Here is a 57,671-nt window from a genome sequence, read left to right on the forward strand (position 1 = left end):
ATAACAGCTTTTCCGGTCAGTCTGTACTGGCGCTGGCCCTGATAGAAAATCCCAACGATCCTATTTACAATCCCAATGGTACTTATTATACCGACCCGGGCCGCCACTGGACTAACCCCGTAATGATCGCCAATAACCTGCGTTTCCAGTCGATCGTAAACAGCTATATCGGCAACGTATTCGGCGAATACAGCATTTTGCCCGGTCTGAAGTTCAAAACCAGCTTCGGTTTTGATAACCAGCAGGTCACCGACGACCGGTACCAGTCCAAGCTGGTTAACAATGGCTCGGCCGCCAGTGGCTTTGTATCCGTGTTTACACAGTTTTTATGGGTCAATGAAAATACCCTCTCGTATACGCCTGTCTTCAAAGGCCGGCATAAATTAACTGCCATGCTCGGACAGAGTACACAAGAAGCCAACGTACGGCGTATAGGCGTTTCCGGCAATACCAACTCCACCGATATTATACAGGCGGTAACAGGGTTTACCTCCCTGTCGTCGCCAATAGACTATCGCTCGCAATGGGGACTGGTATCCTATTTCGGCAGGATCAGTTACAACTACGACGACCGCTACCTGCTGGAAGGCGTGGCCCGTACAGACGGATCTTCCCGTTTTGGAGCCAACAAGAAATATGGGTTCTTCCCGTCCATTTCTGCCGGCTGGCGCATTATCAATGAAAATTTCATGAAGCAGCAACGCTTTTTCAATGACCTGAAGATTCGTGCCAGTATAGGCGTTACCGGGAATAACGAGGGCCTTGGCTCAGATTTTCCTTCCCTGGCTACTTATTCTACCGGGTATAACTATGGCACCGAGGCGGGAATTGCGGCTACCTCCCTGTCGAATGTTGACCTCAGCTGGGAAGCTACCACTGCTACCAACCTGGGACTGGATGTATCTTTCCTGGACAGCCGCATTAACGTCACTATTGATGCTTACCGCAAACTCACCAACCGCCTGATCTTTAAACTGGACCTGCCCTACACTTCGGGCTTCGCCCGCACCAACGGCGCTAACATAGGCCAGCTGCTCAATAAAGGACTGGAAATTTCTGTGAATACCGACAACATCCGGGGCGCTTTTACCTGGAGCACCAATTTCAACCTGTATTTCAACCGCAATAAGATTACCAGTCTGCCTGAAACCGTGGTGGGAGACCCATCCAGCTCTGATTTCACAGAAAGCCTGCCAGGGTCATTTTATACCAGCCAGCCTACCAGCATATTTCGTGTAGGCGAGCCTGTTGGTTCATTTTTCGGCTACCGCAATAAAGGCGTAGATCCGGCTACCGGCAACATGATCTATGATGATATTAATAAAGACGGGAAAATAACTGCGGCCGACCGCGTCATCCTGGGTACCGCGCAACCGGATTTTACAGGTGGCCTTACCAATACCTTTGGCTACAAAGGAGTAGATCTGAGCTTTTTCTTTTACTGGTCGTACGGCAATAAAGTATACAATCAAACCCGCAGTATGCTGGAAAGAATGAGCAGCTATAACAACGGCGACGCTAAAACGCTGAACCGCTGGACGCCGCAGAACACCATTACCGACGTGCCACGCGCCGTATTCAACGATCCTACGGTGCCAGGTAGTTTAACCAACGGAGAAGTGTCGCAACGCTTTGTTGAAGATGGTTCGTTTATCAGGATGAAGAATATTACGCTGGGGTATACCATCCCTTCTGCTACCTTGAAAAAAGTACGCATCAGCAGTGCCCGCGTATATGTGAGCGCACAGAATCTCTTTCTCATTACCAACTATTCCGGTTTAGATCCGGAATCGCAGAACCAGTCGGTAAAAAATTCGCAGCTGGGCATCGACTGGGCCGTACAGCCGCAGGCACGCACGTTCCTGGTAGGATTAAATGTGAACTTTTAAAAGCAGCCGTTATGAAAAATTTACGACTAATATATATCCTTCTTCTTTTTGCGTCCTGTACCAAAGTGCTGGACCAGGTACCGGAGTATACGATCGCGGACGAGAACTTCTGGCAAACCGGTAATGATGCCGAATCTGCCGCTGTAGGCATTTACCCGGCCATACAGAGCATGGCGGCGCAGTTTCCGCTGGCCTTTGATGCCGGCTCTGATGCCACTACCGCTTTGCTGATCAACTACAGCCCTTTTTCTACCCATGGCATCCCGGTAGATAACCTGATCGTAGCTGCTTACTGGCAGAATAACTATACCGGTATTGGCCGCGCCAACGATTTGCTGAAGCATGTACCACCCATGAAAGATAGTTTGTTTGCTCCCGGCCGCAAAGAACAGCTGTTGGGAGAAGCACATTTTCTGCGGGCCTATTTTTATTTTAACCTCGTAAAAGCCTATGGAGCCGTGCCTTTAGTGCTGGAGCCTTATACTTCCTTTAATGCTGATTTTACGGTGCCCCGTACTTCAGTAGACAGCATTTTCAAACAGATTATTGCCGACCTGAAAATTGCAGAGGCAAGTCTGCCGCCTACTTTTGCCGCTGCCGTTACCACCCGGGGACGCGCCAGTCAGGGTGGGGCCAAAGCCTTGCTGGCCAAGGCATACCTGAGCATAAAGGATTATAATGCTGCTGCCTCCAAAGCTCTGGAAGTGATGAACAGCCCGGTGTATAGCCTGGTATCCGGCAGTGCGGCCTATAGCGGTATGTTTTCTACCAGCGGTAAAAACAGCACGGAAGCAATCTTTGAAATCCAATATGTCAGTGCTTCTGCACAGAGCAATGGTTTGTACAGCTATTATATTCCAGCCAATGGGATCCCGGCCGGGCTTCAAACCGGCGGCTACCAGATTGCGCCTACTACCAAAATTATTAATGCATATGAAGATGGCGATATCCGTAAAACTGCGGCATTGGGCTTCAACAATGCTACGCCGGCTTTGCCTTATGTCAACAAGTATACCCGCTTAACCAATGGTACAGAACCTGATATTATTGCCCTGCGTTTGGCAGATATCATACTGGTGAGGGCAGAAGCGTTGAACAACCTGGGGCAAACGGCCGATGCAGTAGCTGCCCTGAATATTATTCGCCGCCGTGCCTTCGGGTTACCGACAGATCAACCTTCTGCCCACGATTACCCGCAGGCGGGAGAAACAGACCTGGCGCTGGCCATCGAAAACGAGCGGTTTAAAGAACTGGCCTTTGAAGGACACCGCTTTTATGACCTGGTACGCACCGGCAGGGCAACCGCCGTGCTGGGCATCACCGCCGATCAAACCCTATGGCCCATCCCGCTGCGGGAAATTGGCCGTAACCCACGGCTGGTGCAGAATAATGGTTATTAATCCCTCAAAAAATAATAAAGATGAAAAACATTATTACTACTATCCTGTTGCTGTCCGCCAACCTTGTATACGGCCAGTACACTACCACCTGGGTAGGCAACAATTTTTCTGATGTAGCCAATCACGTAGGTAATTGTGCCCGCTCTATGTGGGTGTCGCCGGAAGGGGTGGTATATACCGCCTCCATGTGGGATGAAAAGGGACGTAATATTGGTATTTATCAGCAGGGCGCTACCCTTGGATCTATGGGCGGTAACAAAGAGTCGCAGGGCAGCGCTATTGGCGGCAACGCTACCTATATCTTCACCGCGCAGCAGGCGCCCAATGCCGGGAAGGTAGGCCGCTATAACCGGGCTACCAAGATCCGGGACCTGCTATTTACTGCCAGCACAGGTACGGGCGATGCCATACAGGGCATTGCTGTTTCCGGTGAGCGGGTATTTGTGAGCGACTCCACTGGTAGCCGCGTGGAAGTATTTACCACGGCAGGCGTAAAAATCCGGGAATGGGCGGTTACGCACCCGGGAGCTATCGCGGTAGACAGCGCCGGGGCCGTGTGGGTGGTACTGCTGGGCACGGGTACGGTACAACGTTTTGATTCTACCGGCGTGGCAGGACTCGTATTAAATGTGGGCGCCACCGCGCGCCCTTCTGCCCTCTATGCCGACAGTGCCCGCGGGCAGCTGCTCATAGGCGATCAGGGACCCGATATGAATATCAAGGTATACGCAAACCTAACGGGAACGCCTGTATTAACAAGCACTTTTGGCGTAACAGGCGGTTATCTCAACGAAACGTCCGGTACCCGCGGTGCCACCGGTGATAAGCGTTTTACGCGGGTAGTGGGGATAGGCCGCGATACGGCGGGGAACTTATATGTGTTGAATAATCCCTGGGGAGGTACCTGGGACTTAGGGAGAAATGGCGCTACAGACATTCACTGTTACAATAATGCCGGTACGTTGCAATGGACCTTGCAGGCCCTGAATTTTGAAGGGAATGCTGCCGCCGATGCAGGAACGGATGGGGAGCTATTGTACAGCGGCAATCTTATTTATTCCTATACAGGTACAGACGGAGGCTCGTATGTGGCCAACACCGTAGATCCTTACCGCTATCCGCAGGATGCCCGTATACAAATGAGTGATCATAGCAGGGGCGAACACTTTGGCCACCTCGCCAATGTAGGCGGACATCGTATCCTGGTAGCCAATAACCAAAATGCTGATATCTTTTACACTTACTATTTTAATCCCGCTACCGATGGATATATCGCCATTCCGGGAGATACCATCAGCAAAGTAAGAAATGGTTTTTGCCTGGACTCCGTGGGAGATATCTGGATTTCGCAGGATAAAACCAATGCAATACAGCATTATCCATTAACCGGTTTTGCCAGCAATGGAAAGCCGATATGGGGCCCGGTTATTTCTACGCCTACACCTGCCTCCATTGCCCGGTTAAACCGCCTGGAATATATACCTGCCAGCGATATAATGGTGCTGGCCGGCGGCAATACCGACTGGACACTGATTGGCAACCGGGTAGAAGTGTACCGGGGATGGGTAGCCGGAAATCGTACCCCCGATACCGTTATTACGCTGAGCAGGGCCCAGGCCAAGTCTATGTCGGCCGCCGGCAACTACCTCTTTGTAGGCTATTATGCGATTCCCGATATCGATGTATTTGACCTGAGAACAGCCGCCCTGGTATTAACGATGAACAGCAGCAACCCGGCGGTATATGTGGGCAACGATGTGGATTCGCAATATGGTATCAAAGCGTATCACCGTTCCAACGGCGAATATTATATTACGAAAGACGATTACAATGCCAACAAGGTAGTGCTGTACCGCTGGACGCCGGCTCCGGATTCAGCCCCCGCGCCGGCTGCTGCACTGATGCATATGAAGGTGGTAAATGAAAATGGCTTGTCCGTATATCCGAACCCGGTAGTGAACACGTTGCATATCGATTTACCGTCAACAAAAGCGAAGGGCTGTGTCATCCGCGTGTACGACATCTCCGGAAAACTCATTAAAAACACCCTGGTAAAAACAAGCGAAGCCGTAAACATAGATGTAAGCAACCTGCCATCCAGTGCTTACATCCTGGTGATCACAGATGCCGCTACCGGTACCGCGATAGGCCGGCGAAAGTTTATAAAGCAATAACAGATGAAATATATATGGATGACTGCACTGGCACTGATCAGTGTGGTAAACAGCATGGCCCAGATGAAAGCACCGGAAGAATGGGTAAACTACGAATCGGTGATGGGTGTCAAAAACCGTCAGCGGCATTATGATTACAGCGTGATGCTGACACGCGCGGCTATTCCCTCCAACGTATTGTGGCCGGGAGAACAGCCGTCGTATACAATACAGGTGGTAAATGAATTGAATGAACCGTTGGTAGCCGATGGGAAGATAGAATTGATTAGCTATGCCACGAAGGGGCGTCCGGGTGATATATGGCTGCCGGAAATGGAGCGGCATGCTATGATAAGCAGCACGCCGGTAAAAGTAAAGATAGACGCCAGGGGATATGTAAACCTGGAACACGCACCGCAAATCCCCAACCGCTTCGGCGGATATGCACTGGTGCTGGACCTGGGAAAGTATGGACGCCGATTTATCACCAGTTTGGTACGTACATTTAAAGCCAATCCACAGCGGATCCAGTATCCTAAGCAGTCGCTCGATGATATGGGCGCAGATTTCCTCCAGCGGGTAGGTGTACAGGCCATCCGCATGGGTGTAGATTATACGCCTACTACCGCCAACGACTATACGGAAAAGATGGCGGCGCTGAATCGTAAGCTGGAAGAATATAAAGAGAAAAATATCACCGTATTGCTGATGTTTGGCGCGGGAACCGCCCCTCTGCCCCTGGGGAGGCCCCGTTCTTTCCTGGATTCGGCGGGTGTCATGAAAAAAACAAAACAGGACTTTGTATGGGCGCCATCGTCCGACCACGATTTCCAGGAGTTTGTACACCGGTTATGCGTGAAGTATGGATGGCCCAAAGGCCCGGTCACCGCGGTGTCGTTATGGAACGAACCGTGGGAGGGCGCTTCCATTTCCGGCTGGCAGTCGGATATTCCACGTTATCGCGAGATATATACAGTGATGGCCCAGGCAGTGCTGGAAGCCCGAAAAAGGGGAGCAGATGTATTGGTAGGTGGGGGGGACTCCAATTCCAATGCCTGGGACAAGCTGTTTGCAGACGGGAAAATGACCTTTCTGCCTATTTTCGATTTTTGTTCTATACACTACCAGGGTATCGAATCGCCTGCTATTTATCCCGATTGGGTCAACAGGAAATCCCCGCATGGTCGCGTTAAAATATGGGATACAGAAAGCTGGGTAGGGAATACCGATGATCGTATAGGCCTTACCGTAGCCACCTGCCGTTCAGCCGGATATGACCGGTCCATGGGCATTTACGCCGGGTATATGTATACCGGCGGTCGCGGCAGTGAACGATTCACCCAACAGATACACACACCGGCAGGTATGAAGGAAATGACCCGCATTCCGGATACCTGGTCGCAGGCAGCAGCCCTGGGGGCCGTACAGCACCTGGTAGGGGAGCGCGATTTTAAACAATTGCTTTTCACCAACGGGCTGCCCTGGGTAATGGTATTTGACGGGACGCCGAAACAACCCGACGACGGCACTGTTGTGGTATGCGGCGATATAGGCGAGGCCTTTGGTCCCGAGCATGTCCTCTTTCGCGGCGTACGCGGACTATCCAGCAAAGGCGCATATGAACCTTTGCAGGGTGGTAGCATGACGCTACCCGCTGCGGGTGTACAGCTATACGATTTCTATGGTAACAACATCGCGCCGGTAGGCAGCAAGCTGGTGGTGCCGCTGAACAGCCAGGGATATTTCCTGCGTACCAACGGCGGCAAAGGCTCTTTTGTCCGCCTGCTGCAAACCCTGAAAACCGCCCGGATAGAAGGTTATGAGCCGGTGGAAATTATTGCCCACGATATGACCGCACGCATCGAGCAACGGCCTGTTATGCCGCTGCAGCTGACCAATATCCTTAACAGGCCGGTGACCGGCAACCTCCAGGTAACATTGGGAGGACTGCCGCTTCGTATACCCGACACCGTTCAGCTGGCCCCGCATGAAACCCGTATTATCCCGGTAAAAATCACCGGCGGCACGGCGGCAGTGAATAATACCTACCCGCTGCGCGTACGTTTCGACGCCGGCGCCGATGGCGTCGCCTCACACCAGGAAGATATGCATGTGAACGTGATATCACGGTTAGGAATACACGTAGATGGCAAACTGGATGACTGGAAAACGGCGCTGCCGCAAACCGTGAGCAGTAGTGGCGCGGCAACCGTCAGCGTAACGGAAGCCGCCTGGTATCCGTTTAAGAATTTTGATACCAACGCCAACGGTTATGCAAACGGCTACTTCGCCTATGACGACCAGTACTTTTACTTTGCTTCCAAAGTAGCCGATAGTACGCCGCATCCGGGAACTTACCGCTTTGAGCATTGTCCCGACGATGAATTCTTTTACCCAGATACGGCGTACGTCATGGATATGCGGCGTGCGCTGATCAGTAAAACAGGCAGCGTACCCGCAGATACATTGAGCGGTCTGCAACTGCCCAACGGCAATGGTTATACGATGCAGTACCTGGAGAGTGCCGATAATACTAACGCCTTCGGCATCGACCTGCAATTACCGGAAGACAGGCTTACGCAGGTAGGCCTTTATCTCCCTAACCTCCGGGTGCCGGGGATCATGGTGGAAGTATATAAAGGCAACCAGCGTTTGCTCCAACGCTACATCAAAGATTTGTGGAACGGCACCTGGGAGTTGTTGCCGCTTTCCGGCAAAGTACGGATCGTATTGCGTAGCAGGGACTGGTGGTACAGCGTGAAACTGGGAGCCGTACTGTTCGACGATGCTGCCGCTACCGATACGGCCAGGGAAGATTTTGATACCCGGGGCCATTGGAAAGGCGTGTATGGCAAGCGCGGCTATTATCTTGTAGGACAGCCATCGGCCTTGCCTGTCGGCGTTACGCTTTCCCTGCCGCATGAAGAGCTGAAATACCCGCTCGTTTGGCCAGCCGGGGTACGGCATTATACCTACCGTAAAAACCCTGTGACACCCGATAACTCCGGTTTAGGTTATTCATTCGATAACGTGTTGCTGGCCTTTAATGTAATTCCCGATGGGAAAGACGGCATGCTGGCCAATCCACCGGGAACGATGCCGCGATATACCGGCTATAAGTGTACCGACTACGAATATGCCATGAACCCTGTAGCGCCGGAATACGGCGGCGGCGCTGAAATATGGCGGCTGTTGACGCCGGGCTTAAACCGCAAGCATTTCTTCCCTCGTCAGCCTAAATCTGAAGGGGAGGGACCCGTAAAGAACGGACAACTGGTCATACGCCGGGAAGGCAACACGGTGATCACCGAATGTGCTATTCCCTGGGCTGAATTGCCGGATATAAAACAGGCGCTGGATAAAGGGCGGCAGATTAAGTTATCGTTCCGGGTAAACGACAATGGTGCGCCCGGTAGTTGTATGGAACTGGCGAAAGAGCGGAGCGTATCCAAGCTGAATGCAAGGGCCTTTCATCCTGATTGGAAAACCCATTGGGCCAACGAAGTAGAGTTTGGAATAGAAAAATAAAGGATCATTAAGGAAGGCGTATGACAGGGCTGGCACCACCGGCCGCCCGTCATACGCTATTTTTTTGTGGCTACCGGTAATAATGGTATAGCTTGCTCTTCCATCCTTCCACTAACTGTAGCAAAAAAGCAACAGTACGCTTACGGCAACCCCGCGTGTGGCGAGCCCGTCATAAAGGCAACATATTTGTGGTAGCTCTCCCGATATAAAATTATGGCTATGAAGAAGGATAAAAAATTGTTGGCCATTGCCGTTACAGCGGGTGTCTCAGCTGTAGCTGCCATTTTAATATATAATACGTTTAAAGTTTCTATTCCCAAGGGGGCACAGCCGATCTATCCTTTTGATGTAAGGAAGTACCTGGGCACCTGGTATGAGATCGCACGGCTCGACTACAAATACGAGCGCCATCTAACCAATGTAACCGCCACCTACGCGATGAATGGCGGCAACGATATCAAAGTAAGCAACAAAGGATTTAACCCTGATAAACAAGCATGGAAGGAGAGCACTGGTAAGGCAAAATTTATAGGTCCTCCGGAGTTGGCCCGCCTCAAAGTGTCTTTCTTTGGGCCATTCTATGCAGGTTACAACGTGATAGATGTTGATGAACATTACAAACATGCGCTCGTGGTAGGTAACAACCTGCATCATATCTGGATACTATCCCGCCATACCAGCATTCCCGCCGATATCAAACAACGATTCCTGGAAAAAGCTGCGTCATTGGGTTATGATACTAACGCATTTATCTGGACAAAGCACGACCTGAATGCTTGAATGAGCGAAGTGAAAAAATAAATTATGAAATACTAAATAAATTAGTATTTTTGTAGCGAAAGCAAATTGAATAATGTAAGGAAGTCCTGGGTGCCCTGCTGTAGAGGTAAACAGGGCTTCTTTATTTTATATGGATGCTAATTTACTTAGTAATTAAATCCGCCTGGCAAGAGATGTCTCCTCAATTCAGGGTAGTAAATGTCGCGTGCAGTCGTTTGGACCCTGAATAAGCAGAGGCATACGCGATAATAATACCGGGTAGCGGCATTGTTTGTAGGAGTAAACAATGCCATTGCCCGGTATTTTTTTGTTAGCAATCGAAGGTGTAATGAGTGGTAGTAGTAAAGACGGTAGTGGTAGGACTTTTCTGTCCTTGTGCATTACCGTTTAATTTGGCCACCTTTACAGCGCCCAGGGTCATTTTTTTTGCTTGTTGCTTTTTCATACTCAAATTTTTATTTAGTGATTAATAGAGGCTTTGTTGATTGTTGTTTCTGCGCAATAGCCAGTCGGGATTCATAATACCGGTGCAGGAAATGATAAAGCACCAGTTCATGTTTACGCTGGTTGGATAACAGCATCCGGTTGAGGAACATGTGAATGTAACTTGACAGCAGGTCATCGTTCCCTTTGACACCGGTTTCCTGCAACAGGTGTTTTATTTTTTCGGAGCGGGCGTTAAAGAAAGCGATGGCGGCTTCGATGTCGTTATCGTTGTCTTGCGCGGGGTCGAGAAAGCTGCTGACAGGGCGCATTTCCGTACGGTATTTATCATTGAGCTGTAATAACAGCGGCTTTCCTCCGCCAAATTCTTCTAAGAACCCGGATTGCAGTTTTTTCAGCAGCGCTGCTTTATGGGGAAGGCGATAGCCAAAATCGTCCAACAGCCTATCTATCCCCCGCAGTGCGAGCTTCCAGCGATATGCTTCTCCTTCTTCCTCTTCCAGCAGGTCGATAATACCTGTAACACATTCGCTGTCGTAATGGAAAATATCCTCGCTGAATGTTATGGTATGGATGCCGTAGCGTTCAATTTCCCGTTCATAAGTATCCGTTTGCATGCGATACAGTTGCCCATCACCGATATGAGGTATGAGGTGCTGGTGTAATTTTTCTATCACTGTTTTCCAGAACCCTGTATCGGTGGCGTGATGGAACCTGACCCGCAGGTGATGATCAGGATCGGTATAACGGATGAAGAACCATTTGTCGATAAGTTTTTCTTCCTGCATGGACAGTGCAAGAGGGCGCACTACCGATTTCAGCAGGGATTCGGCATTGCGGGTGCCGGTGTACAATTTTACATACAGCCATTCACTGCCGGTGGCAAATTTCCTGGTGGGAAAAGTACCGGCAGTTGATGCGGGGTAAATACCGGTAGTTTTTTTATTTTTTTCGGAAGAGATATTCTTTAGTGGTATGATCAGCTCATTGGTATGTTTCCCGTCTGTTCCTGTTATCCAGCAGTTGTCTGGTGTATGGAGGTATTCCTGCAGGGTGACCTGTTCTTTTTTTAGCAGTTGCGTTATCAGCAGGTGCACGGCTACTTCGTTGTGCAGATCTGCCGGCAGTTCATTGTCGCCTTCCTTGATGACCACATACCGTGGTAGTTCCAGTTGTGCACTGATTTCCCGGAAGAGGGTCATGTAGTCTCCTGGCGCGGCGCCATTGAGCGTAGGGTAGTTTTTTTTATGCAGCACCCAGGTGCTTTTGCTGAGAATAATATTACCGTATTGTACACGTGGAAGAAAGGATATCTCGCCTGGAATTTGCCAGCGCCACATAATGCCGGTATGATAGTCCTGGTGTTGCAGATCGCACAGGAATTTGTATACGGGGAGTCCCTGGTGGTAGTTGTGTGCGGTGCTAAGCCTGGGAACGATGATCTTGTCCAGTTTTTTAGATCGCAGTACGACTTTGTTATTTTGCACACTTACCATCAGGTCGGAGAGTGGTAGTTGACAATCATCCGGTGTAGCGCTGTTGGCCAGGTATACGATTTCATATTTCCTGAGTCGCGGGCGCATTAATATATTGCCAGTTCTGGATTCAGGGAGGTGTACTACTTCTGCATAGATTTTTTCCGGGTCGGCGGCTTCTTCCTCCTGCAGGCATGTTTGCACGTGGGTCAGTAGTTTTTCGTCGCCATGGCAAAATCTGCCGAGCAGGTTGGCGGCGGAGGGGCCGGAGCAGCCGCTCATATCAAACTGGTAGTGTCCGTGATCGATGTCAGCAGCGCTGCCGGCCAGTATGCTGCCCATCAGGTACATGCTGTGCGGTAGTATGGGGCTGGTATCTGTATCTTTTAATGCATCCAGATGTTCCCGGGTGAGAGTAATGGTTTGTTTCCGTTGTTGCAGGCAGGCCAGCAGCAGCTGCAGCTGGAAGTCCTGCATGTTGCTATGGGGCTGGTTATTCGCCGGCGTTTGTTTTACAATATGCACATCGTCTACCAGTGGTGTATGATCAGATCCACTGCCGGAGTAGGAGCCATACCCGATGCCTGCTTCGGTATCGAGTGCGAGGCTAAGTGGAATTTCCTGTTCTTCATAGCGCTGACGGAATGCCTGGCAGAACTGTTGGAGGTCGGTGTTTTGGTGTTGAGTGGCCAGTTTCCATAGTTGCCCCATTTGAGCAGAGAGTTCATTCACAACGGTGTGGCTCAATTGGTTGCTGTTGGTGGCCAGGAACAGGTCGGTTTGCACCAGGTCTTTATTGCTGGTATCGGGGAGTAGTGATTTTACCAATGCATGGGCAGCCATATATTTTTCAACGCCGATGTCCTGTGTCCGTAGTTTTTCTTGCAGTTGAGACAAGGGGTTGACCCATGTTTCCGCTTGCGGGAGGGTGGCCAGGCGGTTTACCAGTTGCACAAAAAATTCTTCCCCGGTCACTGTCGGTTCCAGTTCACTCACCAGCAGCTGATGTTCGAGTAGTTCGTCTGTAAATTCGGCGGCTTCTTCTGCACTGATGTCAGCGTTGGTAATGCTGTCCCGGATTTGGCTCAGCCGGGCGCCGGTGGCGGCGGTAGCCAGCATTTGTTCGAGGTAGGGGCTTTTGTTGACAGCCGTGAGAAAGTAAGTGCGGACTTTATTTTTGATACTGTAGGCGGCATAGCGGTAATGCGCGCCGGTGGCGTACAGTGAGTTGTTGGGATAATAGCGTAGTTGTTCCCGGATAGCAGGTGTGGCAGTAATGGCGGCGGCCAGTTCTGCTACGTAGTTCATATCCAGGCGGCAATGTTTTTTATGGGCTGTTTTCGCCTGCAGCTGTATGCTGGTATGATCGGCGGTTTCACCGGTAGCGCAGCCGGCAAAGAGACCATAGGGTGTACAGCGGGTGCTCATCCTGAGCAGGTAACGGTAAAGGGTAAGCGCCAGTTTAAATTGGTCTTTTTCACTGATGCCGGTATCATGTTGCCATTTTTGCCATTCCTGGTATAGCTCCGGGGAGGCGATATAAATAGCTTCCTGCAGGGAGGCATCCTGGAAGATATCTTTGATGACAGTGGTAAGTGTGGTATTATTAATATGGCTTAACTGCTGGATAGTATTAACAGGTAAGAGTGGCGTTCTTACCACATAGAAATTTTCAGCTCTGATCATGGCGCAAGGTCAACATTAGTTGCTGAAGGTACCGATTCCGGCTATGGCAGACCATCACGTAAAACAGGTAAATTTTAATAACAATATTTAAAAATCACGTTTTTCCGTGAGCTGGCGTATCTGAGTTTCTCCCTATTTTTATAGCAAATCCTGTAAGCCCGTATTAGTCACCCTATTTAATTAAACCTGTAAACCTGATTAAACCTGCCCGCTTTATTGTCTTTATTTTTCACCACATAAATTTGCATTATGAGAAAAACACCAATTAAGAAACTTACGTTGGGTAAGTTGAAAGTAGCCAAATTAAGTCTCCGCGAATCTGCTGATGTAAAAGCGCCTACTTATACTGGTTGCAGTTTATTTGCAAAATGTCCTCCTCCTATTTCAAAGGATACTTGTTTCTAAGTAAACAGCCAGGAGTAATACCGTTTTTCTTCAACAATTAACTGTACTGTTTAAAAAATCAGTTTATGAAAAAAGTCACCGCGAAAAAACTTAATCTGGGTAAAATAAAAGTTGCTGCGTTGTCATCGCAGTCAAATGCGCAGTCAAATGCGCCGCAAATGGCTGCTACTGGCGTACTTTGCGTCATTTCTTTCCGGGTATGCACAGATAACATGAGCCAGGGAGCTCCTATCTGCAGCGTGGATTCCTGCCGTTTTTAACGGCTGCTTTTATACGCCGGCAGGGCATAGGTATGCCGCCTGCCGGGTATATTTTCCGGCGTGTATACGTATAGGTTATTACCGGTGTATACGTCTGGGTTTATATCTTACCAACTGAACTGTATGGCAAAACATGTGCGCGCAAGCAATACATGTTTTGCCATTATATATTTAATAACGGCAATCAATTATATGGATCAAAGAGAAGCAGCCATGTTGCTGCTGCGAAAGATTTGCGGGGAACTGGACCAGTTTATCACCACCGATGCGCATGCGGGGCTGTTGGGCGGCTATACCGGCGCAGCATTATTTTATGCGTATTATTTTCAGCTTACCGGCGAGGAACAGCACCTGGATAAAGCAGTTGCCGTAGTGGAAAGATGTTTGTCGGCCTTATCAGATACACCCATGGATGGCTCGCATTGCAGTGGGATGGCGGGTATCGCCTGGTGCTTGCAGCACCTGGGCGCCATTGGGTTGCTGGATACGGCCGACACCACTGATGCCTTTGCTGAAATTGATGCGGGCGTGGCAGATTTTATGGCAGCTGAACTGGCGGCAGGGCGGAATGATTTTCTGCACCAGGGGCTGGGCGGCGCATTGTATTTCCTGGAGCGCTGGCCCGCAACAGCAGCAGCGGCGTCATTGGAGGGACTGATACAGCACCTGGAAGATACGGCGCTGACATTGACAGGAGGCATTGCCTGGAAGGATAATTTTTCCAGCACCAGCGAAGCAAATAAAGACCAGGACCTTTTTAACCTGGGATTGGCACATGGGGTGCCCGCCATCATATCTGTGTTGGCCCGCTGTTATGAAAAGAACATCGCCCGCCACCGGGTGCTTCCCTTATTGAGCGGCAGTATTTCCTGGCTGCAGCAAACCAGGAACCTGGCCAGTCCGATAGGTCAGTCGCTGTTCCCTACCCTGGTGAACGCTTCAGGCGCCGTAGTTGGCGCAGCACATAGCCGCCTGGGCTGGTGCTATGGCGATCTGGGCATTGCGGCTACGCTGTTGGGAGCGGGGCATCGGTTACAGCGGGGCGACTACCAGCACCATGCTTTGCAGATATTCCGGCAGGTGGCGCGTGAGCGCAATGTAAAGAACGGGGCGGTACACGATGCCTGCATGTGCCATGGTAGTGCAGGGATTGCACATATCCTGCAACAGGCAGGCCTGTATTACGGAGATGAACAGCTGCTATCAGCTTCGCAATACTGGTGGAAAACGACCCTGGAAATGAATACCTGGACCGACGGTCCGGCGGGCTTCAAGTTTTATCACCATCCCGACTTTATAAGTAGTCACAATATGCTGGAAGGCATTGCCGGTATTGGCTTATCGCTGATCAGTTTTGCCGATACCAGTATTAAGCCTGCCTGGCAGGAAAGCCTGTTGATATTTTAAACTTGTCGTGAGAAGGAATCCCTGATTTTTTTCATTATCTTACAATACTATAGTAAATGAGCTCACTTGTTTACCCAGCTCAGAATGCCACAGCTTATACACGTTACAGCAAATTGAAGAACCATGATCCGTTTATATTTTGTTGATGATCATCCATTGATCCTTGAGGGCTTGAGATCCTTGCTTGGCAGGGAAACTGATATACAACTGGCAGGAGAAACCCGCACAGGCACATCCTGTCTCCGCTTCCTGGACCAGCATCCCGCCGATGTGGTGTTGCTGGATACGTCCCTACCGGATATCAGCGGGGCAGAACTTTGTGCCAGCATAAAAAAACGATATCCCACCGTGGCCGTGTTGGGATTGAGCTATCATAAAAATGACCGGAGTATTGCTGGGTTGCTCGACAGCGGCGCCAGCGGATGCCTGATGAAGAATGCTGATAAAGAAGAATTACTCAAAGCTATTCATGATGTATACTCGGGACATACATACCTGTCGGCCGAACTAAAACAGGCCCTCAAAGACGAGTGCGCGCATCATCTGCACATTACCAAAAGGGAAAAAGAAGTACTGCGGCTCATTGCCAGTGGACATACCAATCATGAAATAGCAGAGCAATTGTTTATCAGCTCCGATACGGTAGACAGCCACCGCCGTAACCTGTTGGGGAAGTTTAATGCACGTAATACAGCCATGCTGATTAAATGTGCCGTAGATAACAAGGTGTTATTATAAGCCGGAAGCAGTCAACTCCGGTATATGCCGGAGTTGACGCTTAGCCTAAGCCGTTGCTCCCGGCGGTAAAGACAGCAAAGGGATATTAGCGTTATATGCCAGTTTTTTAGAGATACTGTTATGAAATAAAGACGCTATAAAACCGCGCTCCTGAGGTACTACCATCAACAGGGACGCGTGGTGACGATTGGAATAGTCGAGTATACCTTCTACGATATCATCTTCCTTGACATAATCAAAAGTAGCATTGTACTTTTCAAAAATATTGTGCAGGTTGGTAATCGCCTCCTTCGTTTCCACGTCATATTTTTCCTTCTTTTCCTTGCCGATATTAAGCACCTGTACATCTACCGGGAAAGCATCCAGGAATTCGTATAGCTGATGTACCGGGACGGTGCTGTGGTCTTTCAGATCGGTAGCAAAAACGATAGAGGTCATCGGCTTCGCCAAAGGAGTATCTTTAGGAACTACCAAAACAGGGACCTTGGCTTCCGTCATCATCAGCGAAGAAGTACTGCCCAGCAACAGCCGTTCCAGTCCCGACCTGCCCGATACGCCCATCACCAGGATATCTATACCCTGATGTTTACAAAAATCTTTTATATGTGCCGGTAGGGAGATATCCTCGGCCATCAGTTCAATGGGAATATGAGGCACCATGGGTTTAATCCGGTCCTGCACCAGTGCCAGGTTTTCCATGCTTTCCAGGTATATCTGCTGGCTTTCCTTGGTGCTGCTTATCGGCAACTCTGTGCCCATCACTACGGTCTGGTAAGCGTTGTATAGAATGATTCGCTGGATATGTAAAGGAGCCGCTATCTGGGCACCGTATTCGGCAGCCCGGAAAGCGTTCTCTGAAAAGTCGGTGAGTATCAGCATTGTTTTCATAAACCGGTTGATTTTCTGGTGAATAAACAGACGGTAATGTATATAGGATAAACAACCAGGGAGCGGATATGTTCAATATACCAGTTTACGGGTTTGTTAATTTTATTGATGAAGATGAAGCCCCGCCGGGGTGGCGGGGGTGTGCATAAATTTATTTTATAAATAGTTTTGGTTCTTTAAAATAAATTCTAGATTTGCAATTGTTCGTTACCTCGCAATTCTTCTAATTTCGATTTGTAGAGTTCTCGCACGCATGTTTGTTAAGCATATTTAGTGTTATGTCGTTTTAAATCCTATATCATGAAATATTTTGTTGTAAGCTATTACTGTGGCAAACCGTTAACTTTTCCAGATCAGTGTTTAATAACATCCGGGTCTTTCATAAGTCCGGAGTAAGATATTGGTAAATGCCCAAAATGTGCTGTCTATGCATATTCCTCTCTGTTTTTATTGGTAACTGATGTTTCGATAGTCATGGCATCTTATTAACCGTTGGCAGAGGTAACCATTTGTGTTTATTTCTCAGCATTTGTATTCCCCAATTTATAACTGTATGGCAAAAGCTATAGGGGCGTTGTTTGCGTGGATGTTGATTTCCGCGTCCGTACATGCTCAAATCACTAATAAAATATCTTCTGTAAACAAGGCGACCGGTGGTGCAGTCAGAATCACTTCTCCCATGGAAAATGATATGCTGCAGAAGCTGATGGCAGACTCATTGAATAAGCGGAATGCTTCCGGTATTTATTCCTCTGCGACAAAGCAACTCAGTTCCGCGGTGCCGGGTGTTGGTGCTGCTCAATACCTGCAAATGCCGGTAAGGCAGCAGTTTTCCGCCTATATCAGTAATTCCTTTGGAAAACAGCAACTGGCACAGTTGCAACAGGGAATGGACCTGGCGAAAGATTCTAATCGTATTAAACAATATATCAATGGAAAGTTGAGGGGTTTTTACGCGTTAAGAAATGATGCAGGTATTGATCAGTTACTCGCCAAAGGCGCTTATAAGAATGATCTGAAGGGACTTACCCTGGGAGGATTTATTGATAACAATCCCGGAAACTCAGGTGTCGCGGGCATCAATGCCCGGCTGGATGACCAGGTGATGATAAAGAATATACCCATTAATATAGGGTATTCCAATATTTCGGGGCGCGGTGTTTGGGACAATGACATGATTAACCAGTCGCTGTTTAAGTTTTCTTTTGATAAAGAGGCTTACGTGAAGCGCTTGAACGGTATTGTAGAGGAAAAATACAACCTTAAAAAATACTTCCTGGATGATATAGATATTGCCGGCGCGGTGAAGTCATTTGTAAATGACCGTTTGGCATCCATACAGCAAACTATTCCAGATGTAGGCGCACCACAGGCCGCCGCATTTAAGGCGTTGTTAAGCAGTGATCATATTATCCAGCTGGATTCCCTGCAGATAAAAAATGAGTTGTTGCATAACCCTGCGCTTTCACTTACGGAAGCAGATCTCGATCCTCAGGTAGCTAAGCTGCAGGATAGTTTAATGCGGCATGTGGGAGGAAAAGATAGTCTGTTAACCGGGCAATTGGAACATTTACGTACTGCCAGCGCAGCCAGAAGTTACTTGGAGAAAGTATACCAATTGAAAAAAGATGTGGGAGAAGGACTACAGGCCAAGGCTGTTATTGCGGATCAGCGCACTACGGGGAAACGTATCAGCAGTGAAATGGAGCAGGAGGCCAGCAAGGTGCGGAACATAAAGGATTTGTTGCCACTGGGTATGCTGCAGAAGTTACTGCTGAGCGCCAAACAGGTAGACATCGGAAACATTGCAGCCAGCGGAAGCAAGGGAGGTGTCCAGGATTTATTTATGTCAGGTATACAAACTTCCTTCCTGGATAAGGATAAATTTTTAATGCTGGGCGCCGGTAAGCGGATGGATGGCGGGATGGTAAAGGATCAGCCATTCAATGCTTCGCTGGATCCGGGTGCTTACAGTATGCAGTTTTTGCAAACAGGTAAAGGAGATATCAGTGCGCCTCACAGCCATGTAGGCGTAGTAAATGCCAATACCAAAAGTGATAACCGCCGGCAATATTCCACAATGAACCTGCCCCGGAATACATTTGTAGGAGCATTTTCTGAAGATGTAAGTGTAGGTAAATACGGACGTATTGCAGCACAGCTGTCCAAATCCAACAATAGTTTCAGAAATTCCGCCACAGGGAATGATCCTATGGTAGCTTCGAAAGCCGCCGTACTGGGGATGTTCAACGACTTTTGGGAAACTTTGTCTGTGGGGCTCGATTATAACGGCAAAGTGGATGAATGGAAACTGACCCAACGTGCGTACGTCAGCTATTCTGGCCTGGGATATAATAACCCTGCTTCTCCGGGGGCAGGAAGAGGTACCATTCGATATGGTTTGCGGTTGAAGCGCAGCTGGTATAAAAATAAGATTTCGGTAGGCGTGCGGTCGGATTTCCAGGATATTAGCGCCTCGGCGTTAACCAATAGTAAATGGAGAAACCGGCAATTTGCCATTGACGGTCGTTGGAAATTGAACCGTAAGTTGTCGTTCGACGCCCACTTTAACCAGTCGGCTATGAAGAGCACCGGCGGAGATAAGCCGAGCCAATTGCAATACCTCACCCGCCAGTTATCTGTTGGATCGCAGGTGAATGGGGCTTTATGGTCGTTGCCTTTCAACAGCAATGTAATATTGGGGTATCAGCAGGTAGATGTTTTACCCCAGCACAGTACGATGTTAAACCTGAACCTGAATCACAACTTCATAATAGATACCCATGTACTTTCCCTTAATCTCTTTTACAATAAGGATATTAAAGGCGAGGCGGTATATGCCAACCTGCTCACGCTGGAATCCGGGTGGACCTACCTGCTGTTGCGCAAGTTGAATTGTTCCAGCGGATTTACTTACCTGGATAACAAGGCCGTGGTGCAGCAAGTCGGGATCAGGCAAACAGTTGGCACCAACATCCTGCCGAAACTGAACATGAGTATGTTTATTGATTGCCGGAAAAATTTGTTAAACACCCCACAAAACTATCTGTTTGGCAATTTCAGAAGCGAGGTGGCTTTCTCTTACCTATTGAATTGAGTTTTATGTTGAAGTTATATTCTGGAGTGATATTCCTCTTCCTGCTATTTTTTACCGGAATTTCCTATGCTCAGGTATCCTTTGTTTTTATACCTGAAATGCAGGGGCGTACCCTGGATGGGCTGATGCAGGTGAAGGTGGCCAATCCTGCCGGCCAGTCGCAAATGGTGACGCTTACGGTAAGGGTATCCGCTGCGAATGCCGGCGAAGTAGTAGCTATTAAATCAGCTGCTTTCCAGCTGATGCCGGGTACAAATACTTTGCCTGCGGGCTTGTTTTCCAGGGCGGCGATACGTTTCAGCAACAACAAAATTGCTACAGTGTGCCGGCAGTCTGGGTATTTTACGGAAGGTGACTATGAGTACTGTTTTGAACTCAATCCGGCTGATGCCTCCCACCAGGGTGAAACGATCGGGGAGCAATGCTTTGACTATTACCTGCAGCCATTTACGCCACTTATCCTGATCAATCCCGCGGAAGACGATAAGATCTGTAATAAACGGCCGCCTTTTTTCTGGCAGCCCTTGTTGCCGTCTATTCCAGGCGTACAGTACCGGATGATACTAACTGAAGTAAAGCAGGGGCAGGCAAAGGTAGAAGCATTGAATTACAACCTGCCGGTGATTAACCAATTCAATATTGCCATGCCTATGTTGTACTACCCACCCCTGGCAAAAGACCTGGTGGAAGGTAAGAGGTATGCCTGGCAGGTAACTGCCTACAAGAATGATATGATGCTGGTGAATTCTGAAGTATGGGAGTTTACCGTGGAATGTGAAGACAACAATGTGAAAATTGTACCGGAAAGTTACCGGGATATTGATGATCTGACCCAAGGTAACTTCTACCTGGCCAAAGGAAGTATACGATTTGCCGTACAAAATACCTATGCCGACACAAAGCTCGACTATTCTATTCGTTGTATCTCCAACCCGGAGCAGCAGGTTAAAAAATTACCAACGGTAAAGTTGAAATGGGGTAGCAATAACATACTTATACCGCTGCATGACAACAAATCATTTGTAGATGGATACTACTACCTGCTCGAAATAAAATTGCCTAATGGCGTTGAAAAACGCTTACGGTTCCTCTTTAAAAGTGAAACAGAATAGGAGATGAAGCCACTATTATTATCAGGAATGATTTGCGGTATACTAGTTTCCTGCAATCACCAGGACAAAGTAGCAAAGACACTCTACAACAAACAGAATAGATCATTGATACAGGAACAGCGTGCCGGTGATGTAACGATGCAGACCACCTATTTACCCATTCAATGGGAGCGGGCATTGGGACGAAATAACCCGGATGCGGCCGGTGAAATAAGTTTCAGGTTAAACATCCACCTACCTAAAACGGCGGATTACAAGCAAAGAACAGGTGTTTCCATCATTAATGTAGACACATTGTTTGGGCTGATTACCGGAAAAGATACCCTGTTGCCTTTAATGGCGCAGCAGATCTCCAACGGTAACCCTGCGGCGCCGGAGTACCTGGTCACTTTTAAAAGAGCATTGCCTGAAAGCGGAGCGGTAATGCGACTGGTTTTTAAAGACTGGATTTATACCAGCCACCGGATGGAGTTCCCTTTTGATGTAACCCGTATTGAAAATATTGACTCTATAAGTAACAGGCTATGATATTTGGTAATATTATATTCAGAAAGTCCATTGCAATTTTTTTCCTGAGTTTGCTGACGACACAGCTGTTATTGCCAACAGCAGCAAGTGCGTTGACGTCGGGCCCCGTTCAACCGGAAACAAAACAGTTTGCCACCGCTGGTACCAGCGACATGGTGGATCTTTTTACGGGAGGATTTAAGTACAATATTCCTGTTATGGACATAGATGGGTATCCCATCAATTTGAATTACAGTTCCGGTGTAGGCATGGATGATGAGGCCAGCTGGGTGGGTCTTGGCTGGAACCTGAATGTGGGCGCTATTAATCGCGGATTAAGAGGATTACCCGACGACCTGCTGGGTGATGAGGTGACCACAGAACATTACGTGGCGCCCAAAGTAACAGTGGGAGGCAAAGGTACTGTGAAAGGTGAGTTTAGTGGCTGGGCCATTGGCAAATTAACAGGCTCCCTTTCGCTGGGAGTATTTAGCGATAGTTATACAGGGATGGGAGCTGAAGTAGGGGCTAACGCCGGCCTCTCCCTTACAGAAGCCAGTAGTGGAACGTTAACCCTTGGATTGGGTGTTAATTCAAATACCAGCGATGGAGTGAATCTTAGCCCCAGCCTTAACCTATCGCTTTTTAATGCCAAGTCGGAAGACATGGTTAACAAGAGTATTGGGTTATCTCTTGGCCTGGGTTATAATACCCGCCAGGGTTTAAAGAACCTGACGCTCACGCAATCCTTTGGCTTTACCACCACTGATGTTGCAGATCCTACTAAGTCTGGCTCTACCAGTTTCGACGTGGGAGGAATCGGATTCAGTTTTAATACCCCTGCGTTTTATCCGCAGATCGGTATTCCGTTTAAAACGACAAACCGTACCTATAGCGTAGACCTGGGAGGCGTAAATTTCCTGATTTTTACTGGTGGTGGATTAAGCGGGTATAAATATAAAAGAGAGATACTGAGTCGGACGAACAAGAACCCGGCCTTTGGATTTTTATATGCCAATAAAGGCACGAATGTTCCCAAAGCGATGATGGACTTTATGCGGGAAAAAGATAATCCGGTTGTGCGCAATATGCCAAATATTGCCATGCCTATTGCAACACCAGATGTATTTTCCTATTCCAGTCAGCTGGGGGGAGGACAGTTCAGGTTGTATCGTGGCGGTAATGGGGTAGTGTTTGATCCGGCAGTGAATGATGTAACAAATACCGGTACAGCAGGACTGGATCTGGGATTTGGCACTTACTTTCATGGTGGGGTTACTTTTTTTAAGCAGGAAGTAAGTAACAAAACCAATAAATGGAAAGGCGACAATACTTTCCTGGCAAATGGAGACTATAAGAGTGCGAATACCATCGGAGAGGAGCCAGCTTATTTTAAGCAAATGGATGAAAAAAACGTAGGTAATCCGGTTTATGAGGCATCCATAGGCGGCGAAGGTGTTGTACACGTAAGTCTCAATGCCCTTCAGGCACGGAGTGAGCTGAAGAGCAAGAATAATGAGATCACATCGGTTGCTGCTCCGCTGGCGAAACAGGGAAGGCAGGTACGCCGCACGGCTATATCCTACCTCACGGGGAGTGAAGGCGCCAAAGCAGCATTGACCAGGTCGGTAGAAAGCTATCCTGACAATAAAGTGAGCAGCTTCACTCCAGCGGTCCCTACACCTGATAAGATAACAAAAATCAGCAGGGCAACAGGCACACGTGCTAATCATTTATCGGAAATTACTGTTACCGGGGATGATGGCAAGCGCATGGTATATGGAGTGCCTGTTTACAATAATTTCCAGGAAGAATATTCTTTTGCTGTGGATCCGGCCAAAAAGGCTGTCACTGCAGATATCAACCGTAATCTCATTGGATTTAATCTCGAAAGTGATGGTAGCTTTAAACATAATTACCCTAATGCCGTAGATAAGTATTTCCACCGCGAGAAGCAACCTGCTTATGCCACTTCCTTTTTATTGTCGGCGGTGTTGTCGCCCGACTATGTGGATCTGACAGACAATGGGATTACTGATGATGACCTGGGAACTGCTGTAAAATTCAATTATACGAGGACTACCAGTTCTTATAAATGGCGTACGCCCAGCGAAGCAAATAAAGCGCTGTATAATAGGGGACTGAATGCCGATCCCGACGATGATAAATGCAGCATTGTATATGGTGAGAAAGAGCTGTGGTACCTGAGTTCCATAGAAACGAAAAACAAAATCATGTTTTTCATCACGGACGACCGTAAAGATGGCCTGGGAGTAACAGGACCTACCGGAGCGGTGGATAAATCTGCCGGAAATAAGCAAAGATTGTTAAAAGAGGTGCGTTTATATTCCAAAAAAGACCTTTCTACGCCTATTAAAACAGCGGTATTTGACTATGACTACCTGCTATGCAATGGGGTACCTAATTATGATTCAACAGTGCCGCGAGGTAAGCTCACACTGACAGCATTGTCATTTAAGTATGGCTCTTCCACTAAAGGGACGCATTATCCTTATACCTTCAGATACAGTGGTGGAAACCCTGGCTATGCTTACCTGGCTACCGACAGATGGGGAAATTATAAACTGCCCAATGCGAATAACAATGCTGGGCTGGGAGCCTTGCGTAATGATGAGTTTCCTTATACTACCCAGAAAAAATCTGATGCGGATAGTGCCGCGGCCTCCTGGAACCTGACCAATATCAATTTGCCTACGGGAGGAGATATTAATATAAAGTATGAGTCGGGCGATTATGCATATGTGCAGGACCAGCCGGCGATGCAGATGGTCAAGTTGGTAAATGAATATGTAGATGATAACGGCGTACGTGTAAATAATTTATTTGATGCGGAAGGCTTGGTAGTTCAGCTCGACAGGAGTCTGCGAGGTAGCTCTGATGCCGAAAAGCTAACTGATTTTATTACCAACTATCTCAATGGCACCAATAATTTCTACGCCAGGCTATATGTTAATGTAAGTGATAACACGACTAACCCAACAGATGCCAACTACGATTTTGTTTCCTGTTATGGAGAGGTGGTGAAAGTAATTGACCGGGGAGGGGGGCAGGTCTGTGTCATCCTGAAGACCATGCAGAATGGAAACGTAAGCTCGAATCCTTTTATCTTTTCCGCCTGGCAGAAGATGCGAACGGAATACCCGATGTATGCTTATCCGGGTTATAAGAACCGGGTTCCTGATGATATGCCGATTACGGCAGCACTTAGCGCTATTGTGAATTCCCTTGGCAACCTGCGGGAAATCACAGAAAACTTCTACGCAAGAGCCAAGCGGAAGCATTTCTCCTGGACAGTGGATTTCAATAAGAGTTTCTGCCGTATCGCCAAGGCCGATGGGTTCAAACTGGGAGGCAGCGCCAGGGTAAAACGGGTAACCATATCGGATGCCTGGAATACGATCACCGGCATACCTAATACAGGCGCCACCTACGGGCAGGAATATACGTATACGACCACCTGGAACGGTAAGACAATCAGCAGTGGAGTAGCCAGTTATGAACCGCATGTTGGGGGAGATGAGAATCCGCTGCATTTACCACTACGTTATTCCGAACCGGTGAGGGGAGGACTGGATAATTACTTTTACCTGGAAAGACCATTTGGAGAATCGCTGTATCCGGCCCCTATAGTGGGGTATAGCAAGGTGTTGGTAAAAGATATCAACCCAGCTACCGGTACGGCAGATGCCGCTCCTAAAACGGGTTGGGTACAACATGAATTCTATACGGCGAGGGATTTCCCGGTACAGGTGGATTATGACCATAGCCCGGAGAATTATAACTATGATTCCAAAGGCTGGTTTAGTTTGCTAGGAGCAGATATTGTACACGAACAGGCATTGTCGCAGGGATATGTGATTAAGCTGAACGATATGCATGGTAAGCCTAAGGCTGAGCGTGTATTCAACCAATCCGGTGCGGAAATCGCGAGCACACTATACTATTTCAACGCGAAAAATCTCGATGCAGGCACACAATGCCTTGTTAATAAGGTGGACGTAGTGGATGAGAAGGGAAATATTACGAAAGATCAGATCATTGGCCGCGAGATTGAGATGACGACAGATATGCGGGAGCAGGAAACGGCCAATATCGGTAAAACCATTCAACTTGGCGGGGATGTAATACCCTCGCCTGTACCAATACCGCCTATTTGGCCTGTTCCGCACTGGCCTATGAGTCATAATAATGAATATAGGTTATTCCGGTCAGCGGCGGTGTTAAAAACTGTGCAATATTCCGGCGTGTTGGACAGAGTGGTGAAAACTATTAATGGATCTACTGTTACCACTAAAAACCTGTTGTTCGACGCGGTGACCGGCGATGCGGTGGTGACCACTACCAATAATGAGTTTGACGACCCGGTTTACCAGGTAAATATTCCTGCGTATTGGATATATGCTGGAATGGGTGGTGCATATCGTAACAACAATTTGATGCTGACGGTTTCCACTGGTACGTATAATGCCATTAATTCAACCATGAGCAGTATCCTGTTGCCTGGTGATGAACTAGTTGATCTGGCTTCAGCGAATAATCACTATTGGGTGGTTCAGACAAAAGCAAAAGGTGAGAGCGCTCCATCGCTTAAGCTGATTAATAAAGGAGGCGCTATTGCAAAGCTTGGGAGTGTTCAGATGAAGCTATGCCGTTCAGGTTATCGCAACCTGCTGACCGCTCCGGGAGCATCTTTTGTAAGCTTGAGGAATCCAGTGGAAAATGGTGTATTCCGTTTCAAAACCGATGAGGAGCTGGCGTCTATGAATGTATTGGAGGCTAAAGCGACCTTGTATGATCAAACATGGGGCGCCAGGCTTCCTTGCATGAGTATCCCTCCGGGATATGATTATGAACGGCCAGACCGGGATGCTTACATCCGTAAAGCCAATCCTTTAACGGATAAGCTTTTCCCTGCTAAAGCACCCAATGACCCATCTGAGCATGGAAATGATGGCGCTGTTTTCTTTAACACAAGTGGACAGTTGATTATACACAGGACGGATCCTTTTTGGTATGGCCGGTTAAGGAACATAGGCGCCTGGCCGCAGTATGCAGATAATAACTACAATTATTATATTTACGAAACTACTATTACTTTACCTCCCGCAGAAGGCTATTCTATTGGATACAGCGCAGATGATGAAATTGAGGTTTTCCTGGATGACGTAGGGGTTGGTAGTTTATTGGGAAATACCCCTAGCAATCACGAACAATGGCAGGTAGTGTCCTTGAATGCCCAGCCAGGGAAACATAAATTAAGAGTAAAGACCCGCAATCTTACCCAGCCTAACAGGGCATTTGCTATGGAAATCTATAATCTCACAATAGATCATATAGCTCAAATGTCCTCTGCTGCATCCAATATTGTATATTCTACCACCGATTGGTTTACTTATCCTGCTAATGTAGTGGAAAGTGTTAACGGATGGGATACCGTGAGATTTGAGCGGTATTCAACGCCAATAGATTACCGCATTAACCCGTACCAACTAGGCTTCTTGGGCAACTGGCATCCGCAGGAAGGAAAGGCCTTCCTTGTAAACAGAACTGGTCAGCAACTATCGGCGCCGGCTATACGTAAAAATGGGGCTTACCAGAATTTTACACCTTATTGGTATTTCTCTGCCGTCGCCGGCGGTTGGGTGCCCACCAGCAACAATAGTTCCAGATGGGTCAGCACTGGTACAACCAGCCTGTTTGATGCACAGGGAAATGGACTTGAATCGAAAGATGCGTTGGGCATTTATAAGAGCGCGCTCTATTCTTTCAATAATGCTATGCCTGCTGCTGTAGCCGGAAATGCTATGCAACGTGAACTGTTTTACGATAGTTTCGAGGATTATGACTATCGCAGCAGCGATGCGATGTCCACAACTTGTCCAAGAGATAGCAGTAATATCTTTAACAGGATACAAGAGGTAGGGCAGTATGCTAACTGGATTGACAACCAGGTATCGCATACCGGTAAATCGAGTTTGAAATTGCCATCGCCGCTGATGTTGTATACCTATGTGCACGACAATATACATCATACGCAACCTTATCTGGACTTTAGTACGGACGGAGAATATCAGCGTATTTTCTCTCCGACACTTTATCCTAACGGATTTAGTCCCAAGCCCAATTCAACGTATATTTTCTCTGCCTGGGTGAAAGATGGGCAACCTGCTGCCACTACTTCCGATTTTAAGCTGGGAATCAATGGCACTAACTACAATCTGACCGTGATCGCCTCTGTTGAGGGATGGAAACTAGTAGTAGCCTCCTTTTCTGTTGGCGCCGGTAAATTACAATGGCAGTTAAGTGCCGGAAGCAGCGCTACCCGAGTAGATGATATCCGTATTTTCCCGGTAAAAGCAACGATGAAAACATTTGCCTATGATCCGAAGAGCCAGAGACTAATGGCCGAAATGGATGAGAATAACCTGGCCACCCTATATGAGTACGACGATGAGGGCACTTTAATCAGGTTAAAGAAGGAAACAGACAGAGGTATTATGACGATCAAAGAGAATCGCTCATCCTACCGTTTTAAAAACTAACAGATTCAACATTGTAAGATGAATAAATATCTGAGATCCGGAAAGCTGATTATGTTATTGTTGGCGGTGATGCTGGGGGCAGTTGCCTTTGCAGGAATACCGCTCATACAATCCTGGTGGAAACCTCAGCCGGCAAAGGTAGTTGTAGAAGATAGAAAAAGCCGGTATGGAGAAAAAGAGGCGGGCATATTGAAAGAGTTAATAGCGGTGTACCGGCGTATGGATAGTTTACCTGTGCTGGAAATGGGTGGGAGAATTGTGGCCACTGATCCGGCTAATCCCTCCGATGACCTGCATGCCGACTTTAACTTCCAGCGAAAGGATAGTATGTTATATTATCAGCTGGGAGAAAGCGAAATGGTACAGTTGCAAGAGGTAAATATTTCTACCAATAAATCTGTTAACAGGATGTTTGTAACCCCTCCCCAAACCATTATTACGGTGCCCCATTTGCCGATAGACACTATCATAGCGCTCTGGGAAGATGAGCGCTATGCGATCAATACCCAGGAAATAGACCAGCAGGTAACCGTTTCTTTTGTATGTGAGCGACATGTGTCCTGCAAAGAGCTGAAGATTACCTATAACCGCACCTCCGGGAAAATGAATAATGTTTACATGAGGTTGACCAATCTTTCAGATCCTTTCAATAAGGCGTCAGATAAGGTCATAGACATTACGCTTAACCGATGGGAAGAGGGAAAGGTCAATGACAACTATTTCACTTTATCCAGGTACCTGAAGAAGGATGCAGGCAGCTGGCGGCCAGCCGGCGCTTACAGCCAATATAAATTGATTTCAACACTGTAAGGTGTTAACCTATATTCACCATTAATGCCCCTACCTATGGGTTGTAGAAAAATTAATATCTTTTGTATCCGCGCCGTACTGGGTGTATTGCTGATGTTCTGCACCACCCTCGTCGCAACGGCGCAGGTGGAGTCCTATCAGCAGCAGCTGCATGGTACCTTCAAAAAAGGAGATACGCTGATCATCAAAGATGAGAAGTTTAAGAATGATGCCTACGATTGGAGTACGATTACCAATAAGCGCGTCAGCGACATCATTACTTTTGGGATGTATAAAGATTCCGTGTATCGTCCGGAGAAGCCGTTTAAGTGCGAGCTGGATCTTAAAATCGAGTACTGGAGTCAGCCTGACCAGGAAGACCCTATTACGATAGATCACGCCAAATTGATAATAGACTATGATACGGCAGCCACCGCTCCGTATCAGGCCGAACAGCTGTATACTTTCAAAAATGCCCATAAAGTAAAGCTGACGGTCAATAATATCACCAGTAAAGAGCTGGGAGAAGAGTTACCACCTATTTTTATGCTGAAAGGACAGGTGATTGTAGACCGGCAGTATACTTCTAAAAAAGAAGAGGAACTGACGATGTCCGCATTTTTTAATGTATCTGACCCGGCGCCGGAAAGCAGTAGCCAAATGCGTGGTTTGGCTACGCCTATGACCACCCCTGCTGCGCCCCTGTCGGATAGGGTGACTGTCAACTGGAACGAAATAGTATCCGGACAGGAGTATGACCTGGAATGGACATACATCGATGAGGAGTCCGACAACGGCCGGTTCATTACGGCCAATCGTGCTACCATCACCGATGCGCAGCTGGAAGCCATGTTCCGTAACAATGCTACCCGTATTACCACCCCACAGCATAGTTATGATATTACCCTGTTGCACAGCAGCAAGTTCCTGTTGCTTCGCGTACGCTATGTGCTTTACGTAAACGGGTTCAGGGAAGAACATCCCTGGACTTACCAGGTAAAGCTGGCAGGAGGTGACCTTGCCAGGGTAGTAGACCTCTCAGCGCATTTACCTGCCTTCAACTGGCAGTTTAGCGCCAGTTATGCAGAAGAGGGTAAAAAGAAAGAAGTAGTAAATTATTTCGATGGCACCCTGCGTAACCGTCAAACGGTTACGATCAATAATACGGATAAAAAAGTAGTGCTGCAGGAAAGTGTGTATGACGAATTTGGTCGTGTAGCCGCTAATGTTTTACCAACACCGATAGATGCTGACATCTTTAAGTATTATCCTTATCAGAATCTGAACAGTAGTAAAGGTGTTTATACGTATAAAGACATCTACAATAATACTACGGGCACCTGTGCAGTGAAACCAGCACCGATGGATACCAGCGCCGGAGCTTCCAAATATTATTCCAATCGGAATCCTTTCCTCGGTAAAGATCCGTTTACCCAATACGTACCGGATGCGGGTGGATATCCCCTTTCGGTAACGGCGTATACTAACGATAATACAGGGCGCGTACGTGTACAGGGAGGAGTGGGAGATATGATGCAACCCAACCAGAATGAAAGCCTGAATCACGCTACCAAATATTTTTATGGTAAACCAGTACAATGGGAATTAGATCGTCTTTTTGGACCAGATGCGGGAAATGCATCTCACTACCTGAAAAACATGACGATAGATCCCAATGGGCAAATCAGTATCAGTTATGTGAACAGTAGCGGTAAACCTGTTGCTACCGCCCTTAGCGGGGACGCGCCGGCTAATGTACTGCCGCTGAGTTCCAAAGGTTTGGCATCTACTACGGATATGCGTATACTGGAACCGGAGTCTTTTGTGTTTGATCCGCAGGAAATGAAAATAAAAGGGACCACCACTTATCTCTGTGCGGTGCCGGATCATAATGCCAGTATTAAATACCGTATTGAGAAATTGATCAAACGCTACCGGGAGAATAATGTAGATATATGTAGTAACTGTTATTACGAACTAAAGATAAACGTCTTTGATGATTGTAATAATAAGATAGATGCCAATACCACCGCTATTAAGATTGGTAGTTCCACCTCGAACTGCAGTGACGAAGGTATTGCTGAGAATTCATTTACCGTAGACCTGCAGAAGGCCGGTGAGTATACCGTTACTTTCGAATTGGCACTCAATCCGGATATCATTACAGCTTATACCGACGACTTTATCAAAAGGAATACAAATCTGCGGGTCGAGTTCTTTTATATCATGGCGCAGCTCAGGAAGACCGATTTCTCCGGCTGCTTCAGTGATTGCCGCAATTGTGAAACCAATCTGGGTACTAAGGCTGTATTCCAGCAGAAGGTAAACCAACGGTTAACAGACAATAACGTAGAGGTTACTAAAAATGCTACTGAATTAAATAATTGGAGCAGTGGCCTGTATGATGCTTTGCTGGCCAATTGTAAAACCAAACAAACCAACTGCGGCAGTGGTCCCTGTGATGAATTGAGGAAAACAATGCAGCAGGATGTAAGTCCGGGAGGGCAATATGCGCTCTTTGATTCTTACGGCGCGGCGCTGGAAGCAGAAATTAATGTGTTGTCATTATATTTCAGAATCGTTTTCCCTCCGAGCTCCCCGACTGATAACCTCTATAAAAGTACCCTGTTCCAGAAAAGCGACGGTACGCAAACTTCACCATGCGATCCGCAATTTACGCTGAAAGACCTGGTAGACAACTGGCAGCCTGAATGGGCAGATAGGTTTGTGCCGTATCATCCCGAGTATTGCCAGCTGCAAACCTGTGAATCGCTGGCCACCTATAAGAAATGGGATAGCAAAATACAGAACTTGTGCGCCACTGCGGCCGACTTGCCGAAGTTTACCACGAAGACATATGATCCTACCAATGCATTCTGGTTGTCATCCGTAGACCCATTTGTTACAGATAACCAAAACAGCGCGATGGCCGGTAACCTGCTCAGTGATCTGACCAACTATTCGGCACGGGAAACTCCTTTTAAAGACGCCGCATTGACGGTTAAGAATCTCGGTAAGTACGTGGATTACCTGTTGTATTGCAGCGACAGTCTTTCCAATATCAGCACCGGCGCCAATACAGGAATGATCAGTCGTTGGAATAACTGTACGCCACAAACCCAATGCCGGGTGGTAGACCGGGAATGGGCTTTATATGCGGGGTACTATTTCCAGCTGAAAGAAAAATATTACCAGCAGATAGCGAACCAGAGATGTGGGACGATGTGTAAGATAGGACGACCTATAGAAATATTGACCAATAAATGCCCTGCCGCTACAGATTTCACGATTGTTGCCGGCAACACTACCTGTGGAAGCTCTCTGCAGTCCGTAAAAATAATGAATGAAGGACAGCCGGTACGACTGGCTACCCGTGTGGTATTGGGGTATCCTAATGGGAGTAGCCGGGCCACAACAGAGGTGACTTTCCAGCCAGGAGAAAACCAGCAGAATGTATGTTTGCCGTCTGGAATTGCACTGAACCTGGTTGGGATAGATATGGTTTCTTGTGGAACGGCTTGCCCGACCGGTATTACGACGATGGTGGTAGGAGAGCCATGCGGGGTTTCCGTATCTCCCAGTTATCCAAGCGGATCACAATATGACACAACCAGTTGTAATCCCACTTATACCATGCAGGTAGTACCACACCTGGTTTTTCCCCATCCATGGGCCGACCTCATTATAACGTTACAGAATAGCATGGCGCCGAATTCCCGTACAGAATTTGATGTGACCATTACCGCAGATGGCAATACTTACCAGCAAACAATTGTTATACAGTATCCCGACCTGACAAGTACCACGGAGATTAACTACTTGGGTACAGGCAATCCTCCTACTGTAACAATGAAGGCTATCAGGTGTATTACCACTAAGCCTTGTTCCCCACTTTATAAAAACAAAGTATCAAGATTAGAACGAATAGATTACAGTCAGCCTTTCCCTGGCAATGCGGACTCCCTGCGATATGATGCCGATTTGAAGGTAAGGGCCATGATTGCTGATAACTGCGAAAACAACGCCGATAGCTGGATTCGCCAGCTGGGAGGCGATCCTGCACAATCACCATGGACCACCCTGCGTTCCAAGTTGATAGCCGTCTGCAAAAATGGAGGAGACACAGCGCATATCAGTGGCGCCAGCGCAGCTACCCCAGTAGCTACGGCAGAAGGATACCGATCCTTTAAAGATGCATTCCTGGGAGTATTTGGTGCAGGGACGCTGAAGATGGATCGTAATCCCTGGATACTGAATGGCCCATATCCATACGATGTGAAGGTACAGGCAACAGAGCAGGTGATTGATGCCAGCAACCCTAAAATCTGCGCCCGGCTGTCGGCACTACAAACAGAGTATAATAACTTGGGCGCTGGCAAAACATTCCTGCAATACCTGGCAGGCAAGTACGGCGATGCCATGACATTGACGCAAGGTGAGCTGGATCAGCTGTTGAAGAGCTGCAGCAATTGCCGTTACCTGATGGCGTCTTCTATATCGCTGCCTGTGTTCCTGGATGGCGATACACAAGCCAAAGGCTGTATTACCGGTACTGAGTTCAATGCCGCTATGACGGCTTTGTCGCAGGAACCATGGAGCGGAGGACTAGATACCAATCATGTTAATTATGAAAAGATCGTTGCCACTTACCTGAACCACCGCTGGGGATTTGCCCTGGGATATGGCGACTACGTAGCTTTCCGCCAGAAGGTAGCTACACAGGGTAACACGGCCATATTGTGTAATATCCCGGCTTATAAGTCGGTGGACGTAGATCCGTTCAGCTGTATGCTGGGTATGCTCGATGGGGCAGTGGTGAGCGGAAGGCGCCGGTACGCCGAATATATTGATTCTGTAAGGCAGGATTTCCGCGCCCGTTATGTAACCACCTGTAGCGGAGCTAAAACAATCGTGAACCTGAAGGCGATGCAGCAGCAGTATCATTTCACGCTTTACTATTATGATCAGGCAGGTAACCTGGTAAGAACGGTGCCGCCTGAAGGCGTAGATGTACTGGACAGTGCACGGTTGAATAGCACGTCGACCACTGTACCACCTGACTTCACCTGTAATTACACCGGGCCGCTGCAGAACTCAGACCTGGCCAACAGCCTGTCTTCGCTGAACACAACGCTGGATACGAAAAATACCTCCACTATTGAAATGTGGATCAAAGGGAGGGCCAGTGGTGCTTCCCGTGTTATTACCGCCACTACCGGCAATAAATATTTCATCACTACCTGTTTAGGTACTACCCACTGTTATGTAGCAATACATAAGTTGAGCTCAACCGCATCAGAGGTGGCAATAGTGAATACCAATGATGTTGCCGTGCCTATCAGCGCATTCCCTGCCGGCAGCTGGACGCACCTGGCATTGCAGGGCGACTTTGGCAGCAACTCGTTGAACCTCTATGTGAATGGGGAATTGATGTCGAATGATACGCAGGCACCTGCGTCGCCCTGCGATTGGGATATGACGGCTGGTTCATCCAGCGTTGCCATCACCCAGGATGTGGCAGATCTGAAACACCTGAGAACCTATAGTACAGAGTTAACAGCCGAGCAGATATATGCCAACTCCCAGGATCCTTGTATGAACGTGGCTGCCGGACAACCAGCATTAACCATGTGGGCAAGATTTAATACACCTGCAAATGGTTCCCCTGGCACCGTGGGTGGCCCTAATTCCAATGTAGAAGTCAGGCCAATGCCGGTTGCGCCTGTGCACAGGCTGACTACCGACTATGCCTATACGTCCCTGAACCAGGTAGTATCGCAAAAAAGCCCCGATGCCGGCACCAGCAACTTCTGGTTCGACTACCTGGGCAGAATGGTGGCATCACAAAATGCCAAACAAGCGAAGAGCACCCGGTATAGCTACACCTCCTACGACCCCTTGGGACGTATTATCCAGGTAGGAGAAGTATTACCCCAAAGTGCACTTCCTGCACCAGGGTTTATAGGGGACCTGGTATATAACAATTTCCTGAACCTCAACTACGGTAAACCAGACTATGTAGAAACGGTATATGATGAAAGAACCCTGCCCTTGCAATATGGTGCCCAGGACTTCCTGCGCAACCGGGTAGCACGTTCTACTCACTATAGCTATAATGCACAAGGATCGTTGGTAACAGACGACCGCCTGTATAGTTATGATTTGTTAGGCAATGTAAAATCTACCTGGCATAATAACCTGAAGATGCAGTATGTCAAAACAAATTATAACTATGACCTGGTGAGTGGGAAGGTAAATACTGTTTGGTACCACCCTTACGCGGATGACGAGTTCTACTATGGATATGACTACGATGCGGAAAACAGGCTCATTGCTGCCAAATCTGGTATTGCCAGTGGTTCTGCTGATGGCTGGACCATCGCAAACCCTATGACGGATGCTGCCTACCGTTACTATAGACATGGACCACTGGCCCGTACCGAGTTGGGTCGCAACTCCATCCAGGGACTAGATTACGCTTATACCCTGCAAGGTTGGTTGAAAGGCGTTAATGGCAACTTCCTGTTGCCAGGTACCGAAATGGGTAAAGATGGTAACACCGGAAGCCCTACCGCCAACTTCGCCAAAGACGTAGCTGGTTTTAGCCTGGATTACTTCGTGGGCGACTATAAGCCTATCGGTGTAACCGGCACGGCCAATCCTTTTGCTCTTCAGTGGAATCCTCAAAGTGGCGACCTGTCTGGGCAAAACCTGTATAATGGAAACATTTCACATTCAGTATTATCCCTGAAAGGCATCAACAGCGGTACACCGGTGGGTTACAGCTATCGCTATGATCAGCTGAACCGATTGAGAACCATGCGTCAGCATGCCCTTGCCAACACCTCCACCACCTGGGGAATGGCCCAGAAAGTGGATGCCTACGCGGAAGATATCACCTACGACGGTAATGGTAACATATTAACCTATAACAGGAATGGTACTGGTACTACGCTGATGGATCAACTGAGCTACCTGTATCCGCGCGATACAAAAGGGCAGCTTACCAACAACCGTCTGCGATACTTTAAAGATGGCGTTGCCGCGCAGGTATATCCGAATATTGATGTCTATGATCAACATCCAGGCGCCTACGTGCCTAGCGAAACGGGTAACGTAACGGACGACTACTACCAATACGATGAAATTGGAAACATGGTGAAAGACGTCACCGGAGGCGTATCCGATATCCAATGGAACGTGTTTGGCAAGATCACCAAAATTACCAAACCGGGTGTTGTCATCGAATATTATTACGACGCCACCGGCAACCGCAGCATGAAACTGGTGACCGCCTCCGGCATCACCACCTACACCATCTATGAGCGCGACGCCCAGGGTAACGTATTGGCTACCTATGAACAAAAAACAGGAGATGCTAATATTACGTGGAAAGAACAGTATCTTTACGGAAGTAGCCGTCTGGGATCCTGGAAACCTAACATGAAACTGGCCGGCACCGGTACCAAAGACGCCCTGTGGCTGGCCGTTAATAACCGGGACTATGAGATTACCAATCACCTTGGGAATGTGCTGACGACGGTGAGTGATAATAAAGTAGCTACTGGCGGTTTGTACGATGCAACGATTACCAGTGCCGTGGATTATGCGCCGTTTGGAATGCAGCTGGTAGGTAGGAAGATGAATGGAAGTTCTTATAGGTATGGGTTTAACGGGAAGGAGAATGATAACGAAATTAAGGGAGAGGGGAATCAGCAGGATTATGGGATGAGGATTTATGATCCGAGGATAGGGAAGTTCCTAAGTGTAGATCCTATAACGAAATCCTATCCGATGCTGACACCTTATCAGTTCGCGTCTAATACCCCAATACAGGCTATTGACCTTGATGGCTTAGAGGGGCTTAAACATTATGAGCAATATGAGGAAAGTGGCCAAACTAAGTTTAAACTTGTAGTTGAAGCGGATATTTATGTGGCTGTAAGTGCTGCAAATCCACATCGGTATAAAGATGCTGATGTAGCTAGAATATCTGCAGGTCTCAATGCGGAGTATAATCAGGGATTTACTTTTGAAGGCACTCCTGTTGAATTTAAGTTTAATGTAAAGTCTTTTGATGGAGATGCTATTAATGCAAATGATAAGGCAAGAGAGCTAACTAGATCAAGTATGGTTGAATCAGGAAGTATAGAGTTTATGTCAGATAATGGCCCAATTAATAGGAGAAGTGTTACAGCAGCAGTGATGGATATAAGTGTTACTCCTGCGGGAACACCCGGGCAAGGGGCAACTAATCTCAATTCTATTACCATTAATTCATCCGCTGATAATAAGGAACACACGGAATCACATGAATTAGGCCACTTTTTATTATTGGGATCTCCTCTTCAACCAGATACACATATGAAACATGATGCAAGAGGCGGGATTTTTCAATATAAGCAAGTAGATGCGGATGGAGGAGTGATAAAAAATACAGCTGGTATGACAAAAAGTAATATTGGGGACTTTATTAGAAATATACCGTATAAACAAATGCGCTCAAGGAATGATATAGTTCCAGCACAAAAGCCCAACATATCTCCTGTTAATGTAGCGAGCTTACCTTCACCACAATTAACAAAAATAGAACGCTAATGATATTTAAAACACAAATACTAAGGCTTTGTCTTGTAGTAATTTTAGGTTTATTCTGCCAAAAGGTAATTGCATGTGATTGTATTATGTATCCAGTTACTTCATATATTCCTACCTCAGAGTTTATTTTTATCGTAAAAGTAAAACAGGTACATAAGGAAGAGGTTAGCTATTATAAAGGATATAGGGCGACTGTTGAAGTGGCCGAAGTGCTTAAGGGAAAGATGTTTCCGGGGCAAGAACTGGAATTTGACTCTATAGATAATGGTAATTGTACATTTGTTTTTGATTCTAATGAAACCTACTTACTATTTGCTTTTAAGAAGAATAACAAGTTTTACGTTTATCCTTGCTCATATTCAGAAAAGGCTTGCGATTCACGGAAAAATATTCGCATAATAAAAAAGTATTTGAGAAATAAACATAACAGAGTTTGATGTCGAATTTTTCAAGGGATGTATTATCGAACTTCTAATTTTTAGTTCCAATAAACAATAAAACCCAGATGCCATCTGGGTTTTATTGTTTATTGGATGGCCTTGAACTTTACATTATTTATCATTGCATCGAGTGCATACAGGATACATTTTTTTATCCTGGCCAGGAAATTTAGAAATATCATTCAAAAGTTTAAGCATAGAAGGGTCTTTTAAAAGTCCCCGGTCTTCAGACTCTCCTGATAAATACCCCACAGTTGTCTCCAGGACATCAGCGAGTTTTTTAACGACATCGATAGTAGGCTTCACTTCATCGCATTCATACTTGCCGATAATAAAATGATGGGAGGTTATTTGCCTTGCCAACTCCGCTTGGGATCCCGGGCATAATCGACCAACTCACGCTTATCAGCAGGCGTCAGAGCTTTTTTTTCGATAACATCTTTCATTACGGTGATTTGAAAGGCTTGCTCTGTTACTATTTTTTTGTACTGAGCCAGCTCCGATTCAAGGTCCTTCAGTTTCTTTAACTGGTTAACCTCAAGTCCTGAATATTTGGACTTCCACTGATAAAAGGTTGTCTGGCTTATACCATGATCACGACAAATCTCGGCTACTGGTTTACCTGATTCCTGGCCATTTAGTATCCCTATAATCTGGCTTTCTGTAAATTTTGATTTTTTCGTACTTTTTAAATTTAACGATATTCGATATTTTTTAACCGTTACGTTTTAAGGGGTAGCTTTCATTTGTAATACTACCCCTTATTCGAAAGCGGAATTGAATCGCTAACTGCTCAAAAATTAGCGAAAATGTTTTACGCTTAAATTGTCGTGCTCAAAAAATAGGTGTATTCAACTCAAAATGCGCATGAAAAAAGCAAAGCAGTAAAGAAACAAAACGTTTGTTTCTTTACTGCTTTGCTTTAAATAAGATCAATAAGTTACTTTTCTTAGCAAGTCCTGGTACAAATTACCATGCTGCGGACTGGATCGCAGGGATTTTCTGTCAGAGGGTCAGAAATCAAGCGGCCACCCATATTACCGGCTTGTGATGTGCTCAGTCGTGCAACAATTTTTTTACTCAAAACGAGTTTTTGCAAAGGTATTTTCTTTTTCATGGCTTTTCAGTTTATGGTGTGAGAAACATGTATACTTTAAGGTACAGCATAATTCGCTGTTGCCCTATCCCGTAAAAGAGGGATTTTTCAACGCGATACTTCTGTGTACCACCTCAATCAACGGGTAAACGTACAACACGTTGCCGAACCGGATAAGACGCCCATGGCAGGATTACGTCATGGAATAAATACTATCTTTAACCGCGGTAATAAGGTCTTAAAATTTAGTAATCACTTAGGTAACGTACTCGCCACTTTTTCCGACCGCAAACGCCAAGTTTCTGTCGACGGTACTAACCCCATTCTCAGTACTGCCCAGGAATACTATCCATTAGGCTCCTTGCCGGTGGGCAGAGGAGGCAGGGCTACTGACGGCGGCTGGATATCAGGTAGCGATAACATCAACGGCTTTACGGTTACCGCTAATCTGACAGTTAGCAGCCGCGCTGGAAGTAGCAGTGGCAGTGCGGTGAATCGTGATTCAAGGAAGAATATTCGTATAATAAGGAGGGTTAAAAAAAAACATAAACATGTAAATGATATTCCCAAAACTATCTAACAACCAAGTCGCCGTTCTCCAGACCGAAAAAAGCACTGGCATCGTTCTGGATATCCACCGGAAAAGGTACCTGAACGCCGGCGGGGATGAAGTATACCGGGTATTTGATAACATTTTAATAGCCAGGGAGTATATTGTTACGGTGCAGCAACTTTATACAGACATTGAGTTTACTATCTTTGATAGCAAGCAATCTCTGATAGAATTTACTCATTAATACCGCCAAATTTCCGGAAGACGTCGACTTGTTCGAGGTTATCTAAGGCAATGTCCTCCTTTGATTTCCAAATAACATGTAAAATATTCGATCGGAACTGAATCTTTAACCAACATGACATACTTTTTTGTAATAACCACCACTAGTTATTTAAAATTAAAAAATCGAGGCGAAACACCCCGATTTTTAGTATTTACACAGTTTATGAGATAGTTATAAAGGCGGTACACCGATATCACTAGTTCTTCTCCGGCCAACTACTTCCATTATTAACAGCCGCTACAAAATAATATTCTTCATTTGTATTGAAAATGCGCCTGTGTTCTTCCTGCGATAATGCGGAGCCCCCATTTAGCCAACCCTGTAGTGTGAAAAGCTTTAGTCCACAATTTTCAAGGAGTTCATACACCATTTCAGGGGTGGTGCCATAGAATTCAGCGGCGCCCAGGCCATGCTCAAAAACAATAACAGGCTTGTACTTTTTAAGTGTCTTTACCGCACCTTTAAGTACAGCGAGTTCTCCGCCTTCTACATCGATTTTTATTATATCTACCCGGTAATCAGGTGGCAGTACATTGTCGAGGAGGTCTGTTTTTACCTCAATGAGATTAATGTTTTCATTTTCGCTGGGGTATGATCTTTTATTGAGACCACTGTAGGCGGGATTGGTGACTACGTAGTTAAATGTAGCAGTGCCTTTCTGGTCGCTTAATGCCAGGTCAAAAAATCGGCAGTTTTTCTTCTTCCTGTACTTTTTAACCAGGTTTTCGAAGAATGTAGGTATAGGCTCAAATCCATAATGGGTTCCCTTAGGGGCATGTCGCAATATGATATCTAAAATCTCGCCGGCATGTGCTCCGATATCAAGGCAATTACTATTTGGGTTACACACTCTTTTTATAATCTCTTCAGTGTATACATCGTACATTTCCGCTCTGGACAAGACACGGTTGGGGTCTTTCTTTTTGTCTTTTCCTTTAAAAAGACGTTTGAAAAAATTTGACATGACCTACAGTTTTTAGATATAGATATTCGAATTGCTTTGGGAGCGCAAGATACAAGATGAATGACTTAAAACGAATTTTTTTTAATGTTTAGACACAGTTAAAAGGTACAGGAATAGAGTTACGTACGATTTTCCCAATATTTCAGACAATAAAAAGAATGTTTTAAAAAGGAAGAAGTACTGTCGGCCAATAGATGTTCGAAGGTTATCTAAGACAATGTCTTCCTATGATTTCTAATGATATGTATATATTCTGCGAGGAGGTGTAAACAGCCCAAACAAAAAGCAATCAAAGGCGGGGTTAAAGCGTGTCAAAGCCGTGTATAGAGTATGCCCGTGCCCACACAACTAACCCCCTCTTTCTCTCAACTCAACCCTCTTTTTCGCTGGTTCATGCCAATTTCTATGGCAATTTCCTGCCATTCTTCCAATTTTGCGAACTAATACCCATTCGCATGAAGTTCGAAAAAGTGCATAACAAAGGACAGGCACAGATTTTTGCCAACCGCTACCTGGAGTTATTAACGAAAACCCATCCCATCGTTATTTTCGGTATGTATCTGCCCGTAATCGGGTATATGCTCTACTATAGCTATACCAGCTTACAATACTCTCTCTTGCGCATTATATTAATTTACTCAATCGCCATTGTAGCCTGGTCGCTTTTCGAGTACATCGCCCACCGTTTTATTTTTCACTGGGTGAGCGAAAACCCGCGTGCAAGAAAGATCACCTACACCCTGCATGGTAATCACCACGAATACCCCCGCGATAAACAGCGCTTGTTTATGCCGCCGGTGCCCAGCGTCATCATCTCGTCTTTTCTTTTTGCTGTCTTTTACTTGTTGATGGGGAGTAATGCCTTTGTGTTTTTTCCTGGATTTATATCGGGCTACCTGGCGTATGGCAGTATGCACTATGCCATTCACGCCTGGGCGCCGCCGTTTAAATGGCTGAAGCCCCTGTGGCGCAACCACCACCTGCATCATTACAAAGACGATGCCCTGGGCTTTGGTGTCAGCTCTACGCTGTGGGATCGCGTGTTCGGAACGATGTTTCATTCATAATGCATGCACCAAAAATATTTTCTATCTTACCAGCTGTATGCTCACCTTCCTCACCTTACTTTGCTGCAGCTGGTGTTCGCCCATGACTAACGACAGTACTCCATCGTTAACCCAGCTAAATTATAGAGTAGAACGGGCGCCCGACTGGGATAGCCTTTTTGTCCGTAACAGTGGCTGGTTTGGAGGAGATGGTATTTTCACGATTGCTTTCAATGGCGTAGACGCACCCCACGAGGGCGATAGTACGCTGATGGTGTTCAGTGATACTATGGCGGGCGATATCCGCGATGGTCAGTTGCAACCGGGGTTTTCCATGATTCATAATTCGGTGGCGGTGCTGAAGGGAAAGGAGCCGCTAAAAGAAAACATCCGTTTCTACTGGAACACCGATAACCATCATGCGCCGGCAACGCTGTTTGAGCCACATACGCCTGCAGCCGGAAAGACCGACTATTACTGGCTGGGCGATGGCTTTGTGAACACGGCCTTGCACAACAACATTTATATCTTCGCCTACCGGATCCGCAACGTCAGTGATAAAGATTTTGGCTTTGAAGAAGTGGGGAATGCCTTGCTGGTATTACCGGCGAATAGCCGTCCGCCATATACGGCACAACGGCAGCTGGATACGCCCTTTTTCCTGGCGGCCGACAGCACCACTGGCAGCGGTTCTTTCGGCGCCGGTATTTTCGTGAACACCCAGGCAGCCGGCGCGCCTCATCCGGATGGCTATGTATATGTATACGGGGTGAAAGGGACACAGAAAGCCGTGATGGTAGCCAGGGTATTGCCCGCCGATTTTGAAAATTTCGGAAGATGGCGCTTTTGGGATGGGCAACAATGGGTACCCGATATCGGCCACACGGCCACCATTACTACCCGCGCTTCCAATGAATTAAGCGTCACCCCGCTGAAAGACGGACGCTATGCCCTCATCTTCCAGGTAGATGGTATCGGAACGGCCGTAGGGCTTCGCCTGGGGGCCAGTCCCTCCGGCCCATTCGGCCCCGTTATTAATATTTGGGAGTGCCCGGAGGTAAAAGAAAACAAACACTTTTTCGTGTATAACGCCAAGGCACATCCGCATTTATCCCGGCCAGGGGAACTGCTGATCAGTTATAATGTCAACTCATTTGATTTCCTCCATGAGCTGCCGGCAGCTCCCCATCTTTACCGTCCGCGATTTATCCGCCTTATTCTCCACTGATCACACCATCAGTAGCACTGCGGGTACAGGAAATATCCGCCGTGGTGGCGTTTTGCGCTTCGCTTGCCGCCACTTGTCATTATCGTCTTTGAAGAAAGCCCTACCTTTCCTATCTTGGGCAAACCAGCTTTTATAGCTGCACCCAAACAACAAAAGTCTATTCGGCGCTTATGAAGAGATTATTATCCAGTTGTGCTGCCCTGCTGTTGGCAGCCATGTCCCATGCCCAGGAAAATGCCCTGTGGTTAAGAAATCCATCCATTTCCCCCGACGGCAAAACGATTGCCTTCGGGTATAAAGGAGATATTTACCGGGTAGATGCGAATGGCGGCGTAGCCGTGCCACTCACCATCCATGAAGCCCATGATATGATGCCGGTATGGAGCCATGATGGCAAATATATTGCCTTCGCGAGCGACCGGTACGGTAACTTCGATGTGTTTGTAATGCCCGCTACCGGCGGCACGCCTGTGCGGCTCACCAGCAACAGCGCCGGCGATTTTCCCTACGATTTTACCGCCGATAATAAACAGGTACTTTTCGGCAGCGCCCGGAATGCGCCAGCATCCAGCATCCGCTTCCCGTACCGCCTGTTCCGGAATATGTATACCGTGCCCGTTACCGGTGGCCGCGCTACCTTGGTCAGCGCCGCCGGCGCCGATGTAGCCCACTATAGCAAAACAGGCGATAAGATCATCTTCCAGGACAGGAAGGGGTATGAAGACCCGATGCGTAAACACCACGTATCGTCCGTTACCCGCGACATCTGGGTAATGGATGTGGCCAAAGGCAGCTATGAAAAAGTGTCTGCCTTCGAAGGGGAAGACCGGGAACCGGTATTTGGCAATGGCAACGATATCTACTACCTGTCTGAAAAAGGGGGAGTTTCCCAGAACCTGTTTAAAGGCTCGCTGTCCGATAAAAATAGCCTGCAGCAGCTCACCCGCTTCACCAAACACCCGGTGCGCAACCTTTCTAAGTCTGATAACAACACCTTCTGTTTTACCTATAACGGGGAAATATATACGCTGAAAGACGGTGAACAGCCCCGTAAGCTGGAAGTGAATGTTTTCAACGACGGCCGCGCAGCTACTGTGAAAAATGTGCCGGTAAGCGGCAACATCACCGAATTTGCCATGAGCCCCGACGGGAAAGAAATGGCATTCATCGCCAGGGGAGAGGTGTTTGTAACCAGCGTAGATGGCAACTTCACCAAACGTATTACCAACACGCCCCAGCAGGAACGCATGGTGGCCTGGTCGCCCGATGGCAAGAAACTCGTATACGCCGCAGAACGCAACGGTAATTGGGATATCTACCAAACCACCAAAGTGCGTAAGGAAGAACCTTATTTCTTTACAGCCACCTTGCTGAAAGAAGAACCAGTTATCGCTACCGATGCAGAAGAATTCCAGCCGGTATTTTCTCCCGACGGCAAAGAGATTGCCTACGTGGAAAACCGGAATGTGCTGAAAGTATTCAACATCGCGGCTGGTAAAAGTCGCACGATCCTGCCCGAAGGACATAACCACTCTTATTCCGACGGCGACTGGAGCTTTGCCTGGAGCCCGGATGGTAAATGGATAGTAACAGACGACTCGCAAGGGTATTTCTTTATGAACAATGCCGCACTGATCCCTGTGGATGGTAAAGGCAAGCCGTTTTACCCCGTAAACAGCGGCTTTGGCGAAGGAAACTGCAAATGGTCAGACGATGGAAAGATCCTCACCTGGACCAGCAGCCGCGAAGGACGTAAGTCCCTCGCCAAACAAGGCAGCAGGGAAGTAGATGTGTACGCCGTTTTCTTCGATCAGCCTACGTACGATAAGTTCAAGCTGTCGAAAGATGAATTTAATTTACTGAAAGACAAAGAGGCTGCGGAGTCCAAAACGACAAAGGATTCTACTGCAAAAACAAAAGATACGACCAGCAAAAAGACTTTCACGCCCGATTTCACTAACCTTGAAAACAGGAAGTTAAAGCTCACCATCAACAGCGCATCTATCGGCGATTATGTGCTGAATAAAGACGCCTCTAAACTTTACTACATGGCCGCCTTTGAAAAAGGGTACGACCTGTGGGTAACGGAACCCCGGACCGGCGAAACAAAGATCCTCGCTAAAATGGGCGGTACCCCCGGTAGTATTGAGCTGAGCAAAGATGGCAACTCCCTGTTTGTCAGCAACCGCGGTAGCGTGGTGAAAGTAGATGCCAGCAGCGGTAAAATCACGCCGGTAAGCATCAATACGGAATTGTCGCTGAACCAGGAAGAAGAACGTAAATATATTTTCTGGCATGCCTGGAAACAAGTAAAGGAGAAGTTTTACGATCCTACCCTCCGGAATATGGACTGGAAAATGTATGGCGACAATTACGCCCGCTTCCTGCCATATATCAGCAACAACTACGATTTTGAAGAGCTGTTGAGCGAGCTGCTGGGAGAACTGAATGGTTCCCATACCGGTGGCCGTTATTCACCACAGCCTGTCAACGGCGATAACACTGCTTCTTTAGGACTCTTGTACGATGAAACCAGTCGCGCCGACGGGCTGCAGGTCGACGCCGTGATTGCAGGCGGTCCTTTCGACAAAGCGGCGAGCAAGCTGAGAAAGGGCGATATCATCGAAAAAATTGATGGCGCGGCTATCAATGATAAGAGCGACTGGGCTGCGTTGCTGAACCGCAAAGCCGGAAACAATATCCTGGTGAGCATCTACAACCCCAACACCAAAGTGCGCTGGGATGAAACCGTGAAGCCGATCTCTGGTGGCGAAGAAAATACGTTGATGTATAAACGTTGGGTAGCCGCCATGCGCGCCATGGTCGATAGGCTCAGTAACGGGCAGGTAGGCTATGTGCACGTACAGGGCATGAACGATGCCAGCTACCGCTCAGTATATGACGAAGTAATGGGGCAGAACCGAGGTAAAAAGGCGTTGATTGTAGATACCCGCTTCAATGGCGGCGGATGGCTGCACGATGACCTGTACAACTTCCTCAGTGGTAAAAAATACCTGGAGTTTGCCCCCCAGGGCGATCGCCTGAAGGGTGGCGAGCCCTCCGGCCAGTGGCAGGCGCCCAGCTGCGTGCTGATGAGCGAAGGCAACTATAGTGATGCATTTATCTTCCCTTATGTATATAAACAAGGCAACATCGGGAAGTTGATCGGTATGCCGGTACCCGGCACCGGTACCGCCGTATGGTGGGAAACCCAGATAGATCCTACCATGGTATTCGGTATCCCGATGGTAGGCACTATCGGTAAGGAAGGACGGCCAACTGAAAACCTGCAGATAGAACCCGATATCCGGGTACCGCTGCGCTACGAGGAGTTCCTGCAGGGTAAAGATGCCCAGCTGGAAGCTGCCGTGAAGGAAATGTTGCAGGAAATAAAATAGCAGAATGATAGATTAAGATAAGGCCTCTGCAGCGGTATGCTGTGGGGGCTTTCCTTTGCGTACCAAAAACTTCAAAATTGCTTTAAATTTACCTCGCACCTTGCACACAGGTATGTTTTTATGAAAGTATTGATTGTAGAAGACAACAAGGAACTGGCCAGCGGTATATACGATTATCTCAACGGAGAAAAGTATATCTGTGAGCTGGCCTATAACTTTGAGGCGGCCCGGGAAAAGCTTTCCCTTTTTACATACGACTGTATCCTGCTGGATATCATGCTGCCAGACGGCAATGGCCTGGAACTGCTGAAATTTATCCGCCAGGAAAATATCGGCAGCGGCGTACTCATTATTTCAGCCAAAGATGCCCTGGACGACAAGGTAAATGGCCTGGAAGGCGGCGCCGATGACTATGTTACCAAGCCCTTCCATTTACCGGAACTCCATGCCCGGCTCCGGGCCATCTACCGGAGAAAGAAGCTGGAAGGCAATAACTTGGTAGTTTTCAATGAAATAGTGCTGAATACAGATACGGTGGAAGCCATGATCAACAACACCCTGCTGGACGTTACCCGCAAGGAATTCGATCTGTTGTTGTACTTTGTGGTCAATAAAAACCGCGTACTTTCAAGGCAATCTATTGCTGCACATCTGTGGGGCGATTATACGGATAACTTGGCTAATTTCGACTTTGTATATCAACATGTAAAAAACCTGAGAAAGAAGATCAGTGCCGCAGAAGGAATAGATTACATTGAAACGGTTTATGGCTTAGGCTATAAGTTTAATACGTCGAAGACATGAAATTACTGAATAAAATAACGCTCTGGTTTATCGGTATCGTGTTCTTGGTAACGCCCATTACCATGGTCATCTCCCGTAATAATATCAAAAAACACCTGGACCAGGCGGAAATAGAGCGCATGAAAGCGGTGAACGACCGCGTGGCCCAGCAACTGCGGGCAGGGGAGAAGCCCGACCGCTATACCCATGGCCGGCCCATTGAAATAGCGGCCGTTCCCGGCCCCATTCCGGAAGGAAAGGTGGAAACCAAAAAAGACTACGCTGTGGCGGAAGACCTGGGGCAGAAAGAATGCCGCATTACAGTCAACTCCTGGTACCAGGTAGGTAACCAGTATTATAAAATATCTTCTTACAATTACGTGATCCGCTCAGAAGAGATCTTCCGTGGGATGCTGGGCGCCGTAGTATGGAAAATGCTGCTGATGATACTCACCGTGTCGATCACGGCCAGGCTGCTGTCACGGAAAATATTTTCCCCGCTACGCCACACCATGAAAGCTATTCACCGCTTCGACCTCAAAAAGAAAAAGAAGCTGCAGCTGCCGGAAACCAATACCACCGAATTCAAAGAGCTCAATGCCTTCCTCACTAAGATGACCGACAAGGCCGTGGAAGACTACGCCGCCGTAAAAGAGTTCAGTGAAAATGCGTCGCATGAGCTGCAAACGCCGCTGGCAGTGATCCGCAGCAAAATTGAGCTGCTGTCGGAAACCAACATCGACAGCGTACAGGCAGCATTGATCGGTGATATGCAGAACGCCATTGAAAAATTATCGCATATTAACCGCTCCCTCATCCTGCTCACCAAGCTGGAAAACCAGGAATTCAAAGTGTCTGAGAGCATTAAGTTCTGCCGCGTGGCGAAAGACGTGATGGCCACTTACGAAGACTGGATCACCATGCGGGAAATTAAACTCACCTCCAGCCTGGATAAGAATATACCACTCAGTATCCACCCTGCCCTCGCGGAAATGCTGATCAGCAACCTGCTGAGTAATGCCATCCGCCATAACCGCGACGGGGGGCAAATAAATGTATTGCTTACTGCCAGCGAATTATGCATCAGCAATACCGGGCTTCCTCCGCAGATACCCACCTGCGAGCTGTTTCAGCGTTTCAAGAAAAGTAACCAGAGCGCAGACAGCATAGGGCTGGGACTGGCCATCGTAAAACAGATCTGCGAAGTCAACAACTACAGTGTAGTGTACGACTACGCCGATGGCTGGCATAGTATCCGGGTAAGTTTTGATGATAAGGAAGCGTTGTCGGTAAATGGCCAGGGCGCCTTATCCGGGGCAGATGCAGTGGCTGTGTAATCTCCTTTCTCACAAAAAAAACTGAATTTTATATTTTCCTTCAAGTTTACTTCAAAATGATGCAGTCATTTTGTGGTTGGATATCCCTCAGGATGTTTCAACTGTAAAATCTAATCATTCATGTGGAGTAAGAAACATTTGCTGTTGGCAGCAGTGCTGGTATCTTCAGGGTATCGTACCTATGCTCAACAGGTCTTTACCCTTAAACAGGCCATCGATACCGCTATTGCCAACTACGGTACTATCAAAGCCAAAGCCAGCTATACAGCGGCTTCCCGGGAACAGGTATCCCAGGCCCGCCGCGATTACCTGCCCAACCTGAACCTATCAGCCCAACAGGATTATGGTACCATCAACGGGCAAAATGGCCCTATGTATGGATTTGGCGGCCTCGCGGTGGCTTCCGCAGGTCCGGCACTGGATCATCAGAATTGGAATGCCGCATTCGGCGCATTATACCTTACTAATATTAACTGGGACTTCTTTGCCTTCGGCAGAGCCAAAGAAAAAGTAAAAACAGCATTAGCGGCCGCTACGCAGAACGATAAAGATTGGCAACAGGAGATATTTAAGCACAAAGTAAAAGTAGCGGCCACTTATTTAAACCTGGTGGCAGCGCAGCAGCTCACGCGCTCTTACCAGGAAAATCTCGACAGGGCCGATACCATTCGCCGCGTAGTACGCACCCGGGTACTCAATGGCCTCATTGCAGGAGTAGACTCATCGCAGGCCAATGCTGAATATTCCAGCGCGAAAATTGCCCTCACAAAAGCAAAGGATTTTGAACAAACCCAAAGCAATGAGCTGGCGCAACTCCTGGGCATACCACCACAGGAATTTACAGTGGACACCACTTATATGTCGCGTATCCCGGCTATTCCTTCAGACACCTTTAGCCTGGACAATCACCCGGTATTGCAATGGTATAAAAGCCGTATTGCACTGAGCGATGAACAATCGAAATACGCTAAAACCTTTTACTACCCTGCGTTTACACTGGTGGGCGTATTACAGACCAGGGGCTCTGGTTTTGGTGCAGGATATATCGCCAATCAAAATGATTATTCGCATGGATACTGGGATGGAGTGAATCCTACCCGCACCAACTACCTCCTGGGATTGGGCGTTACCTGGAACATTACCCAGCCTTTCCGCATTTCGCGGCAGGTAAGGTCGCAACAGCAGATCAGTAAAGGATTACAATACGAATATGAATTGGCCAATCAGCAAATTCACGCGCAACTCGATCTGTCAGATAAGAAAATAAAGAATGCGCTCGACAACTACCGCGAAGTACCGGTACAGGTGAAAGCCGCTTCTGATGCCTATCTCCAGAAATCGGTGTTGTATAAAAATGGGTTAACTAACCTGGTGGACGTTACCCAGGCTTTGTATGTGCTCATCAGGGCGGAAACAGATAAAGACATTGCCTATAGCAACGTATGGCAGGCATTACTGCTGAAAGCCGCTGCTGCGGGTGATTTTAGCATATTTGAGAATTGACGCTTTCGTTAAACGGACGCCCTTGAGGGCTTTATTTATCAACTTATCATTATCATGAACTTAATCAGTTTTGCATTAAAAAAACCTATTACTATCCTGGTGCTGGTAGCCGGCCTGTTCTTCTTTGGGATAAAAGCGGTGAATACGATTAAGATCGACATCTTCCCAAAGCTGGACATGCCGGTGATCTATGTATCCCACCCTTTCGGAGGCTACACTCCCAAGCAGATGGAGTCTTTCTTTGCTAAACAGTACATCAATATATTCCTGTTTGTAAACGGGGTGAAAAGTATCGAAACAAAAAACATCCAGGGGCTTACCCTGATGAAGATCAACTTCTATCCCGGTACCAACATGGCCCAGGCGGCAGCGGAGGTGAGCGCGTTTTCCAACAGGATTCAGGCCATCTTTCCACCGGGTTCCAACCCGCCATTCATCATCCGCTTCGATGCCTCTACTTTGCCGGTAGGACAGCTCGTACTCAGCAGCGATAAGCGCAGCAACAACGAACTGCTCGACCTGGCCAACGTATACGTACGTTCTTCCTTTACGTCTATCCCCGGTTTGATCGGCTCTACGCCTTTTGGCGGTAACATGCGTACCGTGGTGATCAAAGCCGATCCTGAGCTGCTCCGCCAGCACAACATGACGCCCGATCAGCTGGTGGAAGCGCTGCGGCTCAACAACCAAACTGCCCCCTCCGGGAATGTGCGCATCGGCAACAATAACTATATCACACCCGCCAATACCACTATCCGTAATGTAAAGGACTTTGAAAATATACCTTTGTTTAAAGGAGATGTGTCTAATCTCTACCTGCGCGATGTGGCTACCGTAGAAGATGGCGCCGACGTTACTGCGGGCTATGCCTTGGTCAATGGCCGTCGCTCAGTATACCTGAGTATTGCCAAAAGTGCCGATGCCTCTACCTGGGAAGTGGTACAGCGACTCAAAAAGGCTTTGCCTAAAATGAAGGCGCAACTGCCCGAAGATGTGAACCTGAGCTATGAATTCGACCAGTCCACCTACGTGATCAACTCTGTAAAGAGCCTGCTCACAGAAGGTACGATAGGCGCTATTCTTACCGGTTTGATGGTGCTGCTGTTCCTGGGCGATCCAAGAGGCGCGCTGATTGTGATCCTCACTATTCCTACTTCCATTATTTCGTCGGTATTGTTCCTCAATCTCACCGGGCAAACCATCAATATTATGACCCTCAGCGGGCTGGCGCTGGCCATCGGTATCCTGGTAGATGAAAGTACGGTAACGATAGAAAATATTCACCAGCATCTTGATATGGGGAAACCTAAGGCCCTGGCTATCTGGGATGCCTGCCAGGAAATTGCGTTCCCTAAGTTGCTGATCCTGTTTTGTATATTGGCAGTGTTTGCGCCGGCATTTACCATGGGCGGCATTCCAGGCTCCCTGTTCCTGCCGCTGGCGCTGGCCATCGGCTTCAGTATGATCATTTCTTACTTCCTGGCACAGACCTTTGTACCTATCATGGCCAACTGGATCATGAAGGTGAAACATCATAAAAAAGCAGATGGCCGGGAAATGACCGATGCGGAAGAGTTTGCCGCCGCAGGGTTATCCGGGGAAAAAGATACCTGGGAACAAAAGAAGGTATTGGTAGAAAGAGCAGACAGCAACCATGACGGAAAGATCAGCCGCTTTGAGCGCCTGCGCAACCGCTACCTGCGCTTCATTGGCCGGATGATGCCCTATCGCAAACCTATTGTGATCGGCTACCTGGTGATCGTATGCGGCGCAGTTGCATTACTCCTGTCGGGCATAGGACGGGATGTATTGCCTAAAGTGAACGGCAGCCAGTTCCAGGTGAGAATGCGGGTGCCGGATGGCACGCGTATTGAGCGCACGGAAGAACAAACCCTGAAATTACTCGATGGTATCAACAACATCGTCGGGAAAGAAAATGTATCTATCACGTCGGCATATATAGGTATGCACCCGCAGCTGTTTTCCACGGCGCCCATCTTCCTGTGGATGGCCGGTCCGCACGAAGCGGTATTGCAGGTGTCATTGAACGAGCATTATAAAACCAACCTGGAGCAACTGAAAGATAAGATCCGTGAAAAGGCCAGGGCTATTGATCCGCAGATGATGCTGTCGTTTGAACCGATAGAACTCACCGACAAAATCCTCAGCCAGGGATCGCCCACACCTATAGAGGTAAGGTTTTCGGGCCGCGACCGTAAGTTAGGAGAGCAGTATGCGCAGAAGCTGGTCGACCGCATGAAACAGCTGTCTTACCTCCGCGATGTGCAATTTGGTCAGTCTATTAAATATCCTTCTATCAACGTAAATATCGATCGTATCCGGGCAGCCCAGCTGGGGGTGGATGTAAGCGATGTAACCCGCTCCCTGATTGCGTCTACCTCTTCTTCCCGTTTAACGGAAAAAAATATCTGGGTAGATGAAAAAGCTGGACTGAGCTATAACGTTCAGGTACAGGTACCAGAAAATAAGATGAACAGCAAAGAGGAGATAGGGGAGATTCCTGTATTGAAGAATGCCTCCAGGCCCGTGCTAAGCGACGTAGCCACGTTGTCGGTCGACACCACGTATGGCGAAGTAGATAACCTGGGTGCTATGCCGATGATGACGGTCACCGCCAACCTGAATAATAAAGATCTGGGCGCGGCCGCCGCCGGCGTAAAACAGGCTATAGCGGCCCTGGGCCCATTACCGCGGGGACTGAACGTAGAAATGATTGGACTCAGCACCACCCTCGGCGATACGCTCGATAGTTTACAGGGCGGATTGATCGTAGCCATCGTAGTGATCTTCCTGATGCTGGCCGCTAATTTCCAGTCGTTTAAAGTATCCGGTATTGTGTTGGCCACCGTACCTGCTGTATTACTGGGTTCTCTCGCATTGCTGATGCTGTGCCGGTCTACCCTCAACCTGCAATCCTATATGGGCATGATTATGTCGGTAGGGGTGTCTATTTCCAATGCGGTGCTGCTGATCACCAATGCAGAGCAGTTGAGAAAACACAATGGCGATGCCTTGTTATCTGCCACAGAAGCTGCCGCGCTGCGTTTACGTCCTATTGTAATGACCGCCCTGGCCATGGTGGTGGGTATGATACCCATGGCGAGTGGTATGGGAGAAGCTGGCGATCAGTCGTCTCCCCTGGGAAGAGCTGTTATCGGTGGACTAGTAGCTTCTACCTTTGCTGCTTTGTTTATATTGCCGCTGGCATTTGCCTGGGGACAAGGAAAGGCTACTACACAAAGCGTATCGCTGCATCCGAGAGATGAAGAAAGTATTCACTACATTCCATCAGAAGACGATAAGGCATAATCAATCAATCAATCATCATTCATCTAATTGCTATTAAAATATAATTTATGAACAGCGGTTTCCGTATCTCGATTTCTTTCCTGTTGCTGACAAGTATTGCCGTGGCATTGTACAGCTGCAGTGAATCCGGGGCCAAAGACGAAAAATCCGGCGCGGCTGCAGTGGCGCCGGCGCCTGCATTGTCCGCTTTTTCCCTGGAAAAAGGAGCCATTTCTTCTTCTATACGTATCCCAGGTGAGCTGGTGGCTTTCCAGCAGGTGGACCTGTACGCCAAAGTAAATAGCTTTATCAAAAAACTATATGCCGATGTCGGTACAGAAGTGAGCGCCGGCCAACTGCTGGTAACCATGGAAGCGCCTGAAATCAATTCACAGCTCTCCGGTGCTGAGTCGCGCTTAAAATCGCAGGAAGCGATTTACCTGTCGAGCAAAGCTACATACGATCGCCTGCTGGAAACCAGCAAAACACCTGGTACCGTGTCGCAGAACGACCTGGACCTGGCTTTTGCCCGCCAGAAGTCAGACCTGGCGCAGCTCGAGGCCGCCCGGGCTGCTCACCGCGAAGTAGGCGATAACCGCAATTACCTGGAAATCCGCGCTCCCTTCAGTGGTGTGATCACCGCACGTAATGTAAGCGCCGGCGCCTATGTTGGTCCATCCGGGAAAGGTTCTGAAATGCCCATCTTCACCTTGCAGGAACAAAAGAAGCTGAGATTGGTAGTAAGCGTACCCGAAGCCTACACCAGCTACCTGGATAACCAGAGCGAAGTGAAATTTACCGTAAAATCGCTGGCGGGTAAACAGTTTACCGGGAAGGTGATCCGCCTGGCCGGCGCCCTGGATCGCAAGCTCCGCTCACAACACATCGAAATAGATGTAGCGAACAACGACAAAGCCCTGTTGCCCGGCATGGTGGCAGAAGTAGCTATCCCGCTTACCGGTAATGGCAACAACTTCCTGGTGCCTTCCAGTGCGGTACTTAATTCATCAAAAGGGGTGTATGTGATCCGGGTAGAAAACAACAAAACAAAGTGGGTACCCGTTACCACAGGCCGCAGCGAGAGTGGTAAAACTGAAGTATTCGGTGACCTGAAAGAAGGAGATACGCTGATTACCACTGCCGGCGAAGAGGTGAGAGACAGCGCCGTAGCTAACATACAATTGAAATAGTAAATAGTGATGAATGCAGGGACTGCCTGTTTATACAGGCGGTCCCTTTTGTTTAACTATTGAGCGTATGGATCACGCCCCGGAAATAGCCCGCCGATTCGGCGATGCCCGGCAGCGGATCACTCATATCTTTTTCATATTCGATACTGCATACGCCCTGGTAATTGATTTTATCCAATGCGCCCACCAGCTTTTTAAAATCGATCACGCCTCTGCCGAGTTCAATAGCTTTCCCATCTTTGGCGGCAGCGCTCACATCTTTGATATGGAGGTCGAAGATCCTGCTTTTATACGCCAGTACGGCTTTGTCGGGCGCTTCACCAGCCCGGGTGGCATGGCCAATGTCCAGGCACAGGCCCAGGCGAGGATCCCGGTTTTTGATGAGGTCGTACGCGTTTTTAGGTCCCGGATACAGCGCATCTTCAGGTCCGTGGTTGTGTACGGCTAGCCGGATATTATAAGCTTTGATTTTCTCTTCTGTATAATCCAGTAAATCAGGGGTAGGTACGCCTACGATCAGTGGAACGCCCACCCGTTTGGCATATTCGAAGGCCTCATCTACCGCCTGCTTCGTTTTCATGTAAATAACACCTACAGCATATACGTTGATGCCGGCAGCGGAAAATTTCCCCAACACTTCTTTGATTTTTTCCTCGCTGCTGTTGAGCGGCAGGTGAATATCTTTCACCGAAATATTTTTGATATTCACCCGGTTCATGATGGCAATCGCCTGGTCGAGGTTGAATTTGGCAAAAGTATATCCGGCCATGCCCACAGGGAGTGTTGCTTTGTCCCGGCGGCCAGAAACCGCCGCCGTGGCTGTCAGCGGCCCCATGGTGGTAGCGGCCATGCCCAGGGCTGTTTGTAAAAGAAAATTTCTTCTTGTCGACATAAAATTGGTTGTTACGTGGTTTCAGCAAAAGGATTACAGATTGCCTAAGATCTCTAAAATTTTTTATTTTTTCATGCTCAATACCTTTTTTCGGGATAGCCGGGCAAGATAGGTTCAGGCACGTTAATTGCGGCCGGGGGCATCGCAGTTATATAACGCCCAAGCGAAGAATATGAAGAGATTAGTTTTACTCCTGATGGCGCTTTTGAGCTATGGCATTACCATGGCCCAGTTCAGCGACTCCGTGCATTATTATATCAAGTATGCCTCTACCGGGTCGGTAAATAGCACCCAGGATGGAAATGCTTACCTGCTCAATAACAATCTGGGCTTTAAAATCAGTAAAAAGAAAATTGTGCTGAATACCGCTGCCAGCTATGTATACGGCAAACAAAACCATAACCAGACCAACAACGATGTGTCTGCCGCCACCGATTTCAGCGTATACCGGGGAGAAAAGAAGTTTTACTACTGGGGATTGGCCAACTACGACAGGAGTTATTCTCTGAAGATCAACAACCGTTTGCAGGCCGGCGGCGGCGCCGCCTACGATGTGATCCATCGCCCCAATGCCACCCTCAATATCAGCGAAGGGATAATGTTTGAAGCCAGCGACCTGTTTTTACAGGATACCATCCGCGACGTATATCAAACTGTCCGCAATTCCCTGCGGGTATCCTACAAATGGACCATCTGGAATATGGTGGTGCTGGAAGGCGCTAACTATGTACAAAACTCACTGACTAACGGCAACGACTATATACTCAAGTGTAACAATGGCCTGTCTGTGAAGCTCCGTTCCTGGCTAAGCATTACCGCCGCCATGGTGTATAATAAACTGAACCGTACCGACCGTGAAAACCTGCTGATGACATACGGGCTCACGGTGGAGAAGTTTTTTTAAGTGTCCGTCCCCTGCATAAAACCATATTTTGTTTTATTTTGGTTATATGAAGGGATTATTCCATACCATCATTTTATTAGGAGCAATACAAGGCTTTATCGTTAGTGGAATATTATTTTTCACGGACAAACGGCGTACGGCCAACCGGTTGCTGTCGGCCTTTATTTTTTTGATGGCCATAGCTAGTTTTGCCCTGTATGCCTGGGAAACGAATTGGTTTGGCTCCCGCTGGCTGGCTTTCATCGCCAATTTTCTTCCGCTGATCACGGGGATGGGGTTTGGTCCGTTGCTTTATTTTTATGTAAAAGCCTTTACTGATCCGGTATTTAAGATGGGACGCCTGGAACGGTTACAATTCCTGCCCATGCTGATCGACATAGTGCCATCGCTGACCAGCGTTATCTTTGTAACAGGCGTGCTGACAGGCACTATTAAAAACAATCCCGGCCCCTGGGGTATTTTCATTGATACCTATAATGTGTATGCCGATATTCCACGCTGGGCTTCCCTGGCATTTTATACAGCGTTATCATTCCGGTGGCTCGCCGTCAATAAACCGGTAACCGGCACGGGATGGCTGCGGCAGTTGCTATGGGCCATGGCCATATTTGAAGGTATGTGGCTGCTGTACCTGGTGCCTTATGTAATACCGCGCTATACCGACCTGGTACTCGAAAAGTTGGACTGGTATCCTGTTTATATTCCACTGACCATATTGATTTACTGGCTGGGTATAAAGGGATATATTATTTCCTATCAGCAACAAGGCACCGCCCCGAAAAATGACACGCCGCTGCCGGTGGCTACCATCGACATGGCGCTGGTACAGCTCAACAAAGCCATGGAAGACGACCGCCTGTACCTAAACCCCGAATTGACCTTACAGATAATGTCCCAGCATATGGGGATTCCACCTAAAACCATATCGGCGGTACTGAACCAACACCTCCATAAAAATTTTAACGAGTACATAAACGGGTATCGCGTGGCCTTGTTTAAAGAAAAGATATTACAGGAGGACGC

General features: G+C 47.7%; 34 protein-coding genes (2 of these 34 cut by a window edge). 27 read left to right on the plus strand and 7 right to left on the minus strand.

Going from position 1 to position 57,671, the window contains the following annotated elements:
• The 5 genes from HGH90_RS11020 to HGH90_RS11040 all read left to right on the plus strand — a co-directional run.
• Window positions 1-1,889 carry the 3' portion of a SusC/RagA family TonB-linked outer membrane protein gene (locus HGH90_RS11020; RefSeq protein ID WP_169191086.1) on the plus strand. Its footprint begins 1,447 nt before the window's first position, so only the last 1,889 of its 3,336 coding nucleotides appear in the window; its start codon lies beyond the left edge, outside the window; it ends in the stop codon at window positions 1,887-1,889.
• Window positions 1,890-1,900: 11 nt separating this feature from the next.
• Window positions 1,901-3,289, plus strand: a complete 1,389-nt coding sequence (locus HGH90_RS11025) for a RagB/SusD family nutrient uptake outer membrane protein (protein WP_168767363.1) — start codon at window positions 1,901-1,903, stop codon at window positions 3,287-3,289.
• 20 nt (window positions 3,290-3,309) lie between these two features.
• On the plus strand, window positions 3,310-5,463 hold the full coding sequence (locus tag HGH90_RS11030) for a T9SS type A sorting domain-containing protein (protein WP_169191087.1): 2,154 nt from the start codon (window positions 3,310-3,312) through the stop codon (window positions 5,461-5,463).
• A gap of 3 nt (window positions 5,464-5,466) precedes the next feature.
• Complete coding sequence (locus tag HGH90_RS11035) at window positions 5,467-8,970, plus strand: hypothetical protein (protein ID WP_169191088.1); 3,504 nt, start codon at window positions 5,467-5,469, stop codon at window positions 8,968-8,970.
• A 219-nt stretch (window positions 8,971-9,189) separates the two neighbouring features.
• Window positions 9,190-9,750, plus strand: a complete 561-nt coding sequence (locus tag HGH90_RS11040) for a lipocalin family protein (protein ID WP_168767360.1) — start codon at window positions 9,190-9,192, stop codon at window positions 9,748-9,750.
• A 310-nt stretch (window positions 9,751-10,060) separates the two neighbouring features.
• On the opposite strand, the gene HGH90_RS31965 is transcribed toward HGH90_RS11040, so the two are convergent.
• The gene (locus HGH90_RS31965) at window positions 10,061-10,195 is read right to left on the minus strand and encodes a hypothetical protein (protein ID WP_262888571.1); all 135 of its coding nucleotides are present in this window, start codon (window positions 10,193-10,195) and stop codon (window positions 10,061-10,063) included.
• 10 nt (window positions 10,196-10,205) lie between these two features.
• Window positions 10,206-13,355, minus strand: a complete 3,150-nt coding sequence (locus HGH90_RS11045; protein ID WP_169191089.1) for a lantibiotic dehydratase — start codon at window positions 13,353-13,355, stop codon at window positions 10,206-10,208.
• Window positions 13,356-13,604: 249 nt separating this feature from the next.
• On the opposite strand from HGH90_RS11045, the gene HGH90_RS11050 reads away from it, so the two are divergent.
• The 4 genes from HGH90_RS11050 to HGH90_RS11065 all read left to right on the plus strand — a co-directional run bounded on the left by HGH90_RS11050 (window position 13,605) and on the right by HGH90_RS11065 (window position 16,165).
• Window positions 13,605-13,760, plus strand: coding sequence for a hypothetical protein (locus HGH90_RS11050; RefSeq protein WP_168767358.1), 156 nt, complete (start codon window positions 13,605-13,607; stop codon window positions 13,758-13,760).
• Window positions 13,761-13,825: 65 nt separating this feature from the next.
• A complete protein-coding gene (locus HGH90_RS11055) occupies window positions 13,826-14,020 on the plus strand; it encodes a hypothetical protein (RefSeq protein ID WP_169191090.1) in 195 nt (64 codons plus the stop codon).
• A gap of 192 nt (window positions 14,021-14,212) precedes the next feature.
• Window positions 14,213-15,427: a lanthionine synthetase C family protein gene (locus tag HGH90_RS11060; RefSeq protein ID WP_169191091.1), complete on the plus strand. Its 1,215-nt coding sequence runs from the start codon at window positions 14,213-14,215 to the stop codon at window positions 15,425-15,427.
• Between the two features lie 123 nt (window positions 15,428-15,550).
• Window positions 15,551-16,165 carry a response regulator gene (locus tag HGH90_RS11065; RefSeq protein WP_168767355.1) on the plus strand — a complete coding sequence of 205 codons (615 nt, stop codon included), beginning with the start codon at window positions 15,551-15,553 and terminating at the stop codon, window positions 16,163-16,165.
• A 45-nt stretch (window positions 16,166-16,210) separates the two neighbouring features.
• On the opposite strand, the gene HGH90_RS11070 is transcribed toward HGH90_RS11065, so the two are convergent.
• The gene (locus tag HGH90_RS11070) at window positions 16,211-17,053 is read right to left on the minus strand and encodes a universal stress protein (RefSeq protein ID WP_168767354.1); all 843 of its coding nucleotides are present in this window, start codon (window positions 17,051-17,053) and stop codon (window positions 16,211-16,213) included.
• A 553-nt stretch (window positions 17,054-17,606) separates the two neighbouring features.
• On the opposite strand from HGH90_RS11070, the gene HGH90_RS11075 reads away from it, so the two are divergent.
• The 7 genes from HGH90_RS11075 to HGH90_RS11105 are packed head-to-tail and all read left to right on the plus strand — an operon-like array spanning window position 17,607 to window position 38,156.
• Entirely contained in the window at window positions 17,607-20,150 is a 2,544-nt protein-coding gene (locus tag HGH90_RS11075) for a hypothetical protein (RefSeq protein ID WP_169191092.1), read from the plus strand.
• Between the two features lie 5 nt (window positions 20,151-20,155).
• Complete coding sequence (locus tag HGH90_RS11080; RefSeq protein WP_168767352.1) at window positions 20,156-21,262, plus strand: DUF928 domain-containing protein; 1,107 nt, start codon at window positions 20,156-20,158, stop codon at window positions 21,260-21,262.
• Window positions 21,263-21,265: 3 nt separating this feature from the next.
• Window positions 21,266-21,790 carry a hypothetical protein gene (locus HGH90_RS11085; RefSeq protein ID WP_168767351.1) on the plus strand — a complete coding sequence of 175 codons (525 nt, stop codon included), beginning with the start codon at window positions 21,266-21,268 and terminating at the stop codon, window positions 21,788-21,790.
• Complete coding sequence (locus HGH90_RS11090; protein ID WP_169191093.1) at window positions 21,787-28,332, plus strand: hypothetical protein; 6,546 nt, start codon at window positions 21,787-21,789, stop codon at window positions 28,330-28,332. The genes HGH90_RS11085 and HGH90_RS11090 overlap by 4 nt, the downstream gene beginning before the upstream one ends.
• 18 nt (window positions 28,333-28,350) lie before the next feature.
• Entirely contained in the window at window positions 28,351-29,142 is a 792-nt protein-coding gene (locus HGH90_RS11095; RefSeq protein WP_168767349.1) for a hypothetical protein, read from the plus strand.
• Window positions 29,143-29,178: 36 nt separating this feature from the next.
• Window positions 29,179-37,719 carry an RHS repeat-associated core domain-containing protein gene (locus HGH90_RS11100; protein ID WP_169191094.1) on the plus strand — a complete coding sequence of 2,847 codons (8,541 nt, stop codon included), beginning with the start codon at window positions 29,179-29,181 and terminating at the stop codon, window positions 37,717-37,719.
• Window positions 37,719-38,156 carry a hypothetical protein gene (locus HGH90_RS11105; protein ID WP_169191095.1) on the plus strand — a complete coding sequence of 146 codons (438 nt, stop codon included), beginning with the start codon at window positions 37,719-37,721 and terminating at the stop codon, window positions 38,154-38,156. The genes HGH90_RS11100 and HGH90_RS11105 overlap by 1 nt, the downstream gene beginning before the upstream one ends.
• A gap of 350 nt (window positions 38,157-38,506) precedes the next feature.
• Here the strand turns inward: HGH90_RS11105 and HGH90_RS32250 are convergent, their stop codons facing one another.
• Together HGH90_RS32250 and HGH90_RS11115 are read right to left on the minus strand one after the other, a co-directional pair.
• The gene (locus HGH90_RS32250; protein ID WP_169191157.1) at window positions 38,507-38,863 is read right to left on the minus strand and encodes a transposase; all 357 of its coding nucleotides are present in this window, start codon (window positions 38,861-38,863) and stop codon (window positions 38,507-38,509) included.
• A gap of 245 nt (window positions 38,864-39,108) precedes the next feature.
• Window positions 39,109-39,276 carry a class I lanthipeptide gene (locus HGH90_RS11115; protein WP_168762524.1) on the minus strand — a complete coding sequence of 56 codons (168 nt, stop codon included), beginning with the start codon at window positions 39,274-39,276 and terminating at the stop codon, window positions 39,109-39,111.
• A gap of 103 nt (window positions 39,277-39,379) precedes the next feature.
• Here HGH90_RS11115 and HGH90_RS11120 point away from each other — a divergent pair, with 103 nt between their 5' ends.
• Window positions 39,380-39,835, plus strand: coding sequence for a hypothetical protein (locus tag HGH90_RS11120; protein ID WP_168762525.1), 456 nt, complete (start codon window positions 39,380-39,382; stop codon window positions 39,833-39,835).
• Between the two features lie 455 nt (window positions 39,836-40,290).
• Here the strand turns inward: HGH90_RS11120 and HGH90_RS11125 are convergent, their stop codons facing one another.
• A complete protein-coding gene (locus tag HGH90_RS11125; RefSeq protein ID WP_168762526.1) occupies window positions 40,291-41,058 on the minus strand; it encodes an FkbM family methyltransferase in 768 nt (255 codons plus the stop codon).
• 455 nt (window positions 41,059-41,513) lie between these two features.
• On the opposite strand from HGH90_RS11125, the gene HGH90_RS11130 reads away from it, so the two are divergent.
• The 8 genes from HGH90_RS11130 (at window position 41,514) to HGH90_RS11165 (ending at window position 54,852) form a co-directional block, all read left to right on the plus strand.
• Window positions 41,514-42,125 (plus strand): sterol desaturase family protein, encoded by a 612-nt coding sequence (locus HGH90_RS11130; RefSeq protein WP_168762527.1) that lies wholly within the window; start codon window positions 41,514-41,516, stop codon window positions 42,123-42,125.
• Between the two features lie 37 nt (window positions 42,126-42,162).
• Window positions 42,163-43,332 carry a DUF4185 domain-containing protein gene (locus HGH90_RS11135; protein ID WP_168762528.1) on the plus strand — a complete coding sequence of 390 codons (1,170 nt, stop codon included), beginning with the start codon at window positions 42,163-42,165 and terminating at the stop codon, window positions 43,330-43,332.
• A 170-nt stretch (window positions 43,333-43,502) separates the two neighbouring features.
• Window positions 43,503-46,730 (plus strand): S41 family peptidase, encoded by a 3,228-nt coding sequence (locus tag HGH90_RS11140; RefSeq protein ID WP_169191096.1) that lies wholly within the window; start codon window positions 43,503-43,505, stop codon window positions 46,728-46,730.
• Between the two features lie 120 nt (window positions 46,731-46,850).
• Window positions 46,851-47,534: a response regulator transcription factor gene (locus tag HGH90_RS11145; protein ID WP_169191097.1), complete on the plus strand. Its 684-nt coding sequence runs from the start codon at window positions 46,851-46,853 to the stop codon at window positions 47,532-47,534.
• Window positions 47,531-48,850 (plus strand): sensor histidine kinase, encoded by a 1,320-nt coding sequence (locus HGH90_RS11150; protein WP_168762531.1) that lies wholly within the window; start codon window positions 47,531-47,533, stop codon window positions 48,848-48,850. The genes HGH90_RS11145 and HGH90_RS11150 overlap by 4 nt, the downstream gene beginning before the upstream one ends.
• 120 nt (window positions 48,851-48,970) lie before the next feature.
• On the plus strand, window positions 48,971-50,353 hold the full coding sequence (locus tag HGH90_RS11155; RefSeq protein WP_168762532.1) for a TolC family protein: 1,383 nt from the start codon (window positions 48,971-48,973) through the stop codon (window positions 50,351-50,353).
• A 54-nt stretch (window positions 50,354-50,407) separates the two neighbouring features.
• Window positions 50,408-53,683 (plus strand): efflux RND transporter permease subunit, encoded by a 3,276-nt coding sequence (locus HGH90_RS11160; RefSeq protein WP_169191098.1) that lies wholly within the window; start codon window positions 50,408-50,410, stop codon window positions 53,681-53,683.
• A gap of 47 nt (window positions 53,684-53,730) precedes the next feature.
• Entirely contained in the window at window positions 53,731-54,852 is a 1,122-nt protein-coding gene (locus HGH90_RS11165) for an efflux RND transporter periplasmic adaptor subunit (RefSeq protein ID WP_169191099.1), read from the plus strand.
• Between the two features lie 52 nt (window positions 54,853-54,904).
• Here HGH90_RS11165 and HGH90_RS11170 read toward each other — a convergent pair whose 3' ends face one another.
• Window positions 54,905-55,744: a sugar phosphate isomerase/epimerase family protein gene (locus HGH90_RS11170; RefSeq protein ID WP_169191100.1), complete on the minus strand. Its 840-nt coding sequence runs from the start codon at window positions 55,742-55,744 to the stop codon at window positions 54,905-54,907.
• A gap of 172 nt (window positions 55,745-55,916) precedes the next feature.
• On the opposite strand from HGH90_RS11170, the gene HGH90_RS11175 reads away from it, so the two are divergent.
• Window positions 55,917-56,648, plus strand: a complete 732-nt coding sequence (locus tag HGH90_RS11175) for a DUF481 domain-containing protein (protein ID WP_168762536.1) — start codon at window positions 55,917-55,919, stop codon at window positions 56,646-56,648.
• A 46-nt stretch (window positions 56,649-56,694) separates the two neighbouring features.
• Window positions 56,695-57,671: the 5' portion of a helix-turn-helix domain-containing protein gene (locus HGH90_RS11180; protein WP_168762537.1), read on the plus strand. The gene runs 133 nt beyond the window's last position; 977 of the gene's 1,110 nt are visible here — the first part of the coding sequence; its start codon is at window positions 56,695-56,697; its stop codon lies beyond the right edge, outside the window.

Source organism: Chitinophaga sp. Ak27 (genome assembly GCF_012726295.1).
Taxonomy (GTDB): domain Bacteria; phylum Bacteroidota; class Bacteroidia; order Chitinophagales; family Chitinophagaceae; genus Chitinophaga.

Coding starts and splice junctions, on each gene's coding strand:
- HGH90_RS11165 (WP_169191099.1), top strand. CDS start 53,731: ATGAACAGCGGTTTCCGTATCTCGATTTCTTTCCTGTTGCTGACAAGT.
- HGH90_RS11175 (WP_168762536.1), top strand. CDS start 55,917: ATGAAGAGATTAGTTTTACTCCTGATGGCGCTTTTGAGCTATGGCATT.
- HGH90_RS11060 (WP_169191091.1), top strand. CDS start 14,213: ATGGATCAAAGAGAAGCAGCCATGTTGCTGCTGCGAAAGATTTGCGGG.
- HGH90_RS11150 (WP_168762531.1), top strand. CDS start 47,531: ATGAAATTACTGAATAAAATAACGCTCTGGTTTATCGGTATCGTGTTC.
- HGH90_RS11025 (WP_168767363.1), top strand. CDS start 1,901: ATGAAAAATTTACGACTAATATATATCCTTCTTCTTTTTGCGTCCTGT.
- HGH90_RS11140 (WP_169191096.1), top strand. CDS start 43,503: ATGAAGAGATTATTATCCAGTTGTGCTGCCCTGCTGTTGGCAGCCATG.
- HGH90_RS11130 (WP_168762527.1), top strand. CDS start 41,514: ATGAAGTTCGAAAAAGTGCATAACAAAGGACAGGCACAGATTTTTGCC.
- HGH90_RS11100 (WP_169191094.1), top strand. CDS start 29,179: ATGGGTTGTAGAAAAATTAATATCTTTTGTATCCGCGCCGTACTGGGT.
- HGH90_RS11135 (WP_168762528.1), top strand. CDS start 42,163: ATGCTCACCTTCCTCACCTTACTTTGCTGCAGCTGGTGTTCGCCCATG.
- HGH90_RS11095 (WP_168767349.1), top strand. CDS start 28,351: ATGAATAAATATCTGAGATCCGGAAAGCTGATTATGTTATTGTTGGCG.
- HGH90_RS11080 (WP_168767352.1), top strand. CDS start 20,156: ATGTTGAAGTTATATTCTGGAGTGATATTCCTCTTCCTGCTATTTTTT.
- HGH90_RS11065 (WP_168767355.1), top strand. CDS start 15,551: ATGATCCGTTTATATTTTGTTGATGATCATCCATTGATCCTTGAGGGC.
- HGH90_RS11145 (WP_169191097.1), top strand. CDS start 46,851: ATGAAAGTATTGATTGTAGAAGACAACAAGGAACTGGCCAGCGGTATA.
- HGH90_RS11075 (WP_169191092.1), top strand. CDS start 17,607: ATGGCAAAAGCTATAGGGGCGTTGTTTGCGTGGATGTTGATTTCCGCG.
- HGH90_RS11160 (WP_169191098.1), top strand. CDS start 50,408: ATGAACTTAATCAGTTTTGCATTAAAAAAACCTATTACTATCCTGGTG.
- HGH90_RS11105 (WP_169191095.1), top strand. CDS start 37,719: ATGATATTTAAAACACAAATACTAAGGCTTTGTCTTGTAGTAATTTTA.
- HGH90_RS11070 (WP_168767354.1), bottom strand. CDS start 17,053: ATGAAAACAATGCTGATACTCACCGACTTTTCAGAGAACGCTTTCCGG.
- HGH90_RS11045 (WP_169191089.1), bottom strand. CDS start 13,355: ATGATCAGAGCTGAAAATTTCTATGTGGTAAGAACGCCACTCTTACCT.
- HGH90_RS11085 (WP_168767351.1), top strand. CDS start 21,266: ATGAAGCCACTATTATTATCAGGAATGATTTGCGGTATACTAGTTTCC.
- HGH90_RS11040 (WP_168767360.1), top strand. CDS start 9,190: ATGAAGAAGGATAAAAAATTGTTGGCCATTGCCGTTACAGCGGGTGTC.
- HGH90_RS11090 (WP_169191093.1), top strand. CDS start 21,787: ATGATATTTGGTAATATTATATTCAGAAAGTCCATTGCAATTTTTTTC.
- HGH90_RS11125 (WP_168762526.1), bottom strand. CDS start 41,058: ATGTCAAATTTTTTCAAACGTCTTTTTAAAGGAAAAGACAAAAAGAAA.
- HGH90_RS11170 (WP_169191100.1), bottom strand. CDS start 55,744: ATGTCGACAAGAAGAAATTTTCTTTTACAAACAGCCCTGGGCATGGCC.
- HGH90_RS11050 (WP_168767358.1), top strand. CDS start 13,605: ATGAGAAAAACACCAATTAAGAAACTTACGTTGGGTAAGTTGAAAGTA.
- HGH90_RS11035 (WP_169191088.1), top strand. CDS start 5,467: ATGAAATATATATGGATGACTGCACTGGCACTGATCAGTGTGGTAAAC.
- HGH90_RS11155 (WP_168762532.1), top strand. CDS start 48,971: ATGTGGAGTAAGAAACATTTGCTGTTGGCAGCAGTGCTGGTATCTTCA.
- HGH90_RS11030 (WP_169191087.1), top strand. CDS start 3,310: ATGAAAAACATTATTACTACTATCCTGTTGCTGTCCGCCAACCTTGTA.
- HGH90_RS11115 (WP_168762524.1), bottom strand. CDS start 39,276: ATGAAAAAGAAAATACCTTTGCAAAAACTCGTTTTGAGTAAAAAAATT.
- HGH90_RS31965 (WP_262888571.1), bottom strand. CDS start 10,195: ATGAAAAAGCAACAAGCAAAAAAAATGACCCTGGGCGCTGTAAAGGTG.
- HGH90_RS11055 (WP_169191090.1), top strand. CDS start 13,826: ATGAAAAAAGTCACCGCGAAAAAACTTAATCTGGGTAAAATAAAAGTT.